This is a genomic window from uncultured Sphingomonas sp. (genome assembly GCF_913777625.1).
In the GTDB taxonomy this organism is placed as follows: Bacteria; Pseudomonadota; Alphaproteobacteria; order Sphingomonadales; family Sphingomonadaceae; genus Sphingomonas.
Genome location: NZ_CAJYTI010000005.1, coordinates 1 through 53,282, shown reverse-complemented (window position 1 = coordinate 53,282; position 53,282 = coordinate 1). Strand labels below are relative to the sequence as shown.

Annotated in this window: 58 protein-coding genes, 1 tRNA gene and 1 pseudogene (1 of these 60 running past the window's edge); 28 read left to right on the top strand and 32 right to left on the bottom strand. The window is 67.4% G+C overall.

Features of this window, described 5'->3' with window-relative positions; genetic code table 11:
• The 7 genes from dnaQ to QZ814_RS02555 all read left to right on the top strand — a co-directional run.
• Positions 1-464, top strand: partial view of a DNA polymerase III subunit epsilon gene (dnaQ, locus tag QZ814_RS02585; RefSeq protein ID WP_294329519.1) — the 3' portion only. 247 nt of this gene lie to the left of the window's left edge; the window shows 464 of its 711 coding nt (coding positions 248-711); its start codon lies beyond the left edge, outside the window; its stop codon occupies positions 462-464.
• A 35-nt stretch (positions 465-499) separates the two neighbouring features.
• Positions 500-1,099 carry a ribosome-associated translation inhibitor RaiA gene (raiA, locus tag QZ814_RS02580; RefSeq protein WP_294329518.1) on the top strand — a complete coding sequence of 200 codons (600 nt, stop codon included), beginning with the start codon at positions 500-502 and terminating at the stop codon, positions 1,097-1,099.
• Between the two features lie 44 nt (positions 1,100-1,143).
• The gene (locus QZ814_RS02575; RefSeq protein ID WP_294329517.1) at positions 1,144-1,611 is read left to right on the top strand and encodes a PTS sugar transporter subunit IIA; all 468 of its coding nucleotides are present in this window, start codon (positions 1,144-1,146) and stop codon (positions 1,609-1,611) included.
• The gene (locus QZ814_RS02570) at positions 1,598-2,065 is read left to right on the top strand and encodes a PaaI family thioesterase (RefSeq protein WP_294329516.1); all 468 of its coding nucleotides are present in this window, start codon (positions 1,598-1,600) and stop codon (positions 2,063-2,065) included. The genes QZ814_RS02575 and QZ814_RS02570 overlap by 14 nt, the downstream gene beginning before the upstream one ends.
• Positions 2,062-2,403 carry a DUF1491 family protein gene (locus tag QZ814_RS02565; protein WP_294329515.1) on the top strand — a complete coding sequence of 114 codons (342 nt, stop codon included), beginning with the start codon at positions 2,062-2,064 and terminating at the stop codon, positions 2,401-2,403. Before QZ814_RS02570 ends, QZ814_RS02565 begins: the two co-directional genes overlap by 4 nt.
• 195 nt (positions 2,404-2,598) lie before the next feature.
• Positions 2,599-3,207, top strand: coding sequence for a cell wall hydrolase (locus tag QZ814_RS02560; protein ID WP_294329514.1), 609 nt, complete (start codon positions 2,599-2,601; stop codon positions 3,205-3,207).
• A gap of 83 nt (positions 3,208-3,290) precedes the next feature.
• Complete coding sequence (locus QZ814_RS02555) at positions 3,291-3,788, top strand: MmcB family DNA repair protein (protein WP_294329513.1); 498 nt, start codon at positions 3,291-3,293, stop codon at positions 3,786-3,788.
• A gap of 7 nt (positions 3,789-3,795) precedes the next feature.
• Here QZ814_RS02555 and QZ814_RS02550 read toward each other — a convergent pair whose 3' ends face one another.
• Positions 3,796-4,413 carry an ankyrin repeat domain-containing protein gene (locus QZ814_RS02550; protein ID WP_294329512.1) on the bottom strand — a complete coding sequence of 206 codons (618 nt, stop codon included), beginning with the start codon at positions 4,411-4,413 and terminating at the stop codon, positions 3,796-3,798.
• Between the two features lie 71 nt (positions 4,414-4,484).
• Between QZ814_RS02550 and QZ814_RS02545 the strand changes: the two genes are divergently transcribed.
• Genes QZ814_RS02545 through QZ814_RS02535 form a run of 3 tightly spaced genes read left to right on the top strand, consistent with a single transcriptional unit; the run spans position 4,485 to position 6,165 of the window.
• Positions 4,485-5,066, top strand: coding sequence for an SCO family protein (locus QZ814_RS02545; RefSeq protein WP_294329511.1), 582 nt, complete (start codon positions 4,485-4,487; stop codon positions 5,064-5,066).
• Positions 5,054-5,497 carry a YcgN family cysteine cluster protein gene (locus QZ814_RS02540; RefSeq protein WP_294329510.1) on the top strand — a complete coding sequence of 148 codons (444 nt, stop codon included), beginning with the start codon at positions 5,054-5,056 and terminating at the stop codon, positions 5,495-5,497. Before QZ814_RS02545 ends, QZ814_RS02540 begins: the two co-directional genes overlap by 13 nt.
• The gene (locus tag QZ814_RS02535; RefSeq protein ID WP_294329508.1) at positions 5,494-6,165 is read left to right on the top strand and encodes a SprT family zinc-dependent metalloprotease; all 672 of its coding nucleotides are present in this window, start codon (positions 5,494-5,496) and stop codon (positions 6,163-6,165) included. Before QZ814_RS02540 ends, QZ814_RS02535 begins: the two co-directional genes overlap by 4 nt.
• Here QZ814_RS02535 and QZ814_RS02530 read toward each other — a convergent pair.
• The 4 genes from QZ814_RS02530 to QZ814_RS02515 are packed head-to-tail and all read right to left on the bottom strand — an operon-like array spanning position 6,162 to position 10,292.
• On the bottom strand, positions 6,162-8,303 hold the full coding sequence (locus QZ814_RS02530; RefSeq protein ID WP_294329507.1) for a PBP1A family penicillin-binding protein: 2,142 nt from the start codon (positions 8,301-8,303) through the stop codon (positions 6,162-6,164). The two genes, QZ814_RS02535 and QZ814_RS02530, sit on opposite strands and share 4 nt — an antisense overlap.
• A 58-nt stretch (positions 8,304-8,361) precedes the next feature.
• Positions 8,362-8,775, bottom strand: a complete 414-nt coding sequence (msrB, locus tag QZ814_RS02525) for a peptide-methionine (R)-S-oxide reductase MsrB (RefSeq protein ID WP_294329506.1) — start codon at positions 8,773-8,775, stop codon at positions 8,362-8,364.
• Between the two features lie 51 nt (positions 8,776-8,826).
• Positions 8,827-9,363 carry a sterol desaturase family protein gene (locus QZ814_RS02520; protein ID WP_294329505.1) on the bottom strand — a complete coding sequence of 179 codons (537 nt, stop codon included), beginning with the start codon at positions 9,361-9,363 and terminating at the stop codon, positions 8,827-8,829.
• Between the two features lie 23 nt (positions 9,364-9,386).
• Positions 9,387-10,292 (bottom strand): LysR substrate-binding domain-containing protein, encoded by a 906-nt coding sequence (locus QZ814_RS02515; RefSeq protein WP_294329504.1) that lies wholly within the window; start codon positions 10,290-10,292, stop codon positions 9,387-9,389.
• A 293-nt stretch (positions 10,293-10,585) separates the two neighbouring features.
• Between QZ814_RS02515 and QZ814_RS02510 the strand changes: the two genes are divergently transcribed.
• Both QZ814_RS02510 and QZ814_RS02505 read left to right on the top strand, forming a co-directional pair.
• Complete coding sequence (locus tag QZ814_RS02510) at positions 10,586-12,871, top strand: CDC48 family AAA ATPase (protein ID WP_294329503.1); 2,286 nt, start codon at positions 10,586-10,588, stop codon at positions 12,869-12,871.
• Positions 12,872-13,086: 215 nt separating this feature from the next.
• A complete protein-coding gene (locus QZ814_RS02505; protein ID WP_294329501.1) occupies positions 13,087-13,761 on the top strand; it encodes a phosphatase PAP2 family protein in 675 nt (224 codons plus the stop codon).
• A 3-nt stretch (positions 13,762-13,764) separates the two neighbouring features.
• On the opposite strand, the gene QZ814_RS02500 is transcribed toward QZ814_RS02505, so the two are convergent.
• Both QZ814_RS02500 and QZ814_RS02495 read right to left on the bottom strand, forming a co-directional pair.
• On the bottom strand, positions 13,765-15,216 hold the full coding sequence (locus QZ814_RS02500) for an ATP-binding protein (RefSeq protein WP_294329500.1): 1,452 nt from the start codon (positions 15,214-15,216) through the stop codon (positions 13,765-13,767).
• A 75-nt stretch (positions 15,217-15,291) separates the two neighbouring features.
• Complete coding sequence (locus tag QZ814_RS02495) at positions 15,292-15,804, bottom strand: GAF domain-containing protein (RefSeq protein ID WP_294329499.1); 513 nt, start codon at positions 15,802-15,804, stop codon at positions 15,292-15,294.
• A gap of 119 nt (positions 15,805-15,923) precedes the next feature.
• Here QZ814_RS02495 and recQ point away from each other — a divergent pair, with 119 nt between their 5' ends.
• Together recQ and QZ814_RS02485 are read left to right on the top strand one after the other, a co-directional pair.
• The gene (gene recQ, locus QZ814_RS02490) at positions 15,924-17,693 is read left to right on the top strand and encodes a DNA helicase RecQ (RefSeq protein WP_294329572.1); all 1,770 of its coding nucleotides are present in this window, start codon (positions 15,924-15,926) and stop codon (positions 17,691-17,693) included.
• Positions 17,694-17,757: 64 nt separating this feature from the next.
• The gene (locus QZ814_RS02485) at positions 17,758-18,183 is read left to right on the top strand and encodes a TIGR01244 family sulfur transferase (protein WP_294329498.1); all 426 of its coding nucleotides are present in this window, start codon (positions 17,758-17,760) and stop codon (positions 18,181-18,183) included.
• Between the two features lie 264 nt (positions 18,184-18,447).
• Here QZ814_RS02485 and QZ814_RS02480 read toward each other — a convergent pair whose 3' ends face one another.
• The 4 genes from QZ814_RS02480 to QZ814_RS02465 form a co-directional block, all read right to left on the bottom strand.
• Positions 18,448-19,869 (bottom strand): ammonium transporter, encoded by a 1,422-nt coding sequence (locus QZ814_RS02480; RefSeq protein WP_294329497.1) that lies wholly within the window; start codon positions 19,867-19,869, stop codon positions 18,448-18,450.
• A 14-nt stretch (positions 19,870-19,883) separates the two neighbouring features.
• Positions 19,884-20,222, bottom strand: coding sequence for a P-II family nitrogen regulator (locus QZ814_RS02475; protein WP_010542740.1), 339 nt, complete (start codon positions 20,220-20,222; stop codon positions 19,884-19,886).
• A gap of 145 nt (positions 20,223-20,367) precedes the next feature.
• A complete protein-coding gene (locus tag QZ814_RS02470; protein ID WP_294329496.1) occupies positions 20,368-20,976 on the bottom strand; it encodes an LON peptidase substrate-binding domain-containing protein in 609 nt (202 codons plus the stop codon).
• The gene (locus tag QZ814_RS02465) at positions 20,973-21,869 is read right to left on the bottom strand and encodes a tetratricopeptide repeat protein (RefSeq protein ID WP_294329571.1); all 897 of its coding nucleotides are present in this window, start codon (positions 21,867-21,869) and stop codon (positions 20,973-20,975) included. Before QZ814_RS02465 ends, QZ814_RS02470 begins: the two co-directional genes overlap by 4 nt.
• A 219-nt stretch (positions 21,870-22,088) precedes the next feature.
• On the opposite strand from QZ814_RS02465, the gene QZ814_RS02460 reads away from it, so the two are divergent.
• Positions 22,089-22,163 (top strand) — tRNA-Gly (locus tag QZ814_RS02460).
• 29 nt (positions 22,164-22,192) lie between these two features.
• Here the strand turns inward: QZ814_RS02460 and QZ814_RS02455 are convergent.
• Positions 22,193-22,888, bottom strand: a complete 696-nt coding sequence (locus tag QZ814_RS02455) for a FadR/GntR family transcriptional regulator (RefSeq protein ID WP_294329494.1) — start codon at positions 22,886-22,888, stop codon at positions 22,193-22,195.
• Positions 22,889-22,952: 64 nt separating this feature from the next.
• On the opposite strand from QZ814_RS02455, the gene QZ814_RS02450 reads away from it, so the two are divergent.
• The 3 genes from QZ814_RS02450 (at position 22,953) to QZ814_RS02440 (ending at position 26,149) form a co-directional block, all read left to right on the top strand.
• Positions 22,953-23,756: a DUF72 domain-containing protein gene (locus tag QZ814_RS02450; protein ID WP_294329570.1), complete on the top strand. Its 804-nt coding sequence runs from the start codon at positions 22,953-22,955 to the stop codon at positions 23,754-23,756.
• Between the two features lie 261 nt (positions 23,757-24,017).
• On the top strand, positions 24,018-24,296 hold the full coding sequence (locus tag QZ814_RS02445; protein WP_294329493.1) for a FeoA family protein: 279 nt from the start codon (positions 24,018-24,020) through the stop codon (positions 24,294-24,296).
• Positions 24,293-26,149, top strand: coding sequence for a ferrous iron transporter B (locus QZ814_RS02440; RefSeq protein WP_294329492.1), 1,857 nt, complete (start codon positions 24,293-24,295; stop codon positions 26,147-26,149). Before QZ814_RS02445 ends, QZ814_RS02440 begins: the two co-directional genes overlap by 4 nt.
• A gap of 37 nt (positions 26,150-26,186) precedes the next feature.
• On the opposite strand, the gene QZ814_RS02435 is transcribed toward QZ814_RS02440, so the two are convergent.
• From QZ814_RS02435 to QZ814_RS02400, 8 genes are all read right to left on the bottom strand, one after another.
• Positions 26,187-27,062, bottom strand: a complete 876-nt coding sequence (locus QZ814_RS02435; protein ID WP_294329491.1) for an LOG family protein — start codon at positions 27,060-27,062, stop codon at positions 26,187-26,189.
• Positions 27,063-27,101: 39 nt separating this feature from the next.
• Positions 27,102-27,800 (bottom strand): extensin family protein, encoded by a 699-nt coding sequence (locus QZ814_RS02430; RefSeq protein WP_294329490.1) that lies wholly within the window; start codon positions 27,798-27,800, stop codon positions 27,102-27,104.
• A 66-nt stretch (positions 27,801-27,866) separates the two neighbouring features.
• Positions 27,867-28,268 carry an acyl-CoA thioesterase gene (locus QZ814_RS02425; RefSeq protein ID WP_294329489.1) on the bottom strand — a complete coding sequence of 134 codons (402 nt, stop codon included), beginning with the start codon at positions 28,266-28,268 and terminating at the stop codon, positions 27,867-27,869.
• Between the two features lie 33 nt (positions 28,269-28,301).
• The gene (locus tag QZ814_RS02420) at positions 28,302-28,934 is read right to left on the bottom strand and encodes a hypothetical protein (protein WP_294329488.1); all 633 of its coding nucleotides are present in this window, start codon (positions 28,932-28,934) and stop codon (positions 28,302-28,304) included.
• A 55-nt stretch (positions 28,935-28,989) separates the two neighbouring features.
• Entirely contained in the window at positions 28,990-29,394 is a 405-nt protein-coding gene (locus tag QZ814_RS02415; protein WP_294329487.1) for a biopolymer transporter ExbD, read from the bottom strand.
• A 59-nt stretch (positions 29,395-29,453) separates the two neighbouring features.
• A complete protein-coding gene (locus QZ814_RS02410; protein ID WP_294329486.1) occupies positions 29,454-30,047 on the bottom strand; it encodes a YdeI/OmpD-associated family protein in 594 nt (197 codons plus the stop codon).
• 41 nt (positions 30,048-30,088) lie between these two features.
• Complete coding sequence (locus QZ814_RS02405; RefSeq protein ID WP_294329485.1) at positions 30,089-30,430, bottom strand: DNA primase; 342 nt, start codon at positions 30,428-30,430, stop codon at positions 30,089-30,091.
• A gap of 79 nt (positions 30,431-30,509) precedes the next feature.
• Positions 30,510-31,745 carry a multidrug effflux MFS transporter gene (locus QZ814_RS02400; protein WP_294329484.1) on the bottom strand — a complete coding sequence of 412 codons (1,236 nt, stop codon included), beginning with the start codon at positions 31,743-31,745 and terminating at the stop codon, positions 30,510-30,512.
• A gap of 104 nt (positions 31,746-31,849) precedes the next feature.
• Between QZ814_RS02400 and QZ814_RS02395 the strand changes: the two genes are divergently transcribed.
• The 3 genes from QZ814_RS02395 (at position 31,850) to QZ814_RS02385 (ending at position 34,817) form a co-directional block, all read left to right on the top strand.
• Entirely contained in the window at positions 31,850-32,335 is a 486-nt protein-coding gene (locus QZ814_RS02395) for a hypothetical protein (RefSeq protein WP_294329483.1), read from the top strand.
• Positions 32,336-32,435: 100 nt separating this feature from the next.
• The gene (locus QZ814_RS02390) at positions 32,436-33,386 is read left to right on the top strand and encodes a 2-oxoglutarate and iron-dependent oxygenase domain-containing protein (RefSeq protein WP_294329482.1); all 951 of its coding nucleotides are present in this window, start codon (positions 32,436-32,438) and stop codon (positions 33,384-33,386) included.
• A gap of 138 nt (positions 33,387-33,524) precedes the next feature.
• Positions 33,525-34,817, top strand: a complete 1,293-nt coding sequence (locus QZ814_RS02385) for a homoserine dehydrogenase (RefSeq protein WP_294329481.1) — start codon at positions 33,525-33,527, stop codon at positions 34,815-34,817.
• 19 nt (positions 34,818-34,836) lie between these two features.
• On the opposite strand, the gene QZ814_RS02380 is transcribed toward QZ814_RS02385, so the two are convergent.
• Positions 34,837-35,160 (bottom strand): hypothetical protein, encoded by a 324-nt coding sequence (locus QZ814_RS02380; protein WP_294329480.1) that lies wholly within the window; start codon positions 35,158-35,160, stop codon positions 34,837-34,839.
• Positions 35,161-35,242: 82 nt separating this feature from the next.
• The gene (locus QZ814_RS02375; protein WP_294329479.1) at positions 35,243-35,596 is read right to left on the bottom strand and encodes a hypothetical protein; all 354 of its coding nucleotides are present in this window, start codon (positions 35,594-35,596) and stop codon (positions 35,243-35,245) included.
• A 158-nt stretch (positions 35,597-35,754) separates the two neighbouring features.
• Between QZ814_RS02375 and glpX the strand changes: the two genes are divergently transcribed.
• Both glpX and QZ814_RS02365 read left to right on the top strand, forming a co-directional pair.
• The gene (gene glpX / locus QZ814_RS02370; protein WP_294329478.1) at positions 35,755-36,723 is read left to right on the top strand and encodes a class II fructose-bisphosphatase; all 969 of its coding nucleotides are present in this window, start codon (positions 35,755-35,757) and stop codon (positions 36,721-36,723) included.
• 82 nt (positions 36,724-36,805) lie between these two features.
• Entirely contained in the window at positions 36,806-38,656 is a 1,851-nt protein-coding gene (locus QZ814_RS02365; RefSeq protein WP_294329477.1) for a CocE/NonD family hydrolase, read from the top strand.
• 101 nt (positions 38,657-38,757) lie between these two features.
• Here the strand turns inward: QZ814_RS02365 and QZ814_RS02360 are convergent, their stop codons facing one another.
• The 3 genes from QZ814_RS02360 to QZ814_RS02350 all read right to left on the bottom strand — a co-directional run bounded on the left by QZ814_RS02360 (position 38,758) and on the right by QZ814_RS02350 (position 42,010).
• A complete protein-coding gene (locus tag QZ814_RS02360) occupies positions 38,758-40,092 on the bottom strand; it encodes a methyl-accepting chemotaxis protein (protein ID WP_294329476.1) in 1,335 nt (444 codons plus the stop codon).
• Positions 40,093-40,316: 224 nt separating this feature from the next.
• Positions 40,317-41,087, bottom strand: coding sequence for an ABC transporter permease (locus tag QZ814_RS02355; RefSeq protein ID WP_294329475.1), 771 nt, complete (start codon positions 41,085-41,087; stop codon positions 40,317-40,319).
• Positions 41,084-42,010 carry an ABC transporter ATP-binding protein gene (locus QZ814_RS02350; RefSeq protein ID WP_294329474.1) on the bottom strand — a complete coding sequence of 309 codons (927 nt, stop codon included), beginning with the start codon at positions 42,008-42,010 and terminating at the stop codon, positions 41,084-41,086. Before QZ814_RS02350 ends, QZ814_RS02355 begins: the two co-directional genes overlap by 4 nt.
• 138 nt (positions 42,011-42,148) lie before the next feature.
• Here QZ814_RS02350 and QZ814_RS02345 point away from each other — a divergent pair, with 138 nt between their 5' ends.
• Positions 42,149-43,747: a lysine--tRNA ligase gene (locus QZ814_RS02345; RefSeq protein WP_294329473.1), complete on the top strand. Its 1,599-nt coding sequence runs from the start codon at positions 42,149-42,151 to the stop codon at positions 43,745-43,747.
• Positions 43,748-43,910: 163 nt separating this feature from the next.
• Positions 43,911-45,173, top strand: coding sequence for a Na+/H+ antiporter NhaA (gene nhaA / locus QZ814_RS02340; protein WP_294329472.1), 1,263 nt, complete (start codon positions 43,911-43,913; stop codon positions 45,171-45,173).
• On the opposite strand, the gene QZ814_RS02335 is transcribed toward nhaA, so the two are convergent.
• Positions 45,074-46,192 carry an MFS transporter gene (locus tag QZ814_RS02335; protein ID WP_294329569.1) on the bottom strand — a complete coding sequence of 373 codons (1,119 nt, stop codon included), beginning with the start codon at positions 46,190-46,192 and terminating at the stop codon, positions 45,074-45,076. The genes nhaA and QZ814_RS02335 overlap by 100 nt on opposite strands.
• A gap of 135 nt (positions 46,193-46,327) precedes the next feature.
• The gene (locus QZ814_RS02330; RefSeq protein WP_294329471.1) at positions 46,328-47,698 is read right to left on the bottom strand and encodes an APC family permease; all 1,371 of its coding nucleotides are present in this window, start codon (positions 47,696-47,698) and stop codon (positions 46,328-46,330) included.
• A gap of 95 nt (positions 47,699-47,793) precedes the next feature.
• On the opposite strand from QZ814_RS02330, the gene QZ814_RS02325 reads away from it, so the two are divergent.
• The 3 genes from QZ814_RS02325 to QZ814_RS02315 all read left to right on the top strand — a co-directional run bounded on the left by QZ814_RS02325 (position 47,794) and on the right by QZ814_RS02315 (position 49,709).
• The gene (locus QZ814_RS02325) at positions 47,794-48,369 is read left to right on the top strand and encodes a sigma-70 family RNA polymerase sigma factor (RefSeq protein WP_294329470.1); all 576 of its coding nucleotides are present in this window, start codon (positions 47,794-47,796) and stop codon (positions 48,367-48,369) included.
• Complete coding sequence (locus QZ814_RS02320; RefSeq protein ID WP_294329469.1) at positions 48,362-49,057, top strand: anti-sigma factor; 696 nt, start codon at positions 48,362-48,364, stop codon at positions 49,055-49,057. The genes QZ814_RS02325 and QZ814_RS02320 overlap by 8 nt, the downstream gene beginning before the upstream one ends.
• Positions 49,058-49,142: 85 nt before the next feature.
• The gene (locus QZ814_RS02315; RefSeq protein ID WP_294329468.1) at positions 49,143-49,709 is read left to right on the top strand and encodes a fasciclin domain-containing protein; all 567 of its coding nucleotides are present in this window, start codon (positions 49,143-49,145) and stop codon (positions 49,707-49,709) included.
• An 81-nt stretch (positions 49,710-49,790) separates the two neighbouring features.
• Here QZ814_RS02315 and QZ814_RS02310 read toward each other — a convergent pair whose 3' ends face one another.
• The 5 genes and pseudogenes from QZ814_RS02310 to sucC form a co-directional block, all read right to left on the bottom strand.
• Positions 49,791-50,453, bottom strand: coding sequence for a phytanoyl-CoA dioxygenase family protein (locus QZ814_RS02310; protein WP_294329467.1), 663 nt, complete (start codon positions 50,451-50,453; stop codon positions 49,791-49,793).
• 7 nt (positions 50,454-50,460) lie between these two features.
• Positions 50,461-51,390: an electron transfer flavoprotein subunit alpha/FixB family protein gene (locus QZ814_RS02305; RefSeq protein ID WP_294329466.1), complete on the bottom strand. Its 930-nt coding sequence runs from the start codon at positions 51,388-51,390 to the stop codon at positions 50,461-50,463.
• A complete protein-coding gene (locus QZ814_RS02300) occupies positions 51,390-52,139 on the bottom strand; it encodes an electron transfer flavoprotein subunit beta/FixA family protein (protein ID WP_294329465.1) in 750 nt (249 codons plus the stop codon). Before QZ814_RS02300 ends, QZ814_RS02305 begins: the two co-directional genes overlap by 1 nt.
• Before the next feature lie 60 nt (positions 52,140-52,199).
• Positions 52,200-52,673: a GFA family protein gene (locus QZ814_RS02295; protein WP_294329464.1), complete on the bottom strand. Its 474-nt coding sequence runs from the start codon at positions 52,671-52,673 to the stop codon at positions 52,200-52,202.
• Positions 52,670-53,282: pseudogene (gene sucC / locus QZ814_RS02290) on the bottom strand (succinate--CoA ligase subunit beta); the annotation flags it as partial. The gene QZ814_RS02295 and the pseudogene sucC, both read right to left, overlap by 4 nt.

Below are 53,282 nucleotides of genomic sequence, written 5' to 3'. Positions count from 1 at the left end.
ACTCGCCGCTGGTCGCGCACAATGCGGGGTTCGACTTCGGCTTTCTGAACGGCGAGCTCGGCAAGTGCAGCCGAACGCCGATCGACCTGAGCCGCATGGTCGACACGCTGGTACTTGCGCGCACCAAACATCCCGGCGCCAAGCACACGCTGGACGCGCTGTGCAGCCGTTACGGCATCGATCTCAGCGCGCGTACCCTGCACGGCGCACTGCTCGACGCGCAGCTGCTGGCGCAGGTCTATGTCGAGCTTACCGGCGGCCGCCAGATCACGCTGGGGCTCGCCGAGGAAGTGCCGGTGGTGCCGGAAACGGTCGCCGAGGCGCCAAGCCGGGTGCACGTCCGACCGGCGCGGCGATTCACCGCGAGTGCGGCGGAACTTGAACGGCACGCAGCGTTTCTGAAGTCCCTGGACGAGCCGCTATGGGGTGTTCCCACAATCGACGCGGTTCCGGCGCAGCCCTAGGTCGCTCGTCCTTAATTGCGAAGTGGAGGTACATTATGGATATCCGGATCTCGGGGCATCAGGTCGATACGGGCGAGGCGCTCAAGACGCAGGTGACGGATCGGGTCCAGGGTATCGCCGACAAGTATTTCTCCCGCGCCATTTCCTCGCAGATCACCTTCGGCAAGGGGCCGCACGACAACGGCTTCAAATGCGACATCGTGATGCACGTGACGCAGGGGCTCGTGCTCAAGGCGACCAACAGCGGCATGGAAGCGCATGGTGCGTTCGATGGCGCGGCGGACCGGATCGACAAGCAGCTGCGCCGTTATGTCCGTCGCCTCAAGGACCGACGCCCGAACGAAGTGATCGCGCTGGCCGAAGGCGGCGCCTATGACAACGGCTTCGACAATGCCGGCTACACCCTGTTCCAGGAGCCGCATGCCGAGGAGGAAGTCGCCGACGCCCCGCTGGTGATCGCCGAGACTCGGGTCGACGTGCCGGATGCGACGGTTTCGGATGCGGTGATGATGCTGGACTTGCGCAATACCAACGCGTTGCTGTTCCGCAACAGCGGCACCGGCGCCTATAATATGGTGTATCGCCGCGGGGACGGGACGATCGGCTGGGTTGAGCCCAACCGCGCACCGGCGTAAGGCGCCAGCCTGCCTGCGGGCAGCCGCTTCTTTGGAACGAGTAAATGACTGATTTGAGCGATTTGCTCGTGCCGGAGGCGGTGCTCGCCGGCGTGGTGGCAAGCAACAAGAAGGCGCTGTTCCAGCAGCTCGGGTCTGCGGCGGCAGCGGCGCACGGCGTCGACGCCAAGCTGGTGGCCGAGCGGCTGATCGAGCGCGAGCGGCTGGGCTCCACCGGCTTCGGCGGCGGTATCGCCATTCCCCATGCGCGGCTGGACGACCTGCCGCGCGTGTGCGGGGTGTTCGCGCGTCTTGCCCAGCCGGTCGATTTTGGTGCGATCGATGATCTGCCGGTGGACCTGGTGTTCATGCTGCTGTCGCCGGCCAACGCCGGGGCCGAGCATCTGAAGGCGCTCGCCTCGGTGTCGCGCCGCCTGCGCGAGCGCCCCTTTGCCGAAAAGCTGCGCGGCGCAGGCTCGCCCGATGCGCTCTACGTGCTGCTGACCGGAGTCGAGGCGCGTGACGCCGCCTGACACGGCGCCGACCGGGGCCGAGGCGCATTTCCGAGCGCTCGAATCGCTCTACGCCGCCGCGCCGATCAACCAGCTGTTCCCGTCGGTTCTCGAAATTCCCGAAGCCGGAGTCGCGCGGATCCGCTTCGAGGTGGAGTCGCGCTATTTCCACGCAGCGGGAGCGGCCCACGGCACCAGCTATTTCAAGATGCTGGACGACGCCGCCTTCTACGCGGCCAATAGCCTCGTCACCGATCGCTTCCTGCTGACGACCGCGTTCAACCTGCTGCTGACGAAGCCGCTGCCCGAGGGGCCGGTGATCGCCGAAGGCCGCTGGGTAAGCGGCCAGCGCCGCGTGTTCGTGGGCGAGGCGCGCCTGATCGACGCCAATGGCGAGGAGGCGGCGCGGGGTACCGGTACCTTCATGCGCTCGCGTATCCCGCTCGCCACCCTGCCCGGCTATCGCGCCGCATGACGCCGCGGCTGACCAGCACGATGCTGGTGAGCGCGCTGGTGCGACGAGCCGATGCTGAGGGCGGATCGGCGATGGTACTCGCCAAAGGCGATCCCATGTCCGGCGCAGTCCTGCTGCTGTTGCTCGAGCGCGGCTGCAATCCACGCTTCGTCGAGCGCGGAACTGGCCCGGAAGGTGTGCCTGCCCTTCTTCCATCAGGTCCCAAGGACCTTGCCGACGAGGCCGAGGCACTTGCCTATTGGCGACGCCGCCGCGAGCGCGATGCCGATTTGTGGGTCGTCGAACTGGATATCGCAGGCGCCGAACGGTTCGCCGCTGAAACGATGAACCTTTGTTGACACCGTAACCCTCCCCCGGCCAAGCACCTGCCATAACACGTCGCGTTGTGCCGTTCGGGGTGTGAAGTCGAGCGGTTACGCAGTCGGGGGGTACGCCCGGGGGCAGTTCTCGGAAGAGATACGGTCATCCGCGCGCCAACCGCATAACATTGATCTGTAATGAAGTTTCTGCCGCGGGCTGCCACTTTCGCAGCTGTGACCTTCTGCGCTGGGGCACTTGCCAATGCCGCCACGCTCAACCTCGCGCCGCTCCCGCAGCAGGCCCAGCAGGTTCAGGTCACGGTTCCATCCGCACCCGCACGGGCAGAAAACGCCCCTCCGGCCCAGCAGGTTCCCGCGCCCCAGGCTGCGGTGGAACAGCAGGGCGACCCCGCGCTCGCCACAGAATATGCCAGCCTGTCCGATGCGGTCGCCGCGCAGCAGGACGTTGCCGCCGCGATGGAAGACGATCGCGAGCTGCGCTGCCTGGCCACCGGCGTCTATTACGAGGCACGCAGCGAGCCGCTCTCCGGCCAGCTTGCCGTTGCCGACGTGATCCTCAATCGCAGCACCTCGGGTCGATTCCCCCGCACGGTATGCTCGGTCATGACGCAGAAGGGCCAGTTCTCGTTCGTACGTGGCGGCAAGCTGCCGACCCCGCCGGCGAATGCCCAATGGCGCCGCGCCCTTGCCGTGGCACAGGTCGCCCGCAAGAATCTGTGGGAGAGCCCGGCCGAAGGCGCCTTGTTCTTCCATGCGCGCTATGTCGGCGCCGGCACCGGCCGTACCGTGGCAACGGTAGGAAACCACGTCTTCTATCGCTGATCGGCGCATCCCGATCGCCTGAAAGAGCCGCCGAAGCGATTCGGCGGCTTTTTCGTGTTCGCTGAATGTTCTATACCGTTCGCATGAACGCCCATCAGCCCCTCCCCGCCAGTTTCTCCGCCTCGGCCGACGCGCTGGTCGCGGCGGATGTCGTGCGCGGGGTCTGCCGGATGCTGCTGCGGCATGATTGCGTGGCGATCGCCGAAGTACCGCTGGACGGTGGCCGCCGGGTCGACCTGATGGCGCTGGATGCGCGCGGCAATATCGTCATCGTGGAGATCAAGGTATCGCGCGCGGACCTGCTCGGCGACGGCAAATGGCCCGAATATCTCGAGCATTGCGACCGCTTCTTCTGGGCGGTGCCACAGGGATTCGACCTGCGGCCGCTCGACCAGCAGCATTTCCTCCCCGAACGTACCGGCCTGATCGTCGCCGATCGCTATGATGCGGCGGTCGCGCGCGAGGCGGCGACGATACCGCTGGCGGCGGCAGCGCGGCGCAAGGCCACGCTCGCCTTCGCCCGGCGTGCGGGACGAAGGCTGCTGGGCATGCTCGATCCCGACGTCGCCGACGGGTTCTGAGCAAGGCTTAGAGCTTGGGGCCCGCGGCGGCGGCGGCCCGGCCCACCTTGGGAGCATCGGCGAGCAGCTTGGCGATCGTCGGGTAGCGCGTCTCGCGCGCGGCATATTCGCGGGCCGACAGGCCGCCGCCGAAATCGGCGCGATCGGGGTCGGCACCGGCGTCGAGCAGCTTCTTCACGACCTCGGAATCATGGGCAAGCACCGCGCGGATCAGCGGGGTGACGCCGCCGTTGTTGGCGAGGTTCACATTGGCCTTCTTGGCGATCAGTGCGTCGACGCCCGCACCCCAGCCAAGGCTGGCGGCAAAGAGCAGCGGGGTGTTGCCCTCGCGATCCTGGATGTTCACGTTGACGCCCGGCTGGTTGATCAGCACCGAGAGATAGGTCGGATCCTGGCGCTTGACGACGATGTGCAGCGCCGACTCGCCCGTGCCGTACGGATCCTTGACGTTGATCAGCGAGCTGGCCTTGTCGCGCAGGAACTCGTTGACCTTGTTCCCGTCCTGCTTACGGATCGCGTCGAGGAACTGGATGCTTTCGCGCGGCTGGCCCATGCCCTGGGCAAAAGCGGGAAGCGGCAGGAGAAGCAGGGCCGCGACGGCGGCAGAGGCGAGACGGGACGTCATTGCTGGATCGGTACCTTCGATACTGGCGACGGATGCGGCGACCCTCGTAGCAAAGACTGGCGGTGGTTACCATGAACTGGATGTTTCGCGCGTTGATACCTTCCGCAATGCTGGCGCTTTCCGCCTGCGGGGGGGCGTCTTCGGAGGCGCCGCCCCTGGCTGGCGCACGGATCGGCGGGCCCTTCACCCTCGTCAATCAGGACGGCAAGACGGTCACCGATGCCGACTTCGCGGGCAGGTACCGCATTGTCTATTTCGGCTACACCTATTGCCCGGACGTGTGCCCGACGGACCTTGCCAAGATCGGCGCGGCGTTGCGCACGCTCGACAAGCAGGCACCGCGCACGGCGCAGAAGATCGTGCCGCTGTTCATCACCGTCGATCCCGAGCGCGACGGGCCGGCGCAGCTCAAGCAATATGTCGGCAATTTCCATCCGCGCCTGGTCGGCCTTACCGGCAAGCCGGAGGCCATCGCGCAGGTGGCGAAGGCCTATGCGATTGCCTATATGAAGCAGCCGACGCCGTCGGGCTATCTCATGGGCCATACGCAAGTGGCCTATCTGATGGGCCCGGACGGCAAGCCGATCACCAGCCTGCCGCTGGAGAAGGATCCCCCGGCGATCGTCGCCGAGCTTGAGCATTGGGTGCGGTGACCATCAAATTCTGGGAAGATCTGCCGCTGGAGGCGCTCGATCGCGCGCAGTGGGAAGCCTTGTGCGACGGCTGTGGCAAATGCTGCCTCCACAAGCTGGAGGATGAGGAGACGGGCGAACTGTTCGCGACCAACGTCGCCTGCAAGCTGCTCGATCGTCGCATGGGGCTGTGCAAGGATTATAAGCACCGCCGCGCCTATGTGCCCGAATGCGTGCGGCTGACGACGCGCAACGTTCGCGACATCGAATGGCTGCCCAGCACCTGTGCCTATCGGCTGCGCGCCAATGGCGAGAAGCTGCCCGACTGGCATTATCTCGTCAGCGGCGACCGCGAGGCGGTGCACATGGCGGGCGAATCCACGCGCGGCTGGACGATCTCCGAGGACGATGCCGGCGACCTCGAACATCACATGACGGACCGCCGCCTTTGATCGAGGGGCTCGAAGTGATCCGCCATCCCCGCGCGCGGCGGATGCGGCTCGCGATCGATCCCCGCGACGGCAAGGTGCGCCTGACGATTCCGCCGCGCGCCAGCCTCGCCAAGGCGATGCAATGGGTAGGCGAGCAGCAGGGCTGGATCGACGCCCAGCGCGAGCGCCTGCCGGGCGGGCGACCCTTCGTGCCGGGCGCCACCCTGCCCTTCGGCGACGGCGAGCTGACCATCGTCTGGCCGGCGGCAGGCGTGCGCGGCGTGCGGCGCGAGGGCGACCAGCTGCTGTGCGGCGGTACCGGGGAGGGGCTCGGCCGCCGGGTCGAGCGCTGGCTGCGCGCCGAGGCGCTGCGGGTGCTGAGCGAGGAGACCGCGCACTATGCGGCACTGGCGGGCGTTCGGGTCACCAAGGTGGCGATCGGCGATGCCCGAAGCCGCTGGGGCAGCTGTGCCTCGACCGGTGTGATCCGCTATAGCTGGCGGCTCATCCTCGCGCCCAGCGCGGTCCGCCGGGCAACGGTGGCCCATGAAGTCGCGCATCGGGTGCACATGAACCACGGCCCCGACTTCCACGCGCTGGTCGAGCAGCTCTACGGCGCCGACCCCACCCCGCACCGGCACTGGCTACGCCGCCATGGTGCCGGGCTGCACTGGGTGGGCCGGGCTTAATATTCGTCGTTGGGGCGCTGGCGGTCCTGCGGGGCAGGCTGGCGCTGCTGCGGGCGATTGGGCTGCTGCTGCGCCGGCGCACGGCCGGTCATCCGGTTGATCCAGTCGCGATCGAGCTTCTCGCCCTGTTGCGGCTGGACCGGTGCCGGACGGCCGCCCTGCTGGACCGGCGCGGCGCCGTCGCTGCCGTCGCCGTCCTGCGGCTCCACCGGCACCTGCGGCGGCTGGGCGATCGGGTTGCCGTCCTGATCGACCATCATGCCGTTGTCGGGCGCACCATAGGCATCCGCATCGGGCTCCAGCATGTTGTCGGGCGGGGTCAGCTGCGTCTCGAACTGTTCGATCGGGCGGTTGGCGACCGCCTGGATCATGAAGTCGTGGAAGGCGCGCGCCGGGGCCCGGCCGCCCTGCAGGCCCGGCACCACCTTGGCATCGTCCCGGCCCATCCACACGCCCGTGGTGAGGCCGCTGGAGAAGCCGATGAACCAGCCATCCTTGTTCGACGTGGTCGTGCCGGTCTTGCCCGCCACCGGACGGCCGATCTGCGCGGCGCGGCCGGTGCCGGTGGCGACTGCGGTCTGCATCAGGTCGATCATCTGCGCGGCGACATAGTTGGCGACGAGCACATGGCTCGTATCCACCTCGTGCTGGTAGATCACCTTGCCGTTCGCGGTCACGCGGGTGATGCCATAGGGGGTCACCGCCACGCCGTTGTTGCCGACCGAGGCGAAGGCGCGGGTCATGTCGATCAGGCGTACGTTGGAGGTGCCGAGCACCATCGCCGGCTGGGTGTTGACCGGCGTGGTGATGCCGAAGCGCTTCGCCATGTCCGCCACGGTGGTGAAGCCCACCTCCTGGCCCAGCTTCGCCGCGATGGTGTTCACCGAATAGGCGAAGGCGGTGCGGATGGTGATCGGGCCGCTGTTGCGGCGCGAATCGTTGCGCGGGCTCCACCCGTCGATCGTGATCGGTTCGTCGACGACGATGTCGTCCGGCTTATGCCCGGCTTCGAGTGCGGCCAGATAGACGAACAGCTTGAACGAAGAACCCGGCTGGCGCTGCGCCTGGGTCGCGCGGTTGTAGATCGAGGACACATAGTCCTTGCCGCCCACCATCGCGCGCACTGCGCCGTCGCGGTCGATCGAGACGAGCGCGCCCTGTGCCCCGTCCGGCGCGTTGGTGCGGATCGCGGCATCGGCGCTGCGCTGCATGTTGAGGTCCAGCGTGGTCCACACATCGAGCGGCGCGTCGGTCTCGTCGATCAGCGTCTCCAGCTGCGGCAGCGCCCAGTCGGTGAAGTAGCGGACGCTGTTCTGCTTGGGCTCGGGCGCCAGCTGCACCGTGCGCGGATCGGTGGCCGCGGCTTCGGATTTGCTGATCTTGCCGGTCTCCACCATCAGGTCGAGCACCACGCTGGCGCGCTCCACCGCCGCCTGGGCGTCGGCGCTCGGCGAATAATGCGAGGGCGCCTTGACCAGGCCGGCGATCACCGAGGCCTCGGCGAGGCTCAGGCTGGTCGCCGGATGGCCGAAGAACTTGCGGCTGGCGGCATCGATGCCATAGGCGCCGCCGCCGAAATAGACCTTGTTGAGGTACAGCTCGAGGATCTGCTGCTTGGAAAACTTGCGCTCCAGCGCCAGCGCCAGCACGCCTTCGCGCACCTTGCGGCCATAGGAGCGCTTGAGCGTGAGGAACACGTTGCGCGCCAGCTGCTGGGTGATCGTCGAGACAGCGCTCACCCTGCCCTTATGGCCCAGGCTGTTGCGCACGCCGCGGACGATGCCGACGGGATCGACGCCCCAGTGGGATTCGAAGCGTCGATCCTCGGTGGCGATGATCGCGTCCTTCATCACCTGCGGGATCTGGTCGTACTTGATCCAGTCGCCATAGCTCGGCCCGAGCGAGACCAGCACCGTGCCGTCGACCGCGTGGACGCGGATCATCTGGCCGTTGGGCGAGGATTTCAGCTCGTCGAAGCTGGGCAGCGTCGAGCGCGCCGAGTAGACGGCGATCACCAGCGCGATGGTGGCGATCAGCACCACCCCCAGGCCGCTGAAGAACGACCAGAGGAAGAACTTCTTCCAGAAGGAGCCCCGGCGCCACCAGGGCGCAGCTGCGGTTTTCGATTTCGCGACCATGTACGGGGTCCGCGATTACAGCGTGCGGGGCCTTCTCACAAGGAGTTGGCCACGCGGGTCAGGCGGCCGATGCGCTTGCGGCGCGCGGCCGGAACTCCAGGCTGACCGAATTCATGCAGTAGCGCAGGCCGGTCGGCGGCGGTCCGTCGGGGAAGACATGGCCGAGATGACCGTCGCACCGGGCGCAGCGCACCTCCACCCGGCGCATGCCGTGGCTGACATCGGCATGCTCGCTGACATGGTCCGGCGCCACCGGCTGGGTGAAGCTGGGCCAGCCGGAGCCGGAATCATATTTGTCGATGCTGTCGAACAGCTCCAGCTGGCAGCCGGCGCAGCGATAGATGCCGTCGGCCTTGTTGTCGTTGTAGCGGCCCGCAAACGGGCGCTCGGTGCCGGCCTCGCGCAGCACGTGGAACTGCTCGGGGGTGAGGCGCTTGCGCCATTCGGATTCGGGGAGATTCAGCTGTTCCATAGGCCCAAAATGTGGGTCTGGGAGCCGCCGCCGTCAATCCGGGTAAACGCCTCAATCCGGGATGGTGATCCGCTGGACGACGGCGCCGCTTTCGCGCAGCTGCGCCTTCAGCACCTCTGGCTTGGGCGCATAGAGGAAGCCGAAGCTCACCGTCCCCTTGCGGGTGCGTACCGCATGGTGGAGCCGGTGCGCCTGGACGATCCGCTTCATATAGCTGGAACGCGGGATGTAGCGGTGGCGGATGCGCTTGTGGACGATCAGGTCGTGGAAGCCGAAATAAATCGCGCCATAGGCGGCGATCCCCGCGCCGATCCAGGTGAAGCCCGGCCACCAGCCGAGCTGCACGCCGCCCAGCAGCAGCACGAACGACGGTACCGCGAAAATCGCGGCATACAGGTCGTTCAGCTCCCAGTTGCCGGTGCGGGGCCGGTGATGGCTGGCGTGAAGGAACCAGCCCGGCCCGTGCATGATCCAGCGATGTGCGGCATAGGCAAACAGCTCCATGCCGAGCACGGTGGCGAGGAACAGCAGGAAGGCGTTGAGCGGCGACATGGTGCCCATGTAGGCGATCTGCCGTGCCCATTCCATTGACTTTGCCCAAAGGGGCAGGGTCAGCCCTGGGGCAGGTCCAGCAGGTCGGCGCCCATCGCCGAGATCAACCAGTCGTGGAAGATCTGCACCGGGCGCAACGTCAGCGCCCGGGGGCGGCAGACGAACCAGTAGCTGTAATGGCTCTCCACTGCGAGATCGAACAGCTGCACCAGCCGGTCGTCGCGCGCCGACTGGTAGTGGGATTCGAGCATGAACGCGACGCCGAGCCCCTGCGCGGCGGCTTCCAGCATCAGATTGCCCGAATCGAACAGGTCGATCGCGGCGGGCTCGAGATCCGGATAGCCCGCCGCCATCCGCCAGGCGGTGAAGGTCTCGGGCATTTCGCGGTGGACCAGGGCCGTGAGGCGCGAAAGATCGGTCGGGTCGCGGACCGGGTTGGGACCTTCCACCAGGGTCCGCGCGCCAATCACATGGACACGATTGCGATCCAGCCGGCGGGAGTAATAGCCGGGATCGATATCGCGGGCGATGACGATCGCGGCGTCGAGCCCGTCGCCGAGCCGCGCCATGCCGTGGCTGCCGGTATCGACGTCGAGGTGCAGCTGGGGGTGCTGCTTCTTGAGCTCGGGCAGTCGGGGCAGCAGCTGTTGCGTCGCATAGAGCGGCAGCACCCCGAGCCGGAGCCGCAGCAACTCGCTGCCGCTCGTCATCGTCTCGATCGCGTCGGTCATCGTGTCGAGTGCGGGTGCGATCAGGCTGAGGAGCCGGTCGCCATCGTCGTTGAGACGCAGCGACTGGTGGCGCCGTTCGAACAATGGCTTGCCGATGAACCGCTCCAGCGCCTGCACGCGCCGGCTAAGCGCCGGGGAAGACAAGGCGAGTTCCTCTGCCGCGGCCTTGATCGAGCCCAGGCGGGCGACCTGGACAAAGGCTTCGATAGCAGTGAGCGGCGGAAGGCGACGCATCGGATCCGACTCTCTAGATTGTGCAACGCAGCATACACGAAGCGGTACCTACTGCCCCGCGCAGCAGCCCCGCCTCCTCCCCGCCAGTATCGCTATTGACAACACTGATTGCAAGTCCTGCATCTACGCCGTGTAATTTTCGCACTTGCACAAAACCGTGCCGCACTGCACATAGGGGGTGCCTTTCAGGCATCCTCTCCTAAAACTTTCCAAGGCCGCCCTTTTTGAGGCGGCCCTTTTTTTTGCCTCCGCCGTTCTTAGCTTTCGGGCCTACCGCCACGAAGGAACCCAGAATGGCCGATGACGAATCCCGCAAGCGCCGGCTCCAGGTCGCCAATGCGCGGCCCGAGGACAGCGGCCGCGGACTGGCCCATATCCCGCGTAGTCTGATGGCCGCGCTCGGCATCACCGAGGGGGATGTGATCGAGATCGTCGGCAAGCGCACCACCCCTGCGCGTGCCGTTCTCCCCTATTCCGAAGACGAAGGGTTGGAGCTGCTCCGCATCGACGGTCTGCAGCGCGCCAATGCCGGCGTCGGCTCGGGCGACTTTGTCGAGGTGCGTCGTGCCGATTCGAAGCCGGCGATCCGCGTCGTGTTCGGACCGGCACAGGCGAATCTGCGCCTGCGCGGCACCGGCGAGGCGCTGAAGCGCACCTTCTTCACCCGCCCGCTGACCGCCGGCGACACGATCGCCACGGTCGGCCACCAGCGCGCCGACGTGCCGCCCAACGTCCAGCAGTTCGTCCGCGCGCCCGCCTATGCGCTGCAGGAGATCCGCCTGACGGTGCTCTCCACCGTGCCGCGTGGCGTGGTGCATATCGACGAGAATACCGAGGTCGAACTCCGCACCGAATATGAGGAGGCGAAGGAAAGCCGCCGCGCCGACGTGACCTATGACGATATCGGCGGCATGGCCGGCACGATCGACCAGCTGCGCGAGATGGTCGAGCTGCCGCTGCGTTACCCCGAGCTGTTCCAGCGCCTGGGCGTCGATCCGCCCAAGGGCGTGATCCTGCACGGCCCCCCGGGCACCGGCAAGACGCGGCTCGCCCGCGCGGTCGCCAACGAAAGCGATGCCAGCTTCCACCTGATCAACGGGCCGGAGATCATGGGCTCGGCCTATGGCGAATCCGAGCAGCGGCTGCGCCAGGTGTTCGAGGAAGCGTCCAAGAACGCGCCCTCGATCGTGTTCATCGACGAGATCGACTCGATCGCGCCCAAGCGCGGCCAGGTGACCGGCGAGGCCGAAAAGCGCCTCGTCGCCCAGCTGCTGACGCTGATGGACGGGCTGGAAGCGCGCGCCAACATCGTCGTGATCGCGGCGACCAATCGCCCCGAGGCGATCGACGAGGCGCTGCGCCGTCCGGGCCGGTTCGATCGCGAGATCGTCGTCGGCGTGCCGGACGATCGCGGCCGTCGCGAGATCCTGGGCATCCACACGCGCGGCATGCCGCTGGCGGAGGATGTCGATCTCGCCGAACTGGCGCGCACCACCTATGGCTTTGTCGGCGCCGATCTCGCCGCGCTCACCCGCGAGGCGGCGATCGAGGCGGTGCGCCGGATCATGCCGCGCCTCAACCTGGAGGAAGGCACGATTCCGCCCGAGGTGCTGGACACGCTGTCGGTTACCCGCGACGATTTCCTGGAGGCATTGAAGCGCGTCCAGCCTTCGGCGATGCGCGAAGTGATGGTGCAGGCGCCGACAGTCCGCTGGGAGGATGTCGGCGGGCTCGACGATGCGCAGATGCGGCTCAAGGAAGGCGTCGAGCTGCCGCTCAAGGATCCGGACGCGTTTCGGCGCCTCGGCATCCGCCCGGCCAAGGGCTTCCTGCTCTACGGGCCCCCGGGCACCGGCAAGACGCTGCTCGCCAAGGCGGTGGCGCGCGAGGCGGAGGCGAACTTCATCGCCACCAAGTCGAGCGACCTCCTGTCCAAATGGTATGGCGAGAGCGAGCAGCAGATCGCCCGGCTGTTCGCCCGCGCCCGCCAGGTCGCGCCCTGCGTGATCTTCATCGACGAGCTCGACTCCCTGGTCCCCGCGAGGGGTGGTGCGATGGGCGAGCCGCAGGTGACAGAGCGGGTGGTCAACACCATCCTCGCCGAGATGGACGGGCTGGAGGAACTCCAGTCGGTGGTGGTGATCGGGGCGACCAACCGGCCGAACCTGATCGACCCGGCGCTGCTCCGCCCCGGCCGGTTCGACGAGCTCGTCTATGTTGGCGTGCCGGACAAGGCCGGGCGCGAGCGCATCCTGCGAATCCAGACCGAGAAGATGCCGCTCGGCAGCGACGTCGACCTGGGTTCGATCGCCGAGCAGACCGAGCGTTATACCGGCGCCGACCTGGAAGACGTGGTCCGCCGCGCCGGCCTGGTCGCGCTCCGCCAGTCGCTGGCGACCCGCGAAGTGACGATGGCGCATTTCGAGGAAGCGTTGAAGGACTCGCGCGCCACGGTCACGCCCGAGATGGAGAGCGACTATGCCGCGATGCAGGGCAAGCTGAAGCAGCAGGCCTCCTCGATCCAGCCGATCGGCTTCATCGCGCCCGGCATGCTGGAAGGCCGCGGGCCGAAGGGATGAGGCACCTCCCCACCGCCGGGACGGGCCGCCGCATAGCCCAATTCTCTCGTCATCCCTGCGGAGGCGGGGATCCATTTGCGTGTGCGTTCGCGTGTAGAGCCGCAGCATCAGCGCCAATGGATCCCCGCCTTCGCGGGGATGGCGGCGGTTTTGCGGCGCGCGCTCGCACCTGACGATGCGAAGGCGCTGCCTCTTCCCTCCAAAACGCGAGCCGCATGACTGATTCCAACCCGCTTCAGCAATCGAACCGCCAATGGCTCTGGCCGGCACTCGCCCTGCTGGGCGCGTCGCTCGCAGGGCTTGCCGCCTTTCTGTGCCTGCGATTCGCCAGCGGGTTCGCCTTCGATCCCGAATTGCTGCTGGCACTCCGCCGCCCGGGTGACCTCGGTACGCCGATCGGCCCGGCCTGGCTGCTCCAGTCGGCGATCGATATCAGCGCGCTCGGCGGCTTCACGGTGCTGTGCCTGGCCGGCGCGGCGACGCTGATCTTCCTGTTCGCGTTCGGCAAACGCGCCGAAGCGTTGCTGCTCGGTGGATCGCTGATCGGCGCCTCCTCGATCAACGCGCTGCTCAAGATGGTCCTGCATCGCCCGCGGCCGGAGGTGGTGCCCCATCTTGCCCATGTTTCCAGCGCGAGCTTCCCGAGCGGCCATGCGATGACCTCGGCGGCGGTGTACCTTACCCTCGGCGTGATGGTCGCGCAGACTCAGGAAAGCCGCTGGGCCCGCGCCTATCTGCTCGCCATCGCGGTGCTGCTGGTGCTGTTGATCGGCTGCAGCCGGGTGTTCCTCGGCGTCCACTGGCCGTCGGACGTGCTTGCCGGCTGGTGCTTCGGCGCGATCTGGGCATTGTGCATGTTCGCGCTCAACGCTCGCCTGCACCGCCGCTAGCGGTCAGCCGTCCGAGGCCTGCGTCGTCCAGCCGAGCCGCGGGATGGTGATCGAGCGTTTGCCCGAGAGATCCACGCGGGTGACGAACAGCCCCTTGCTCTCGATATACTGCATCAACCGGCGCGCGCGCCCAAGCGAGCTGGTGCCGTAGCTGGTCGCGATATCGGTATCGCTCGGGCAGGGCAGGCCCTCGCGCGCCGCCTTGGCGACGAGCAGGAAGGGGGCGAGCATGTCGTCCGGCAGCGCACGCGCCGCTTCCAGCGCCTGCGCCCACTCGTTGTCGGGGTCGCCATGGATGCCCGCGCGCGCCGCCGACAGACGGCGGACAAATCCCGAAATGTCGAGCGGCGGACGGGTCAGCCCCACCATCCGGCAGCGCACTTGGAAATCCTGGTACAGCACCGCGGGCGATCGCAGCGTCGACTGCTCGTCCTCGACGATCGCGCGCAGCACGTCGGCGACCAGGCCGGCGACTTCGTCGGGATCGTGATCGGGCTCTACTTCCATGGGGGAGGGCGCCGAACGGGCAAGCTGCTCGAGCACGGTCTCCGGCTGGGCATAGGCATGCGCCGGCGGCGGGGCCGGCGGGACCCATTCGGGCTCGGCCGGGGCGAGCAGCAGATCCTTGATGTCTTCCGTAGGCGCCTGCGGTAGCGGCGTCAGCTTCGGCGACGAGCTGCGCGCGCTGGTTTCCACCGCGCCGATGCGGATCGCCACCGGCCGCCGCGTGATCGCGGGGCCAAGTCCCAGGAAATGCCCGCGCTGCAGGTCGCGGATCGCCTCGGCCTGGCGGCGCTCCATGCCGAGCAGGTCGGCGGCGCGCTGCATGTCGATGTCGAGGAAGGTACGGCCCATCAGGAAGTTCGAGGCTTCGGCCGCCACGTTCTTGGCAAGCTTCGCCAGCCGCTGCGTGGCGATGACGCCCGCCAGCCCGCGCTTGCGGCCGCGGCACATGAGGTTGGTCATCGCCGAAAGCGAGGCGCGGCGGACCTCTTCCGCCACTTCGCCGCCACCGGCGGGCGCGAACAGCTGGGCCTCGTCGACCACCACCAGGGCGGGATACCAATGGTCGCGCGGCGCATCGAACAGGCCGTTGAGGAAGGTGGCGGCGCAGCGCATCTGCCCCTCCGCCTCCAGCCCCTCGAGGCTCAGTACCACCGACGCACGATGTTCGCGAATGCGCGCGGCGAAGCGGGCGACGTCGCGCTCGCTATGGTCGACCGCCTCGATCGCGAGATGGCCGTAGCGATCGGAGAGGGTGACGAAATCGCCCTCGGGGTCGATCACCACCTGCTGGACATGGCCGGCAGATTGTTCGAGCAGCCGGCGCAGCAGGTGTGACTTGCCGGAGCCAGAATTGCCCTGGACGAGCAACCGGGTCGCAAGCAACTCCTCCAGATCGACCGGCACGGGGCTGCCCGTGCCGTCGACGCCCATGTCCACGCTGACGGTCATCCGGGCCGCTTTGCCGGATCATGGGGGGCAGCGGCAAGGGCTGGCACCACGAAAACTGTGGGTGTTTGTTTCGCTTCAGGCCGCGTCGGCGGCGTCCAGGCGCTGGCGTCGGCGCTCCAGCGCTTCCATCGTCTTCTCGGCGAGCAGGGTGAGGCGGGCGGTATCCTGCGCGGTCAGCTGCGGACGGGCCATGCTGTCGATCACGCAGAGCGTGCCGATCCGCTTGCCGGTCGCGGTGCGCAAGGGTGCCCCGGCATAGAAGCGGATGTTGGGATCGCCGGTGACCAGCGGGTTCTCGGCGAAGCGCGGATCGGCCTGGGCATCGTGGACCACGAACACGTCCGGCCCGCGGATCGCATGGGTGCAGAAGGAAATGGAGCGCGGGGTTTCCTGCGGCTCCAGACCTACCCGCGCCTTGAACCATTGCCGGTTCTCGTCGATCAGCGAAATCAGCGCAATCGGCACGCCGAGCGCGGCAGCGGCTTCGCGGACGATCGCATCGAACTCGGCCTCGTTGGGAGTGTCGAGCACGCCATAGCCCTTGAGCTCGGCGACACGGGCGGTTTCGTCCGATGGTTCGAGTGGCATCGTTTTCATCGTCCTGCGTTTGCGCCCCCCGGCACATTCGGGCTAATACCGAGCCACAAGTTAACAATTTAACATATGCTCGACAGCGCAAGCAGGTGCCGGGCAGTCTGATGGCAGCCATGCGTCCCGATCCCATTGAACATCTCCGCCGTGTTTTCGGCTATGACGCCTTTCGCGGCGTGCAGGCCTCGGTGGTCGACCGCGTCATGGCCGGGCAGCGCACGCTGGCGGTGATGCCCACCGGCGCGGGCAAGTCGCTGACCTACCAGCTGCCCTCGGTGATGCTGGAGGGGACCTGCGTCGTCGTCAGCCCGCTGATCGCCCTGATGCACGACCAGCTGCGCGCCGCCGAGGCGGTGGGCATTCGCGCCGCCACGCTCACCTCGGTGGACGACAATCGCGCCGAGACGATCGAACGGTTCCGCGCGGGCGAACTGGACCTGCTCTATATCGCGCCGGAACGAGCGTCAGGCGAGGGCTTCCGCAACCTGCTCACCCAGGCGCCGCTCAGCCTGTTCGCGATCGACGAGGCGCATTGCGTATCCGAATGGGGGCATGATTTCCGCCCCGATTACCGGCTGCTGCGCCCGCTGCTCGATCGCTTTCCGGAAGTGCCGCGGCTCGCGCTCACCGCGACGGCCGATGCGCATACGCGGGCCGACATCCTGGAACAGCTGGGGATCCCGGAAGACGGGCTCATCGTCGCCGGCTTCGACCGGCCGAACATCCGCTACCATATCGCCCCGCGCGAGAACACGACGCGGCAGATCATCGATATCGTTGCCGAGAATCCGGGCCCCGGTATCGTCTATGCCCAGACGCGCAAGGGCGTCGAGCAGCTGGCGGAAAAGCTCGCGGCAGAGACGGGCCGGTCGGTGCTGCCTTATCATGCCGGGCTCGATCCCGAAGTGCGCCGCCGCAACCAGGCGCAATTCGTCGCCAGCGAAGACATGGTGGTGGTCGCCACCGTCGCGTTCGGCATGGGGATCGACAAGCCCGACGTGCGCTTCGTCGCGCATGCCGGGCTGCCCAAGTCGATCGAGGCCTATTACCAGGAAACCGGTCGCGCCGGCCGCGACGGCGATCCCTCGGTCGCGCATCTGTTCTGGGGGGCGGACGATTTCGCCCGGGCCCGCCAGCGGATCGGCGAAGTGGAGCCGTCGCGCCAGCCGGGCGAGCGCGCGCGGCTGACCGCGCTCGGCGCACTGGTCGAAACGGCCGGGTGCCGACGCCGCATCCTGCTCAAGCATTTCGGCGAGGACGCGCCCGAGACCTGCGGCAATTGCGACAATTGCCTGAATCCGCCGGCGGCGATTGACGCCAGCGTCACCGCGCAGAAATTCCTCTCGGCCGTGTTCCGCACCGGTATGCTGTACGGCGTCGGCTATATCGAGGGGATCCTCACCGGCGTCTCGACCGAGCGCAGCCTGATGAACGGGCACGAGAAGCTCTCGGTGTTCGGCATCGTCGACGGCGACGAGGTGGCGATGCTCAAGCCCGTGTCGCGCGCGCTGCTGCTGCGCGATGCGCTGCGCACGAACGAGCATGGCGGGCTGGAATTCGGCCCCGAGGCGCGGGCGATCCTCAAGGGCGAGGCGAAACTGGAGCTCGTCCTCCCGCCGCGCCGCGAACGCCGTCGCAAGGGTGCCAAGGGCGCGGTCCCGAACCCGGTCGGTAACCCGCTGTTCGAGGCCCTGCGCGCCAAGCGCCGCGAAATCGCGCAGGAGACCGGGCTTCCGCCCTATGTCATCTTCCACGATTCGGTGCTGCGCGACATGGCGATGGTGCGGCCGTCCTCGCTGGCCGAGATGGGCCAGCTTTCGGGCGTGGGTGCGCGCAAGCTCGATGCCTATGGGCAGGACTTCCTCAACGTCCTCCGCCAGTTCTGATCGGCTTTCGCGGGGCTCCGCCCCGCGCTAGACCCTCGCGCTGCAATCACGAGGAGGACCTGCCATGCCCAACAAGATCGACGACCGCATCTCGGTGGCCCCGCAGATCCGGCCCGAGGACGTGCCGGCACTGGCCGCCGCGGGGTTCGTCCACATCATCAACAATCGACCCGAAGGCGAGGAGTTCGGCCAGCCGACCGGCGCGGAAATCGCCGAGGCGGCGGAGGCGGCGGGGCTGGGCTATACCGCGATCCCGGTGACGCCGGGCGGCTTCTCGATGGCGCAGGTCGAGGCGATGGCGGAGGCGCTGGCCTCGGTCGACGGGCCGGTGCTGGCGTACTGCCGCTCGGGCACCCGCTCGTGCAACCTCTGGGCTTTGGCCACCGCGTACAAGGGCGGCGAGCCCGACGCGCTGGTCGAGAAGGGCGCGGGTGCCGGCTACGACCTGTCCGGCATCCGCCCGGCACTGGCGCAGCTGGCGGGCAAGTAACGTCCTAAATCCTCTCCTGTAAGGGGAGGTGGCGCGCGTAAGCGCGACGGAGGGGCGTCGCCGCACGAAACGGAGCCCTGCATCCCCAGCGGGGACACCCCTCCACCACCGCCTCCGGCGGCGGTCTCCCTCCCCCTTCGGGGGAGGGTCTCACTCTCCCACGTACAAAAAATGGGCTGGTGGTTGCCCACCAGCCCAGTTGTCCGCAGGAGGAACCTCGGTGGGGCGCCGCGGCAGGAGAGGATCCCGCGGCGCCCGATTTCGTCAGTAGTTGTACGCGCGCTCGCCATGCTCGTTGATGTCGAGCCCTTCGACTTCGACTTCCTTCGAGGGGCGGATGCCCATGGTGAACTTGAGCGCCAGGAACAGGATGGCCGAGACACCGCCCGACCAGGCCAGGGTCAGCGCCACCGCTTCGGCCTGGATGATCAGCTGGCCCAGCGTGTCGTAGCTGGGCGCCACGACCGACGGGAACTTGGTGTAGTCGATCACGCCCTGGCCGCCGAGCGCCGGGTTGGCGACGATCGCGGTGCCGAGGGCGCCCAGGATCCCGCCGATGCAGTGCACGCCGAACACGTCGAGCGAGTCGTCATACTTGAGCTTGTTCTTCACGGTGGTGACGAAGAAGAAGCAGACCGGCGACACGACCAGGCCGAGCACGATCGAGGTCATCGGCGCGGCATAGCCCGAGGCCGGGGTGATCGCGACGAGGCCCGCGACCGCACCGGTCACGCCACCCAGCAGCGACGGCTTCTTGTGCACGACCTGCTCGATCACGGCCCAGCTGACCGCGGCAGCGGCAGTGGCGACGAAGGTGTTGATGAAGGCAACCGCGGTCACGCCGTTCGATTCGAGGTTGGAACCGGCGTTGAAGCCGAACCAGCCCACCCACAGCAGCGATGCGCCGATCATGGTCATGGTCAGCGAGTGCGGTGGCATCGGCTCGCTCTTGAAGCCCACGCGCTTGCCGATCACGAGGCAGCCGACCAGGCCGGCAATGCCCGCATTGATGTGGACGACGGTGCCGCCGGCGAAGTCGAGCGCGCCGAGCGAATAGAGGAAGCCCGCATCCTTGGGCGAGTCGACCAGGAAGTCCGGGCCCGCCCAGTACCACACCATGTGCGCGATCGGGAAATAGGCCAGCGTCATCCACAGCACGGTGAAGATGATCAGCGGGGTGAACTTCACGCGCTCGGCAAAGGCACCGACGATCAGCGCCGGCGTGATGCAGGCGAAGGTCATCTGGAAACAGACATAGGCGAATTCGGGAATGTAGACGTTGTTCGAGAAGGTCGCCGAATAGGTATTCGCGCTCACCCCGATCAGGAACGCCTTGGAAAGGCCGCCAAAGAACGGATTTCCGCCGGTGAAGGCGATCGAATAGCCCCAGCTGACCCAGACCAGGGCCGCGACCGAGACGATCATGAACACCTGCATCAGCACCGAGAGCATGTTCTTGGTGCGGACCAGGCCGCCATAGAACAGCGCCAGCGCCGGCACCGACATCATCAGCACGAGCGCCGAGGAGATCAGCATCCAGGCGGTGTCGCCCTTGTTCACCATCGTCGCCTGCTGGGCGACGGTAGGTGCCTTGACCATGGCTGCGGTCTGCGCCCAGGCGGGCATCGCCGCGACCAGCGCGGCCGCGCCGAGCGCAAGCCCGGCGGTCTTCCATCCTTGCTTCATTGCTACCCCCTTGCTCACAGCGCCGTCTCGTCGGTTTCGCCGGTGCGGATGCGCACGGCCTGGCCCATGTCGAGAACGAAGATCTTGCCGTCACCGATCGCGCCGGTGCTGGCCGCAGCCTGGATCGCTTCCACGGCGCGGTCGGCGAGATCGCTTCCCACGGCGACCTCGATCTTGATCTTCGGCACCATGTTCGTGCTGTACTCGGCGCCGCGATAGATTTCGGTCTGGCCCTTCTGGCGGCCGAACCCCTTCACTTCGGTCACGGTCATGCCCGTCACCCCGACGGTGGTGAGCGCCTCGCGCACCTCGTCGAGCTTGAAGGGTTTGATGATGGCGATGATGAGCTTCATGTCGCCCCCTCTGGCGGTTGTCCCACCAGACCATTCAGCAAGGGGCGTGCCAAACGGAACGCACAGAGCGACTGTGCGTTTTCGGGCGCAATTTATTACGAACTGGTGAATTTTGCGACGCGCAGTTGCCCGAAAAACGGGCAGATCACTGCAGCGTCGCGCTGTCCTCGCCGTGGCGGCCGAAAAACTGCATCAGCTGGACGATCAGCTCCGCACGGTCGGCAAGCCGCGGCGCCTCCAGCAGCGCCTGCTTCGAGGCGGCGTCGAACGGCGCGATCTGGGCGATGCCGTTGACCAGCGATTCATCGTCGAGCCGCGTCACCGCTTCCCAGTCGACCATATAGCCCAGGCCATCGGCGAAGCGCCGTGCCTCCATCTCGATCGAAGCGCGACCGGCGAGCGATAGCGATTCGGCTTCGCCCACCACTTCCAGCGCGGCCTCGACCTGGCGGAACGGCGTGCCCACTTCCAGCTCACGGACGATGGTGAAGCGGCTCAGCCCCTCCAGCACGATGTTGAAGCGCCCGTCGTCGAGCGCCTCGACATCGGCGATCCGGCCGACGCAGCCGACATCGAACAGCGTCGGCGGATCGCGGTCGTCGCGCGGCTGGACCATGCCGATGCGCCGGTCGCGCGCGAGGGCCTCGGAGACCATCGCGCGGTAGCGCGGCTCGAAGATGTGGAGCGGCAGGTGCATGCGCGGAAACAGCAGCGCACCTGCCAGCGGAAACACCGAAAGCCGCGTCGTCTTCATCCGAACAGGATCTGCGAGAGCTTGCGACGCTGGGCGGCGACCCACGGATCCTCGAGCCCGACGACCTCGAACAGCTTGAGCAGCCGCTGGCGGGCGGCGCCCTCGTTCCACGCGCGATCGTCGCGCACCATGGCGAGCAGCGTCGCGGCCGCAGCCTCGCGGTCGCCTGCGGCCATCTGGCCACCGGCGAGTTCGTAGCGCACCTCCATGTCTTCCGGATTCGCGGCGGCCCGCGCAGCAAGACCCGCCAGATCGCCGACCGGCTGCGCTTCGCGGGCGAGGCTCAGTGCGGCGCGGGCGCGCTCAACCTCGGGCGCCTTGGCCGCATCGCCCTGGATCGCATCGAGCGCCGCCTGCGCCTCGTCATGCCGGCCAAGCGTCGTCAGCGCGCGGACGCGGCCCGCGGCGACGGCAGCATGATCGGGCGCCATCTCGGCGATCTGATCGAAGATGGCGAGGGCACGCTCGGCATCGCCGTCGCTCAGTACCTGCTCGCCCATCGCGATCAGCGGTTCGAGTTCGGCCTCGGCCTCGGCTTCCTCGCCGCTGATCGGCAGCTGGCGGAGAATCTGGTCGAGCATCGTGCGCAGCTGCGATTCGGTCCGCGCGCTGGTCAGGTCGGCGACCAGCTGGCCCTGGAACATCGCATAGACCGTCGGGATCGAGCGGACCTGGAATTGGCTGGCGATGAACTTGTTCTTGTCGACGTCGATCTTGACCAGCAGCACGCCCTTGGGCGCGTATTCGCTGGTGACCTTCTCGATCACCGGCCCCAGCGCCTTGCAGGGGCCGCACCATTCTGCCCAGAAATCGAGGATGACGAGCTTCGACATCGACGGCTCGACAACGTCTTTTCGAAAGGCGTCGACGGCCTGTTTGTCGGCGGGGCTCATACCAAGCGTGGCCAAAATGCGCTCCTTAAGCGATCTGCGGGTGCCGGCACCTCGTATAGGGGCCTGGGCGGGTCGGCTCCTATTTGGGCGTTCGGGGCCCAACCGCCAAGCCTTTTCCAAAAAGTGCAAATTGGGGGTTGCGCACTGCAAAGGCCGCTGTTAGTTGGCGCGCCTCACCCGCCGAGAGCGCTTCGAAACGCTCCCGGCCAAGACGCCAGAGCGGGCGTAGCTCAGGGGTAGAGCACAACCTTGCCAAGGTTGGGGTCGAGGGTTCGAATCCCTTCGCCCGCTCCAGTCGCCAACCAGCGACTGTGCCGTCGGTTTCAAGGCATCAGCCTTTTTCTCCCTTCCGACAAGTGCCAGCGCATCGCGAGCGCCGCGCCATCCGCATCCTGCGCGCGGATCGCCTGGACGATCGTCTCGTGCTCGCGGACCATCGCCGCGATCGGCTCGGCTTCGCGCAGGCGGGCGATGTCGACGCCGGCGCGCATGATTCGCATCGTTTCCTCGTGGAGATGCTCGAACGCCTTTTCGAACGCGGGGTTGGCGGTGGCGCGGAAGATCGCGCGGTGCAGCCGCCAATCCTCGTCATGCGCGGGGTCGCTCGAGAGCAGTGCCTTGCGCAGATCGGTCATCGCCGTTTCGATCTCGGCCATCTGTTCGGGCGAGCGGCGACGGGCCGCCAGGCGGGCGGCTTCTGATTCGAGCGCGAACCGCACTTCATAGGTGCCGAGCGTCGCCGACAGTTCGTCGAACGCCATGTGCGCGCCCAGCCGCAGCGAGGGGCGGCGCATGACATAGGAGCCGGCGCCGCGCCGCGCCTCGGTGATGCCGTCCGCCGCCAGCCGCACCAGCGCCTCGCGCACCACGGTGCGCGACATGCCGAAGCTTTCCGCCAGCCGCGATTCGGACGGCAGCCGGTCGCCGATGCCCAGGCCATCGAGGATGATTTCGACGATGCGCGAATAGGCCTGGTCGGCGAGGCGCTGGTCGGGAGCGGGGCTGAGGTTTCGCGACATGGTCCTCCACGATACTAAGGCGCTGCAAAATGGCGAGTCGTGCCATGGTCTTAGGAGAGACACCCTGTCCGATTCTCCCGCCCCCATCCGCGTCGGCATCGGCGGCTGGACCTTCGAGCCGTGGCGCGGCACCTTCTATCCCGACAAGCTGCCGCAGAAGCGCGAGCTGGAATATGCCGCGGCCGCGCTCACCGCGATCGAGATCAACGGCACCTATTATTCCACCTTCAAGCCGGCGAGCTTCGCCGGGTGGGCGGCGGCGGCACCCGAAGGCTTTGTCTATACCGTCAAGGGCTCGCGCTTCGTCACCAACCGCAAGGTGCTCGCCGAGGCGGGCGAATCGATCGCGCGCTTTTGCGGCCAGGGGCTCACCGAGCTGGGCGACAAGCTCGGCCCGATCTTCTGGCAGTTCATGGCGACGAAAAAGTTCGACGCGGAGGATTTCGGTGTGTTCCTCAAGCTGCTGCCCGCGACGCAGGACGGGGTGACGTTGCGCCACGCGGTGCAGGTGCGCCACGAGAGTTTCCAGACGCCCGCGTTCGTCGCGCTGTGCCGCGCAGCCGGCGTCGGCATCGTCTTTGCGGATTCGCCCCAATATCCCGCCATTGCCGATGTCAGCGGCGACTTCGTCTACGCACGGCTCGAGGCGGGTGAGGACGACAACCCCTTCTGCTATCCCGAAGCCGCGTTGCCCCGCTGGGTGGAAGCGGCCAGGATCTGGGCGGCAGGCGGCCAGCCGAAGGGACTGCCGACCTTCGCGACCGAGCTGGCACCGGTGCAGCCGCGCGAGACCTTCGTCTTCTTCATCCATGGCGGCAAGGTGCGCGCGCCGGCCGGTGCGCAGGAGCTGATCCGGCGGCTCGGCTGAGCGCCGAACCCTTTGGCCTGCCGCTTCGTTGATCGGGGGCAACCCTAGGAGGCCCCGCATGAGTCACGATCCCGAACAGCAGAAGCCGCAGGACGACGAAGCCGAAGCGATGGAAGAAGCCCAGAAGGACGCCGCCGAGGAACGCGAGGAAGAAGGCGGCTACCAATAAGGAGCGCGGCGCGGCGGGCATCGCTCCGCCGCGCAGTGTCTGCGCGTTTTCGCGCTAGCAATCCGGCCAAGTAATTGATAATCACTCGCAGCATGAACGCCAGCGCTGCGATTCCCGTGCCCGTACGCCTTGCCCAGCTGCATCGCCATGCTCCCGGTACCGTTGCTGGCGTCGACTGGGACCGGCTCGCCGAACCCGAGGCGCGGCGTCTGCGCGAACTGGGCCTGGACGAAGGCGTCGAGGTGGAACTGCTCCACCGCTCCGGAATCTTCGGCGGCCCGCTTGCCTGCCGCATCGGCCGGATGACGGTCGCGCTTCGCCGCCATGTCGCTGCCGCCATTCATGTGACGCCGCTGGCCAGGCACGCATGAACACCACGCCATTGGTTGCGCTGGTCGGCAATCCCAATGCCGGCAAGAGCGCGCTGTTCAACGCACTCACCGGCGCGCGGCAGAAGGTGGGCAATTATCCCGGCGTCACCGTCGAGCGCCATTCCGGCCGCATGGCGCTGCCCGATGGCCGCCCGATCGAGCTGATCGACCTGCCCGGCGCCTACAGCCTCGATCCCGCCAGCCCCGACGAGCAGGTGACCCGTGACGTGCTGCTCGGCCGCCAGCAGGGCGAGCGGCTGCCGGACGCGATCCTCACGGTGATCGACGCGTCGAACCTCGACAACCACCTCCGCTTCACGCTCCAGCTGATCGCGCTGGGGCTGCCGATCGTGGTGGCGCTCAACATGGTCGACCTGGCCGAGCGCGACGGGTTGAAGCTCGATCCGGAAGCGCTCGAGCGCGAGCTGGGCGTGCCGGTGGTCGCCACCGTAGCGGTGCGGCGTCGCGGCCTTGATGCGCTCAAGGATCGCATGGCCGAGATGGTGAAGGGCGTGACCAAGATCCGCCCCTCCCCCAGCGTGCAGCACGACATCGTTCTGCTCCAGCGTCGCGCCCGCCAGATCGCCACTGCCGTCACGATCTCCGAAACCGCCGCGCGCCGCTGGACGCACCGGCTGGACGCGCTGTTCCTCCACCCCGTCGCCGGGCCGATCATCCTGCTGGCGACGATGTTCCTGATGTTCCAGGCGGTGTTCGCCTGGTCCGAGGTGCCGAAGGGCTTCATCGAGGACGGGATGAAGTGGCTCGGCACCGAGGTCGGGGCCGCGCTGCCGGACGGGGTATTCCGATCGCTGATCGTCGACGGCGTGATCGCGGGCGTCGGCGCGGTGGTGGTATTCCTGCCGCAGATCCTGATCCTGTTCGCCTTCATCCTGGTGCTGGAGGCGACCGGCTACATGGTTCGCGCCGCCTTCCTGATGGACCGGGTGATGGCGAGCGTGGGGCTGTCCGGCCGCGCGTTCATCCCGCTCCTCTCCAGCTTTGCCTGCGCGGTGCCGGGGATCATGGCGACGCGCACGATCGCTGACGAGAAGGACCGGCTGACCACCATCCTGATCGCGCCGCTGATGACCTGTTCGGCGCGCCTGCCGGTCTATACCATCATCATCGGCGCGCTGATCCCCGATCGGGCGATTTTGCCGGGCATGGGATTGCAGGGGCTGGTGCTGTTCGCGCTCTACATTCTCGGCATCCTCGGCGCCTTCGCCGTCGCGCTGGTCCTGCGCCGCACGGTCACCAAGGGCGCGACCTCGGGCTTCATGATGGAGATGCCCAAATATCAGTGGCCGAGCCTGCGCGACGTGCTGCTGGGCCTCTGGCAGCGCGCGCTGACCTTCCTCAAGCGCGCCGGCACGATCATCCTCTACACCACGGTGATCCTCTGGGCGCTCCTGAGCTTCCCCAAGCCGCCCGAGGGCAGCGGCATCTCGAAGGTCGATTATTCGATCGCCGGGCGGATCGGCAACGGGCTGGAGAAGATCGTGGCGCCGATCGGCTTCAACCGCGACATGGCGCTGGCGGTGATCCCGGCGATGGCCGCGCGCGAAGTGGCGGTGGCAGCGATCGGCACCGTCTATGCGATCGACAATGCCGATGACGATTCGGGCAAGGCCTCGATCCAGCAGCAGCTCCAGAAGCATTGGAGCCTGCCGAGCGCGCTCGCCTTCCTGATGTGGTTCGTCTTCGCGCCGCAATGCATCTCGACGATCGCGGTCACCCGGCGCGAGACCAACGGCTGGAAATGGCCGTCCTTCATGATCGGCTATCTGTTCGCGCTCGCCTATGTCGCGGCGGGCATCACCTATTGGAGCGCCATCGCCCTCGGGCTCTAAGCCGGTCCCGAGAGGCGATGGCCGCCGGCCGGGGCACTCAGCTCCCGGCCGTTTCCTTGTTCCGCCAGAAATCCTGGACGATCTCCCAGCCCTCTTCGGCGGTTTCGCAGAAGCGGAACAGGTTGAGGTCGCGCGGCGAGATCACGCCCTCGTCGCACAGCGCCTCGAAGTTGACGACGCGGTTCCAGAATTCCTTGCCGTAGAACAGCACCGGGATCGGATCGACCTTGCCGGTCTGGATCAGCGTCAGCAGCTCGAAGCTCTCGTCGAACGTGCCGAAGCCGCCCGGGAACACGGCGACCGCGCGGGCATGCAGCAGGAAGTGCATCTTGCGCAGCGCGAAATAGTGGAACTGCATGCTCAGGCCCGGCGTGACATAGGGGTTCGGCGCCTGTTCGTGCGGCAGCACGATGTTGAGGCCGATCGTCTCCGCGCCCACGTCGCGGGCGCCGCGGTTCGCCGCTTCCATGATCGAGGGACCGCCGCCCGAGGTGACGACGAAGTGGCGCTTGCCGGCGGCATCGAGCGGGAAGTTGCTGGCCAGGCGACCCAACTCGCGCGCCACGTCGTAATATTTGGACTTGGCGACCAGGCTCTCGGCGATGCGCTTCTGCTGCTCGGTCTCGGCGAGCGCGAGCACGGCTTCGGCCTTGGCCGGCTCGGGGATGCGGGCCGAGCCGTAGATCACGAAGGTCGACGCGATGTTCGCCTCGTCGAGCAGCAGCTGCGGCTTGAGCAGCTCCAGCTGGAAGCGCACCGGCCGCAGGTCTTCGCGCAGCAGGAAGTCCATGTCCTGGAAGGCGAGCCGATAGGCGGGGTGCTCGGTCTGGGGCGTGCCGGTGGCGGTGTTGGCGGTCTCGGCTTCCTGCTGGGCAGGGCGGAAGACGCGCGACGGGACTCTCGTATCGCTCATTACCGGCGGATTAGGCGCATCCGGGGCGGTTGGAAAGCCTCAGGCGCAGAACGGCCCCCGGCCCATGTCCAGGTGAAAATGGTCGCGGTGGACATAATTATAGTTCGGGCTCAATACGGTAGCGAAACGCTTGCAGGCCGATCCGTGCACCGTCTCGAGGAACTGGCGCACCGCCGGATCGGGATTCTGCCAGTCCTTCAGGATGGTGATCCGCCGCCCGTCCTTCAGCACGAAGCCCGACACGTCCACGGCGTTGGCGCGGCCGTGCTCGGACAGCTTGCTGCTCGGCTGGGTGCCGCCGACGATCGCGCGGCAGACATAGGTGCCGAACGTGTCTACCCGCACCAAGTCGCTGCCCAGGATCTGCCGCGCCGCCGGCGCCACGGCATATTGCACCCAGCCGGTAAAGGCGCGGGCGAGCGGGCAGCGCATGCCCTTGATGCCGCCCACCGGTACGCCGATGTCGACCAGCTGCACCGCGCCCTGGACGATGCAGCCGCCGCCAAAGTCGCGATCGGGCAGCGGGCTGTAGCGCACGCCCGCGCGGCTGAGATCGGTGAAGCATTGCTGCGTCTCGCGCGGGGTGGGGCCGTTGAGCGTGATCGGCCCGCTGGGGCGCGGACGGGCCGGCGCGGGTGCCGGGTGCTTTTCCCCACCGCCGCTGCCGAAGAGGCAGGCCGACAGCAGCATCGGCAGCGCCAGGCCGGCAAGGGGGCGGAGTACGCGGCGGGAGACCATGGCCGCACGATAGGGCAAGAGAGTGCCCACGCGAACCACGACTCGTCGCATCGGCGACTCGGCTCGTCAGGCGGTGGCCTCGACGAACCGCTCGCCCAGTTCGGCGGGCACGCGCAGCAGCCGTCCCGAGGCACGATCGATCAGCGCCCAGGTGGTGACCGCCTCGACCCGCACCTTGCCGTCCGGCCCGAGGAAGCGGACATGGCGGTTGAAGCGGGCGCCGCGCGGCGCCTCGGGTACCCAGGTCTCGGCGGTCACCGTTTCGCCCTCGCGGACATTGCCGCGATAGTCGATCTCGTGCCGGGTCACGACCCAGATCAGCGTTTCCTGCTCCTCGGGTGTCGCCAGCGCCATCCAGTGTGCGCCGGCGATATCCTGGATCCACGCGACCCAGACCGCATTGTTGACATGGCCGAGGATGTCGATGTCGTCGGGACCGGCGGTGATGGAGAGCGTGAAGCGCGGCATGGCGGCGATGCTAACGGCGATTCCGAGCCGCGGCTATTGCGCCGGCTTGCCCGGATCGTCCTGGAACTTGATCGCGCGAATATGCCAGCTGCGCTGCTCCGGCGTCGCGCCGTCGATGTCGCCGGCGCGGTGCAGGGTCGCTTCGCCCAGCTGGTGGAAGGGCTTGCCGGTCGCCTTGAGCCGACCATAGACCTGTACCGGCACGGTAACATAGCGCTGGCCCGCCCCCGCCTCGATCTGGCCCGGCGCGCCGATATTGGCATGATATTCGGAATAGGGTGCGAAGCGTGCGGCGAACGCCTTGGCATCACCGCCCGAGGCCTTGCCGCCATCGCTCCACAGCGCCCAGGCCTGACCGTAGCGGCCGCTTTCGATCAGCGCATAATAGGTCTGCACGACATTGGCGGCGCCCTGTGCGCTGTCCGGCGTGAACTTGGCCTCGCTTACCGGGGTACGATCATCGGGCAGGCCGCCGGGCTGACCCGGGGCGGGGGGATTGAGCGGTTCGACCTGTTCGTTGCCCGGCGCCAGTTCGGTCGCGGCCGGGGCGGTCTGCGAGATCTGGTTTGCGGCGTTGTCGGTGCTCGCATTGTCCATCTTGGGCGGCAAGCCCGAGGAGCATGCGGCGAGCGCGCAGCTAGTCAGCAGGGCAGGGATCAGGCGCATCCGGTTCTCTTCCACATCAAGAATGTGCGAACGAGCCACCGAATGCGCCGGTTCCTCAATCCTTGAGCGGCTGGTTGCCGACGAAGCCGAGCTTGACGATGTTGGCCCGCTTGATCGCGGCGAGGACGCTGTCGAAGCGGTCGTAGCGCGTCTCGGGATCGGTCTGCAGCTCCAGCACCGCGGCATCGGTGCGCAGGCCTGCAAGCTTGGCCGGCAGCGCAGCTTCGGCGAGGCGGGCGCCGTCCCAGAACAGCCCGCCGTCCTTGTCGATGGCGAGACGGTGGCTGGCGGTGTCGGTGAACCCGGGATCCCCCTGCGGCAGGTCGACCGGCACCTTGTGGGTCATGACGGGGATGCTGAGGATCATCACGATCAGCAGCACGAGCATCACGTCGATGAACGGCGTCACATTGATCGCGCCGATCGGCATGGGGTCGGACGCGGGTACGAACTTGCGCATGGCCTCTCCTCCATCACTGGTACGATACAACGTACCATACAGGCGGTTCGGTACAAGCGTTACTCGTACTTCCAGTTGCGGCGCTTGCCTTCGCGAAGCCAGGTGATCGCTTCCTCGGTACGGCGGGCGCGGGTCTCCGGGCGCTTGGCCTCGCCGATCCATTCCGAATATTCGCGCCGACTGCTCGGCGGGAAGGCGTCGAAGGTGGCGCGGGCGGCATCGTCGGTCGCGAGCGCTGCCGCGAGTTCGGGGGGCACCGGCAGCTCACGGCGTGGCGTGCGCGGCGGGCGCCTGGGGCCACCGCCGGCGGCCAGGCGATCAGCCGCGGCGCGCGCCATGGCCTCGAAGGTGGCGGCGTCCGGCAGGTCGGAGAAGCTGGTGACGCGACGGAACTGCTCGACCGCGTCGACTTCGCTGTCCTTGTTCCAGGATGCGGCGGCATGTTCCCAGAAGCCGAAGCTGCAATGTGCCTTGAACGCGATCATCATCGCGAACGGGCGGCCGCCGAGCAGGAAGGCGGGCCGCGCCCATTTGATCGACTCTTCCACCTCCGGCACCGCGGCGTGGACTCGCGCGCGCATCCACAGGAGCAGCGGCCGCGCAAAGTCGGCGGCGGCCTCGATATGGGCGTCGACTCGGGGGTCGGTGGGCATGGCGCGCGGAGCCTCGGTCCCGCGCGCCATGCCGTCAAGCGTCAGGGCCGCAGGGCGACGTCGTCCGGATCGTCGAGTTCCTCGTCCAGATCGTCCTCGTCGACATCCTCGTCGTCGAAATCGTCCTGGATATCGTCCTCGTCGAGGTCGTCCTCATCCTCGTCGGCGTCGTCATCTTCCTCGCCGATTTCGTCATCGGTCATGGTGAGGTCGTCGAGATCGTCGTCATCGTCCTCGCCGCCGCCCAGATCGGGGTTGAGATCGGTCAGCAACGACCCGTTGTCGGGGCCATCGCTGGTCGCCTCGAGAATTTCGGCGCGCTGGCTCTCGTCATAGCCTTCCGCGTCATAGCCGTCATCGGCGGGACCCTGAATGCCGCTCATCGCCCATTTCCTTCCCAAGCCCGGCGGGAATCGCCGGGATTTGCATGCGCAACGGCGCAGCCCCCGGCCGCGTTCCGACTCAGCTGGGGCGGAACATCCGTCCGCGCTCGGTCACCGCTACTACCACGAGCGATAGGCCGCCCATGAGGAGAAATCCGCTGTACAAGGGTATGGTCGTGCCGTCGAAGGCCTGGCCGATCGCCGCGCCGATCAGCGCACCGGCGATGGTGGTGACGAAGCCCTGCAGGCTGGAGGCGGTGCCGGCGATCGCGCCCATCTTCTCCATCGCCATCGCCGAGAAGTTGGATGTGGCGAGGCCGAAGCATGCCATCATCAGCGCCTGCAGCACCGCGAAGCTCCACAGCGTTTCCAGCCCGAACACGGTGACGGTGAGGTGGATGGCGGCGAGCAGCGTCAGCAGGGTGAGAGCGGTGTGCGAGATCACCCGCGTGCCGAGCCGCATGACGATGCGCGAGTTGAGGAACGATCCCACCGCCATGGTGCTGGCGACGCAGGCGAATACCGTGGTCAGCAACTCCGGCCGGTGGAACACGTCGGCCATCACCTGCTGGACCGATCCGATGAATCCGAACAACGCGCCGGAAAGCAGCGCCGCCGCGATCGTATAGCCGACCGCCGCCCGGTCGCGGAGCATCACGCCATAGTCGGCGAGCACCCGAGCCGGCTGCATCGACTGGCGGGCACCGGTGGCCAGCGTCTCGGGCATGCGCAGCCCGAACCAGAGGAGGACGAGCGCGCCGATCCCGCCGATCCCCCAGAAGATCGTCCGCCACGATCCCCCGGCGGCGAGAATGATCTGCCCCACCGTCGGCGCAAAGATCGGGGCGGCCATGAACACGATGAACACGAGGCTCATCACTCGCGCCATCGCCCGGCCGGCATAGCAGTCGCGCACCAGCGCCACGGTGACCACGCGCGACCCTGCCGCCGCCGTACCCATCGCGACGCGGGCGACGAGCAGCAGCACGAAACTGCCCGAGATCGCCGCGATCCAGCTCGTCACCACGTAGCAACCGAGCGCGATCAGCAGCACCGGCCGCCGCCCGTAGCGATCGGACAGGGGGCCGTAGAGCAGCTGCGCGGTGCCGAAGCCGATCAGGAAGGCGGTGATCACGAACTGGCGATGATTCGCCGAATCGACACCCAGGCTGGTGCCGATCGCGGGCAGGGCGGGGAGCATCGAATCGATGCCGAGCGCGGTCAGCGCCATCAGCGCGGCGGCAAGCGCGACGAACTCGGCGAAGCGCAACGGGGCCTGGCCGGCCGAGGCGGTGCTCAGGTGCGGGGCGTTCATGGCAGGGGCCATGGCCCAAGCCTTCCCCCGCGTCACCCTTTTTCCGGTTGACGTGGAAGCCCGCGCAACAACATTGCGGGGTGCAACCGCCGCAGGAGACCGCCATGAATCGCCTTTTCGTCCCCCTGTTGCTGCCGATCGCGCTGGCGGCGTGCCATGGCAGCGCGAACATCAATTTCGACGGCAACGATACGGACGGCAACAGCGTGATCTCCACCGATGCCAATGGCCGCATCCAGATCAAGGCGCCGGGCGTCCAGGGCTCGATCACGCTGCCCAAGGTGCCGCTGGACGCGAAGAATTTCGACATCGACGGGGTGACGCTCTATCCCGGATCGACGCTGAAGAACCTCAAGGTCAACGACAACCAGGGCGACAAGGATGGCCAGGTGATCGTCGAGTTCGAGAGCCCTGCCGCACCCACGGTGGTGCGCGACTGGTTCCGCGACAACATGACCAAGCAGGGCTTCAAGGTGACGACCAAGGACGATAATCTGATCGGCACCACCGATGACGGCCAGCCCTTCGCGCTGCAGCTGAGCGCGCAGGGCGATGCCAAGACCAAGGGGCTGATGCAGGTCGGCCGCTGAGCCCGGTGCGGGACAGCTGCCCGGCCATTGGGAATGTCCCCAGGCTTGCGGGCCCCGCGGCGGCACGACTAACCACGCGTTTTTGCGTTCGGAGACTGTGATGTTGGATACCCTCACCGAAATTCCGGTGCTTTCGCTCAATGAGCAGGCCGGCGACCCGGAGGGCTTCGCCCAGGCATTCGGCCAGTCGTTCCAGCGCTTCGGCTTTGCCGTGGTGCGCGATCACGGCGTGCCGCAGGCGCTGATCGAGCGCGCCTGGCGCCTCACCAAGGCGTTCTTCGACCTGCCCGAGGCGGAAAAGCGCGCCCACTTCATCCCCGGCGGCGGTGGCGCGCGCGGCTATACCCCGTTCAAGACCGAGATCGCCAAGGGCGCGACCCATGTCGACCTCAAGGAATTCTGGCATATCGGCCGCGAGCTGGCCGCCGGCCACCGCTTCGCCGACGTGATGGCGCCGAACGTCTGGCCGGCCGAGCCCGCAGGGTTCCGCGAGACCTTCATCGAGCTGTTCGCTGCCTTCGATACCGCGGGCGACAAGCTGCTCTCGGCCGTGGCGCGCTATCTGGGCCTCGCACCCGACTGGTTCGACACCGCGGTGAAGGACGGCAATTCGGTGCTCCGCCTGCTCCACTATCCGCCGGTCGATGCCGATGCGCCCGAGGTGCGGGCCGGCGCGCATGAGGACATCAACCTGATCACGCTGCTGCTCGGCGCCGAGGAAGCGGGGCTCGAGCTGCTCGATCGCGACGGCAAGTGGCTGGCGGTGAAGCCGCCCGAAGGCGCGATGGTGATCAATGTCGGCGACATGCTGCAGCGGCTGACCAACCATGTCCTGCCGTCGACCACGCACCGCGTCGTCAATCCGCCGGCAGAACGGCGCGGCCATTCGCGCTACTCGATGCCGTTCTTCCTGCATCCGGCGCCCGATTTCCTGATCAAGACGCTGCCGGGCTGCGTGAGCGCCGAGAATCCGAACCGCTATCCGGAGCCGATCACCGCGCATGATTATCTGCACGAGCGGCTGGTCGAGATCGGGCTGATCAAGAAATAAACAGCGCGTCGTGGCCTGCTGACGCGACAAAATCTGTCTTTCCTTATGGGAAGGGAAGGCGCTAGGGACGGACAGGCGGCGGCAGGGCGACAAGCGTCCCGCCGCCGCCTTGTCATATGGATTCAAGAGGAACGAGGAATGGCGGAAGCGTTGCGCGTGGCACTGGCGGGGCTGGGAACCGTGGGCGGCGGCGTAATTCGCCTGCTCGACGCCAATGCCGAGCTGATCAGCCGCCGCGCCGGACGCCCCATCGAGGTGGTCGCCGTTTCCGCCCGCGATCGCACCAAGGATCGCGGCATCGACCTGTCGCGCTTCGACTGGGTCGACGATCCCGTCGAGCTTGCCCGTCATGCGGACGCGGACGTGGTGGTGGAGTTGGTCGGCGGATCCGACGGCCCGGCGCTGGCGCTTGCCCGCGCGGCGCTGGGCGCGAACAAGAGCTTCGTCACCGCTAACAAGGCAATGATCGCGCATCACGGTCTCGAACTGGCCCAAGCGGCTGAAGACGCGGCCGTTGCGCTCAAGTTCGAGGCGGCGGTGGCCGGCGGCGTGCCGGTGATCAAGGGCCTGCGCGAAGGCGCGGCGGCCAACGAGATCGCCCGCGTCTACGGCATCCTCAACGGCACCTGCAATTTCATCCTGTCGAAGATGGAGGCCGAGGGCCGCGACTTCGCCGAGATCCTCGCCGAGGCGCAGGCGCTCGGCTATGCCGAGGCGGACCCGACCTTCGACATCGACGGCATCGATGCCGCGCACAAGCTGTCGATCCTCGCCAGCCTCGCCTTCGGCACCCAGCCCGCGTTCGGCGACCTGAAGGCGAGCGGCATCCGCCACATCCTCGCCGCCGACATCGCCGAGGCGGCGACGCTCGGCTACCGCGTCCGGCTGCTCGGCATCGCCGACGCGGGCGCGCACGGGCTGTTCCAGCGCGTCCATGCCCATCTCGTGCCGCTCGGCCATCCGCTCGCGCATGTCACGGGGTCGACCAATGCGGTGGTGGCCGAGGGCAATTTCGTCGGCCGCCTGCTGTTCCAGGGCGCGGGTGCGGGCGACGGCCCGACCGCGAGCGCCGTGGTCGCCGACCTGATCGATATCGCCCGCGGCGAATTCGGCCCGCCCTATGCGATGCCGGCGACTGCTTTGGTTGCCCAGCCCGCGGCGGACAGCGGCGAACGCCGCGGGCGCTCCTATGTGCGCTTCACCGTGGCGGATCGCGTCGGCGTGCTGGCGGAGATCGCGGCGGCGATGCGCGACGCGGGGGTTTCGATCGAGAGCCTGATCCAGCGCGGCGTGAGCCCGGATGGCAGCGCGCTCGTCGCCATCGTCACGCATGAGGCGCCGGAGCGCAGCATTGCCCAGGCCTTGGAAAAACTGCGGGGCTCGCAGAGCCTGACGAGCGAGCCGATGTGGATGCACATTCTCGACGCCTGAGCGTCGGCTGCGCTGGTAGTTAGAAGCTCAGGCGCAGCACGCGGTGGCCGGTATCGGGGCACACCGGCATGCCGGTGCGGTTGCAGGCCGGTCCCTCGACCGCATGGATCATCTCCATCTTCCGGTCGACCAGCGGCTCGCGGGTCGCCGCGATCCGGGCGCGGCCATCGCGCGTGCCGCAATCGCGCTCTACTTCGCAGCTGGAGATCAGGGGCGAAAGCACCGGCTGCGGCCGCGCCGAACGGCGCAGCGTGGCGCGAACGATCGGTGCCCGGGCAGAGTCTGCCGCGCTGACCGCCGCCGCCATGCTTGCACTCTGCAGTGCCAGTGCGATCAACAACATATGCCCTCCTGTTGCATCCCGTCGCGCCAACGCGCGGGTGCTCCGGTGGTTGCGAACCTTTGCAGCGAACGGCGGCCGGCGATCACGGCGCCAGCTCCCGCTGCTGCATCTTCACCTTGCCGTCCAACCCGACCGTGGCGGTGACCCCGACCTTGCCGCACTTCACCGTGAACGCACCCTCGCCGCATTTGGTGATACCTTGCTGCACGGGGTCGCCGATCAGCCGGTTCAGCCGCGCCGCATCCGAATCCCGCGACAGGTTCGGCGTGACGAACGGCACCCGATAGCGGTCCGCCTCGCGCCGCGAACAGACGATGATCTCGCCCTGGTCGCTGGGGGCCCGGCAGGGAACTTCCGCCCGCGTTTGCGTGCGATAGTCCGCCAGCACCGTGGCTACGGAAGCATCTTGAACGAAGAGCAACATCGGCAGCAACATCGTGTCAGTCCCCCGCGAGTCCGCGCAACAATAGCGCAGTTTGCACTTGGAATCACTAAACCACTTTGGTTAACGGCGCTGACAACGTTAGCACGGTCGACAGCGCCCCGGTGGCCTCCTATCGCGGCGCACGTATCGAACAGGGGATCACCGTACAGATGCCGAACGCAAGCCATGTTCTCGACCGTGTCCTCGTGCTCGAAATGGTGCGTGTCACCGAAGCGGCAGCCATCGCCGCCTCCAGCCTGGTCGGACGGGGGGACGAGAAGGCCGCCGACCATGCCGCGGTCGAAGCGATGCGCGAGGCGCTGAACCAGCTGTACATGGACGGCACCGTGGTGATCGGCGAGGGCGAGCGCGACGAGGCGCCGATGCTCTATATCGGCGAGAAGGTCGGCTCGGCGATCGGCAAGGGCCCCAAGATCGACATCGCGCTCGATCCGCTGGAAGGCACGACGATCACCGCCAAGGCCGGCCCCAACGCGCTGGCGGTGCTGGCCGTGGCCGAGGAAGGCAATCTGCTCAACGCGCCCGACGTCTACATGGACAAGATCGCGGTCGGCCCCGGCTATCCGCAGGGCGTGATCGATCTCAACAAGTCCCCGACCGAGAATGTCGAGGCGATCGCTGCCGCCAAGGGGGTGAAGCCGAGCGACATCATCGCCTGCGTGCTCGATCGCCCGCGCCACGAGAAGCTGATCGCCGAACTGCGCGGCATCGGCTGCGGCATCATGCTGATTCCGGACGGCGACGTGGCGGGCGTGATCGCGACCAGCGATCCCGACACCACCATCGACGTCTATATGGGCCAGGGTGGCGCACCCGAGGGCGTGCTCGCCTGTGCGGCGCTGCGCTGCGTCGGCGGGCAGTTCCAGGGCCGTCTGGTGTTCCGTAATGACGACGAGCGCGCGCGCGCGGCCAAGTGGGGGATCGAGGATCTCGACAAGATCTACGCGCTCGACGAACTGGCCAAGGGCGACTGCATTTTCGCGGCGACCGGCGTGACCGACGGTTCGCTGCTCGCCGGCGTGAAGCGGGTGAAGGGCAAGATGACCACCGAGAGCGTGGTGATGCGCGCCAGCTCGGGCACGGTGCGCTGGGTGAAGGGCGAACACCGCGTCGACTGACAGGCCGCAACGACGCCGCCGGCTTGATCCCGGCGGCGTCTTGCCGCACCAAGTCACCCTGACCTCAGGGGGACGAACGAACATGCGGCACTGGCTGGTTTCCGTAGCGCTCGCGGCGATTGCCGCACCTCTCGCGGCTGCGGCGCCGCCCCAGGCCGCGCCCGCCGCGACCGACGCGCCCTTCACCTTCGAAGAGGCGATGATCCCGATGCGCGACGGGGTGAAGCTCCACACCGTCATCCTGCGGCCCAGGGGCGCCACCGGCCCGCTGCCGATCCTGTTCCAGCGCAGCCCCTATGGGTCGCCCGATGCCGCGCCGGGGCGCGTGCCGAACAGCTGGGCGCCGCTGGTGCGCGACGGCTATATTTTCGTGTTCCAGGACATGCGCGGCCGCTTCAAGTCCGAGGGGGGCACCTTCACCCTCTCCACTGAGGTGAAGACCGGCAAGGGCGCGGTCGACGAGGCGACCGACGCCTATGACTCGATCGACTGGCTGGTGAAGAACGTGAAGCCCAACAACGGCAAGGTGGGCATGTGGGGGGTGTCGTACCCCGGCTTCACCGCCGCGATCGCGCTCGCCAAGCCCCACCCGGCGCTCAAGGCCACCAGCCCGCAGGCGGCGTGGATCGATTACTGGAAGAACGACGATCTCCACCGCTGGGGCGCGATGCGGCTCACCTATGCCAGCGACTGGGTGAACGGTCTCCAGGCGGACAAGACCAACAACGACGGCATCAGCCTCTACGATCGCTACGACACCTACGACTGGTTCCTCCACGCCGGCTCGCCCGACGACATCGAGAAGAAATATTTTAACGGCCGGGTGCCGCGCTTCCGCGAGATGATCGAGCATCCCGACTATGACGATCACTGGAAGAAGCAGGTCTGGTCGAACGCGCTCGGCAAGACCACCGTGCCGACGCTCAACGTCGCCGGCTATTGGGACCAGGAAGATCCCTGGGGCAGCTGGAAGATCTGGGAAAAGCAGCGCGCCAACGATCCGAACAAGCTGGCGCTGATGGTGGCCGGCCCCTGGGCGCACGGCGTGTGGCAGTCGCCCGCGAACAGCCTCGGGCGCATTCCCTTCGGCGTCGACAGCGGCACCCAGTTCGTCGAGCAGATCGAGGCGCCCTTCTTCGCCTATTGGCTCCACGGCACCGGCACCAAGCCGGACTTCGCGCTGAAGAGCTTCCAGTCGGGTTCCTGGCAGTGGAAGACCTATCAGAGCTACCCGCTCGCCAATGCGCAGGCGACGAACCTGTATCTGCACGGCGACGGCTCGCTGAGCTTCACCGCGCCGGCGGCGGGCGAGGGCTGCCGGGACTATGTGAGCGATCCGGCGCGGCCCGTGCCGTTCCGCCCGCGGCCGATGTCCGCCACCTATGCCACGCCCGACTGGCGCTGGTGGGAAGCCGAGGACCAGCGCTTCGTCGACGATCGGCCCGACGTGCTCAGCTATGTCACCGCGCCGCTGGAGAACGACCTGACCGTCACCGGCGAGGTCACCGCCAAGCTGATGGCCGCCACTAGCGGCACCGACAGCGACTTTGTCGTCAAACTGATCGACGTGTTCCCCGAAAACTACGAGAAGGCGCCGACCGCGCTGGGAGCCTATGCCAAGGGCCTCAACGGCTATGAACTGCCGATCGCCATGGAGATCCGTCGCGGCCGCTATCTCAAGAGCTTCGAGCAGGCGACGCCGCTGGTCCCCGACCAGGTGACCGCCTGGGATTTTCCTCTGCGCGACCACGACCATGTGTTCAAGAAAGGCCACCGGATCATGGTGCAGGTCCAGTCGAGCTGGTTCCCGGTGATCGACCGCAACCCGCAGACCTTCGTGCCGAACATCTACAAGGCCAAGCCGGAGGACTATCGCAAGGCGACGCAGCGGGTGTGTAGCGGCTCCGCGGTGACGCTGCCGGTGGTGCGCTAGCGCCGCCGCAGGAACGGCGGTCTCACCGGTGCGCGGAGCGCCGGTGAGACCGGTCGGGGCAGACGGGCGCCGATCCGGCCTCGCGCACCAAGCGCCGGCGATCAGGCGGCAACGGACAAGCGTGCGCTGCGGCCGCCCCGCGCGTTGCGGTTCGCCGACCAGCGATTCGATCGGTCGGACTGCGAGACCGTGAACTTGGCAGCATTTTCGGCCAGCAGTTCGACCTCGGAGCTGAGGTTGCGGGCGGCCGCCGACGTCTGTTCCACCATCGCCGCGTTTTGCTGGGTGCTGTTGTCCATCGACACGACCGCGACGCTGATCTCGGTGATGGCGGCGGATTGCGCCTGATTGTCCTTTGCCATGCGCTCGACCAGATCATGCACAGTGTGAACATTGCCCGCGATGTTGGCAAGCGAATCGTCGACGCGGCGGACTACCTCCACTGCGGAGAGGATGCCCGACTGAGTCACGGTCAGCTGTTCCTTGGCGCGCCTGGCCTCCTCCTCGGCACGCATCGCGAGCGCCGAGACGAGATCCGCCACTACCGCGAAGCCACGGCCCGCCTCGCCGGCACGGCCGGCTTCGACCGCCGCGTTCATTGCAAGGACGCGCGTCTGGAAGGCGATCTTGTCCAGCCCCTCGATCACGCTGTCGATACCCTTGGCGCTTTCGCTGACGCGAGTCATCGCGGTCACCGCCTCCTCGGCCAGGGTGCGCCCCGTTGTAACGGTGGCGATCGCGTCGTCGGTGCTCTGGACGGTCTGCACGGAAGCCGAGGCGCTTACCCGCAGACGCTGCTCCATCTCGCTGGTCGCGGCCGAGGTTTCCTCAAGGCTGGCCGCGTTGCCTTCGGTGCGGCGTGCCAGATCCTCCGATGCGGCGGCGATCTCGCGTGCGCCGGTGCGGATCGATTCGGTGCTCGTTGCAACGGCGCCGATCAGTTCGCCCAAAGCATGAAGGGTCTTGTTGTAGCTGCTGCGCAGGGCTTCATATTCTTCCGGGAAGCGAGCGTCGATCGGACGAGTCAGATCACCGCACGAAAGTGCGCCGAGGTGCTCGCCCACGATCCGCACGATTTCGGACTGCTGGGCGGCCATGCGCTGCTGGACCAGCGCGGCGTCGCGGAACGTGAACATCGCCTTGGTCAGGCGTCCTACGCAATCCTTGTAGTCGGTGAAGCGGATCTCGCTATCGAGGTCCCCCGCGGCCAGCGCCTCCATACGGACGACGGTGATGACATACGGATCGCAGATCGCCCGGCGAAACCGAAGGCCGAGCAGCATCGCCGCCCCCGCGCCGACAAATGCTGCGCATATTCCCAAAAGCGCAGGGAGAAGTGCAGCGACCAATGCGGTTACGAGCGCGATGCTGGCCATGCTGCTGAAGGCGATCAGCGTCTTTTGGCGGATGGGAGCGACGGATTCGAACCAGAGCATTGTGAGCTTCCCGGATTTGGCGTTTCGCGCGAGTGGCGCTTATTTTTTATACCCGTAGGCTCTCCTGGCCTCATCTAAGTATAAGCACCACGAAACATCCGTATTTATCACTGGTTCCGATCGATTTTCTCGATGAGCATTTTGATGGTTAAGAAAAAGTGGATGAATTACCTTTCCATGAATTAATCATGGTGGATCAGGTTTATTGATCAAATTGGGCAGGATTAGTTCTTGAGGCGATACCCGGTCCGGAAGATCCACACGATCAGCCCTAGGCACAGCAGCAGGAACACGCCCGTAAAGCCCAGGCTCCAGGCGATGCCGACATCGCCGTGCCCGAAGAAGCTCCAGCGGAAGCCGCTCACCAGATATACCACCGGGTTGAATAGGCTCACTGTGTGCCAGGGCTCGGGCAGCATGTCGATCGAGTAGAAGGCGCCGCCCAGGAAGGTCAGCGGGGTCACCAGCAGCGAGGGCACGATGTTGAGCTGTTCGAAGCTCTTCGCCCAGATGCCGATGATGAAGCCGAACATGCTGAACGTGATCGCGGTGAGCAGCAGGAAGGCGATCATCGCCAGCGGATGATCTACCCGCAGCGGCACGAACAGCGCCGAGGTCGCCAGGATGATCAGCCCAATCACCACCGACTTGGTCGCCGCCGCCCCCACGAACCCCACCACCAGCTCGATCGCCGAGATCGGCGCCGAGAGCAGCTCGAACACCGTGCCGGTGAATTTGGGGAAGTAGATGCCGATCGAGGCGTTGACGATGCTTTGCATCAGCAGCGACAGCATGATCAGCCCCGGCACCAGGAAGCTGCCGTAATTCACGCCGTGAATCGAATCGATCCGGCTGCCGATCGCCCCGCCAAACACGATGAAGTAAAGCGAGGTGGTGATCACCGGGGTCGCGATCGACTGCCACAGCGTGCGGATCGTCCGCGCCATCTCGAACTTGTAGATCGCCCAGATGCCGGGAAAGTTGATGCCGTTCATGCCTGTGCCCCCACCAGGTCGACGAAGATGTCCTCCAGGCTCGACTTCGACGTGTCGAGATCCTTGAAGCCGATGTTCAGGTCGTGCAGCTTGCGCAGCAGCGACGGGATGCCGGTGCGTTCGGCCTGCGCGTCGAAGGTGTAGCGCAGCTTGTGGCCCTCGTCGGCGAGGCTCAGCTGCCATTCGCCGAGTTCGGCCGGAATCGCGGCGAGCGGCTCGACCAGGCTGAGATCGAGCTCGCGCTTGCCGAGCTTCTTCATCAGCGCGGCCTTTTCCTCGACCAGCAGCAGCTTGCCCTTGTTGATCACGCCCACCCGGTCAGCCATTTCCTCGGCCTCCTCGATATAATGGGTGGTCAGGATGATGGTGGTGCCGCGGTCGCGCAGGCGCCCGATCAGCTTCCACATGTCGCGGCGCAGCTCGACGTCGACGCCTGCGGTCGGCTCGTCGAGGAACAGGATGTCCGGTTCGTGGCTCAGCGCCTTCGCGATCATCACCCGGCGCTTCATGCCGCCCGAGAGCTCCATGATCTTGGCGTCGCGCTTGTCCCACAGCGACAGGTCCTTGAGGAGCCGGTCGCAATAGGCGTTGTCGGGCGCCTTGCCGAACAGCCCGCGCGAATAGCGCGCGGCGGAGCCGACGCGCGAGAACATGTCGACCGCGATCTCCTGCGGCACCAGGCCGATCTTGGAACGCGCTGCGCGCGGCTGGCGGATCGCGTCGTGCCCGTCGACCAGGATCGTGCCGGTGCTGGGGGTTACGATGCCGCAGATGATCGAGATGAGCGTGGTCTTGCCCGCGCCGTTCGGCCCGAGCAGGGCGAAGATCTCGCCCTTGTGGATGTCGAGATCGACATGGTCGAGCGCGGTATGGCCCGACGCATAGGTCTTGGAGACCTGGCGTAGCGACAGGATGGGTTGCATGGATGTGGCCCCGGCCGGAAGGAGCCCACAAGCTAGGGTGGCGTTAACCCTGGGGCAAGGTGCGGCAGGGGCGCAGTCCCGCCGCCGGACGCGCGAATATTTGCATCGCGGGCGCGAAAACGGCAGAGGCAGGGGACTATGAGCACCGTATCCCCCGAACTCCGCGCAGCCGCGCTCGTCTCCAAGGCCTGGCCCTATGAAGAGGCGCGCAAGCTGCTCAAACGCTACCCGCAGATCGCAGAGGGTGGCGCGCCGGAGAAAGGCCATGTGCTGTTCGAGACCGGCTATGGTCCTTCGGGCCTGCCGCATATCGGCACGTTCAACGAAGTGCTGCGCACCACCATGGTCCGCCGCGCCTTCGAGAGCCTGTGCGACGTGCCCACCCGCCTGATCGCGTTCAGCGACGACATGGACGGGCTGCGCAAGGTGCCGGACAATGTGCCCAACCAGGACATGCTGCGCGAACATCTCGGCAAGCCGCTGACCCGGGTGCCCGATCCGTTCGAGAAGTACGAAAGCTTCGCGCACCACAACAATACGCGGCTGCGCGAATTCCTCGACCAGTTCGGCTTCGAGTACGAGTTCGCCTCGTCCACCGACTATTACACTGGCGGCCGCTTCGACGACGCGTTGAAGAAGGTGCTGCGCCATTATCGGGGGATCATGGACGTGATGCTGCCGACGCTGCGTGCCGAGCGCCAGGCGACCTATTCGCCCGTCCTGCCGATCAGCCCCAAGTCGGGCATCGTGCTCCAGGTGCCGGTCGAGGTGGTCGATGCCGAGGCCGGCCTGATTGCCTTCGAGGATGAAGGCGAGCGGATCGTCCAGTCGGTGCTCGGCGGCAAGGCCAAGCTCCAGTGGAAGGTCGACTGGGCGATGCGCTGGGTCGCGCTCGACGTCGATTACGAGATGGCGGGCAAGGACCTGATCGACTCGGTCACCCAGTCGGGCAAGATCGCCCGCGTGCTCGGCGGCCGCCCGCCCGAGGGATTCAACTACGAGATGTTCCTCGACGAGAAGGGCGAGAAGATCTCCAAGTCCAAGGGCAACGGCCTCAGTCTCGAGCAGTGGCTGACCTATGGGCCCGAGGAAAGCATCGCCTTCTACGCCTATCGCGAGCCCAAAAAGGCCAAGCAGCTGCACCTCGGCGTGATCCCGCGCGCGATCGACGAGTATTGGCAGTTCCGCGGCAACTATGCCGGCCAGGCAGTCGAGCAGCGGCTCGGCAACCCGGTCCACCACATCCACAATGGCCAGCCGCCCGCGGAGACGCTGCCGGTCACCTTCGGGCTGCTGCTCAACCTGGTCGGCGTGATGGGCGAGGCGACCAAGGAGCAGGTCTGGGGCTATCTTACGAACTATGTCCCGGACGCGAATCCGGAAACCTATCCGGCGCTCGACCGTCTGATCGGCTATGCGCTCGCCTATGCCCGCGATTTCGTTGCCCCGACGCTCCGAAAGCGCGCGCCGGTGGGCGTGGAGATCGAGGCGCTCCAGCGGCTCGATGCCGAACTTGCCGCCCTGCCCGCTGATGCAACCGCCGAGGCGATCCAGGATCAGGTCTACGAGATCGGCAAGACCGGCGGCTTCGAGAACCTGCGCGACTGGTTCAAGGCGCTGTACGAGACGCTGCTCGGCTCCGAACAGGGCCCGCGCATGGGCAGCTTCATCGCGCTGTACGGCATCGCCAACAGCCGCAAGCTGATCGCCGAGGCATTGGCGAAGGTGGAAGGCTGAAAACACAGCGTATCCTCCCCCGCCAGGGGGAGGTGGCCCGCGTAGCGGGTCGGAGGGGGAGGTAAGCGACCAAGGATCGTCGTGCTTCCGCCCCCTCCGTCGCGCGTCGCGCGCCCCCTCCCCCTGGCGGGGGAGGATACGGCAACTGACAAGGGAGAAGACCATGCAACGCCGAATCCGCCATATCCGATCGGCGACGCGGGCCTTTCTGCACGGCGAGGCGGCGGGCGGCATCTTCCTGATCGCGGCCGCCGTGCTGGCGATGCTCGCGGCAAACCTGCCGGGCATCTCCGAAACCTATTTCCACACGCTGCACCTGCAGACCGGCCCGGTGATCGCGCCACTCCACGGGCCGATGACCGTGCATCTGTGGATTAACGACGGGCTGATGGCGGTGTTCTTCCTCCTTGTCGGGCTGGAGATCAAGCGCGAGTTCGTCGACGGGCGCCTGGCAAGCTGGGATCGCCGCCGCCTGCCGGTGATCGCCGCCGCGGCGGGCATGGCCCTCCCCGCGCTCGTCTATCTGCTGATCGCCGGCCGCACGCCGGGCGTCACCAGCGGCTGGGCGATTCCGGCTGCGACCGACATCGCCTTCGCGATCGGCGTGCTGGCAATCCTCGGCAGCCGCGCGCCGGCCGCGCTCAAGCTGTTCTTGACCACGGTGGCGATCGTCGACGACATGGGCGCGGTGGCGATCATCGCGGTCGCGTACACCGCGCATATCGACCTGATCGCGCTCGGTGGTGCCGCCGTGGTGCTGGGCGTGATGATCGCCTGTAACCGCTTCGGCGTGCGGCATCTGGCCGTCTATCTGGCGCTGGCGGTGGTACTGTGGGTGCTGGTGTTCCAGTCGGGCGTGCACGCGACCATCGCCGGCGTCGCTGCGGCGATGACGATCCCGCTGGTCAAATCCCCCGCCGCGCCCGATGCCGTGGACTCGCCGCTCCACAAGCTTGAGCATGCGCTGCATCCCTGGTCGGCCTTCCTGATCGTGCCGCTGTTCGGCTTCGCCAATGCGGGCGTGTCGTTCGACGGCCTGTCGCCTTCGATCCTGCTCGAGCCGCTGCCGCTCGGTATCGCGGCGGGGCTGTTCCTCGGCAAGCAGCTCGGCATCTTCGGCAGCATCTGGCTGGCGGTGAAGACCGGCATCGCCAAGCGCCCGGGCAATGCCGGCTGGCGGCAGATCTACGGCGTGTCGCTACTCGCCGGCATCGGCTTCACGATGAGCCTGTTCATCGGCGGCCTCGCCTTCCCCGGCAACGAACTGCTGGTCGACGAGGTTAAGCTCGGCGTGCTGCTCGGCTCGATCCTGTCGGCGGTGGCGGGTTACGCGGTCCTGCGGTCGACCAGCACCGCGACTCCCAGGATCGCCAACCCGCCCAGCGCCAGCAGCGCGCCGACCCAGCCGGTCGACGTCCAGCCGTAACCCGCGGCGATCGCGAGCCCGCCCAGCCAGGGGCCGAGCGCATTGGCGGTGTTGAAGGCGGAGTGGTTGAGCGCGGCGGCCAGCGCCTGCGCGTCGCCCGCGACATCCATCAGCCGAGTCTGCAGCACCGGCCCCAGCGCACCGGCAAAGCCGATCGCGAACACGTCGAGCGACACCCAGACGAGCGAGTGCGCCGCCAGCGGATAGAGCGATAGCGCGACGGCGCTGGCGACCAGCAGCGCCGCGCCGGTCGGCATCAGCGCGCGATCGGCGAAGCGCGGCACGACGATGTTGCCGCCGATCATCCCCAGCCCGAAGATCGCCAGCACCAGCGGCACGCCCCAGGGCGGGGTCCCGGTGACGTGCATCAGCGTCGAGGCGACATAGGTATAGACGCAGAACAAGCCGCCAAAGCCGATCGCGCTCACCCCAAGCGTCAGCCAGACCTGGCCGTTCGCCAGCGCCCGCAGCTCGCGCAAGGGGCTCGCGCCCTGCTGGGGCCGGTCCTGCGGCGCGAGCCACAGCACCAGCAGCACGGTAAGCAGCGCCAGCACCGCGACGATCGCGAAGCCCCAGCGCCAGCCCACTGCCTGGCCCAGCCAGTTCGCCGCCGGCACGCCCAGCACAGTCGCCACGGAGAGGCCCAGCATGATCCTGCCCACCGCCTGCGATCGCTGGTCGTTCGGCACCAGCGACGCGGCGACCAGCGACGCGATGCCGAAATAGGCGCCGTGCGGCAGACCGCTGAGGAAGCGGAAGAGCAGCATCCAGTGATAGGTGGGGGCCAGTGCGCTCGCCGCGTTGAACAGCGCGAAGCTCGCCATCAGCGCGATCAGCAGCGTCCGCCGCGACCATTTCGCCGCTGCCACGGCGAGCAGCGGCGCGCCGACCACGACGCCCAGCGCATAGGCGCTGATCACATGGCCTGCCGTCGGCTCGTCGATGCCGAGCCCCTTGGAGAAATAGGGTACCAGGCTCATCGTCGCGAATTCGGTGGTGCCGATCGCGAAGCCGCCCATGGCGAGCGCGAAATGGACCAGGCCCGGCGAGCGGGCGGCGGAGCGGGGCGAGGGTGCGTGCACGCATCGCAGATGGGTTTGCTGCACCGCAGCGTCAAATAGAAATACGTTTGCCGGCGAATGCTTTGCGCGCAATCAAGGCGCCTGTTCCAGCCGCGCCCTCCAGCCGCGCCGACGCAGTACCAGCAGGTAGTAGAGGGCAGAGAGCAGCATCTGTGCACCGGTGGCGAGCAGCGCCGGCCGACCCTCGGCAGGATCGAGCGCGTTGAGCCAGGTGACACCGGCCAGCACCAGCAGCGTGGCAATGGCGGGCAGCGGGTGCAGCGGCATGCGATACGGCGCGTGACCGGTGGTGCCGTGCCGCCGCCCGGCGATCGTCGCCAGCGCCAGCCCGGCATAGATGGCGATCAGCCCGGTGCCGCTCAGCAGCAGCAACAGCCGCAGCGGCAGGAAACAGGCGGCGATGCCGATGGCGCCGGACACCAGGGTCGCGCGCGCCGGCGAGCCGAAGCGCGGGTGGATCGCCGCGAGCCAGGCGTCGAGCGGTCGTCCCCAGCTCCCGTCGCGGGCGGTGGCGTAGAAGAACCGGCCATTGGCGAGGATGCAGGCGATCACCGCGTTGACGATCGCGACGAGGATGCCGATCGCTACCCACAGGTTGAGTGCCGGTCCGCCCCGCACGCGCACGAACGCGCCGAAGGGGTCCTCGGCCGACAGGAAGCCGGCGAGGTCCGGCGCGGCGACCAGCGCGGCGACGATGGGGACCGCCTCCAGCAGCAGCGCGCCGACCAGCGCCAGCAGGATCGCCCGGGCGATCCGCTGCGGGGCGGCATGCATCTCCTCGCCGAAATAGACCGCCGCGCCATAGCCGTTGAGCGCAAAGATCGCGACCGAGGTGGCAAGCCCGATATGTGCCGCCGTTGCCGGCACCAGCGCGGCGCCCGTTGGCGCCACCGGGTGGAGCAGCAGCGGCAGGATGTCGCGCACGGGCGTTGCCAGGCCCAGCACCAGGATCGCCAGCACCGCGGCCACTTCGGCGGCGAGAAAGGCGCCGGTCAGCAGCGCGTTGAAGCGGATGTCGAGGATGCCGACCAGCGTCGAGGCGAGCAGCACTGCGACGGCCACCGGTACCGCCGGTAAGCCGGGCAGCACCGTCGACGCCACCGATGCGATTCCCAGCGCGGCCACCGGCGGGAAGAGGAGGTTGTTGCAGGCGTTGACGCCCAGCATCACAAAGCCCGCCGCGGGCCCCAGCGTCTGCCCCACCATCACATATTCGCCCCCCGCCACCGGAAAGGCCGAGGAAAGCTCGGCATAGATCAGCGCGGTGGCGAGACACACCAGCCCGGCAAGGGCCAGCGCCAGCAGTGCGCCGGTGCCGGCGATCTGCAGGCTGCCCGGCATGATCACGAACAGCGACGAGGCCGGCGTGGTGATGGAAAGCGTGAGAAACAGCACCCCGGCGGTGCCCAGGCTGCGATCGAGCTGCGCGTTCGGTGCTGGCATCAGGCTCCCCAAGGTGCATCGCAGCGTGGGCGCACCCCGCGCACACGTCAATTGCGCCCGCTTGCCCTGCGCGCGCGAATCGCTAGGTTGCGCGCGTGGCTTCTCCCACCCCTTCGGCCGGCGACGGCGCGCGTGCCCGGCTGGTCCGGGCATTGTCCGATGTGGCTGGCGGCGACCGCCGGGCGCTCAAAACCGTCTATGATCTAACCGCGGCGAAGCTGATGGGCGTTTGCCTGCGTATCTGCCAGGACCGGGAAACCGCAGAGGACGTGATGCAGGAAGTGTACTTGAAGGTGTGGGACCGGGCGGGGCGCTTCGATGCGTCGCGCGCCAGCCCGATCACCTGGCTGTGCACGATTGCCCGCAACACCGCGATCGATTGGCGCCGCGCGCGCGGGCTCGGCGAGACCGCGGCGGTGGAAGCCGCGCTGGAAATCCCCGACGAGCGCCCCTCGGCCGACATGCTGCTGGAAGCCGGTCAGGCCCAGGCGCGGATCTTCGATTGCCTCGACGCCCTGGAAGAAAAGCCGCGCCGGGCGATTCGAGCTGCGTTCTTCGAAGGCCATTCCTATCCCGAGCTCGCCGCCGCTGCCGCGGTGCCGCTGGGCACGATGAAGAGCTGGATCCGCCGCGGCCTGCTGCAATTGCGGGGGTGCCTCGGCGATGGCTGAGCCGCTGCGCCCCGAAGACGAGGATATCGCGCTCGCCGCCGAACTGGCGCTGGGCGTGCTCGAAGGCGCCGAACTGGCCGCCGCCCGCCGCCGCCAGCTGGCCGACCCTGGCTTCGCCGCGGCGGTCGAGCGTTGGTCGCTGGATCTGGCGCCGCTGGCGCTGGGTGGTGTCGACGTGCCCGTGCCGAGCGGGCTCTGGGAACGCATCGAGGCGCGCCTGCCTGCGGGCCAGTCGGGTGCCGTGGTCGCGCTGCGGCGCTGGCGGGCGACCGCGATCGCGGCCAGCGCCGCCGCCGCGGTGCTGCTCGCCATCCTGCTGCTGCGGCCCGTGCCCGAAGCGGTGGTGTTGCCGCCGCGGCCGGTGGTGGTCGCGCAGATCACCGGCACCGCAGGCGCGACCTTCGCGGCGCGCTATGATGTCGATCAGGGGATGCTCCACATCCGCACTGACCAGATGCCCGCCAGCCGCAAGGCGCCCGAGCTGTGGGTGATCCCGGCCGGCGGCAAGCCGGTCTCGCTCGGCCTGGTCGCGACGCGCGGCGGCCGCGACATGGCGGTGTCCCCGGCGCATCGTCCACTGCTCGCCGATGGTGCGACGCTGGCGGTGACGATGGAGGACGGCGCCACCGCGCCCCACGCCAGCCCCAGCAGCGCGCCGGTCGCGGCAGGAAAAATCACGATCCTTTAATTTTTGCTGCATCCGGGGTGCGTGCCGCTCCGTAGCTCCGCCGCACCTCCAGCAAGAGAGGTGTGTAGCAAGAGGAAGCTAGAAGATGCCGCGCAAGACCCGTCTCGCCTCGCTCACCGGCATTGTGGGTGCCGCCCTGCTCGCCACCGGCGCCGTCGCCGCCGTGCAGAAGTACCCGATGGTCGGCGGTGCCGCCATGTACCCGACGAAGAACATCGTGGAGAATGCGGTCAACTCGAAGGATCACACCACGCTGGTCGCCGCCGTCAAGGCCGCGGGCCTGGTCGATACGCTGTCGGGCCCCGGCCCCTTCACCGTCTTCGCGCCGACCAACGCGGCGTTCAAGAAGCTGCCCGCCGGTACCGTCGACACCTTGCTGAAGCCCGAGAACAAGGCGACCCTCACCAAGGTCCTCACCTATCATGTCGTCGCCGGCAAGATGAGCGCCGCGCAGATCGCCGCCAATGCCAAGGCGCATGGCGGCAAGGCGACGCTCACCACCGTTCAGGGGGAGCCGATCACCATCATGAAGGGCCCGAGCGGCGGCTGGATGATCCAGGATGCCAAGGGCGGCAAGGCGAAGATCACCATCGCCGATGTGAACCAGTCGAACGGCGTGATTCACGTGATCGACAGCGTCCTCATGCCCTGACGCTGCGATAGGCCGCGCGCTATCCCCCTTTGCGCAAGGCCTGGCCCGCCGGCGACCCTCCTCGCCGGCGGGCTTTCTCGTTCAAACGCCCAGCCACGCGAGGTCGGGCGGCAGCTCGGCACTCGCATAATCCACCTGCAGCACGCGCCGGTGCGCCTTCACGCTGCTCGCGGCGGAGGCGTGGAGGATCGGCGTGCTGTAGATCCAGACGTCGCCGGGCTCGGCCAGGCAGGTCTCCGTGCCGCAGCGTGCCACCGCAGCGGCAATCTCCGCTTCCGGCACGCGGCCGAGCCGGTGCGAGCCGGGGGCGACCAGCAGCGGCGCATTGTCTGCCGGAACCGCGTCGAGATGGATCCGCAGCGTTACCATCGACTCGAACAGCGCGAAGGGCGGCTCGACATGGAGCAGGCCCTGCTTGGTCGACCAGGGGCCATAGCCGGCTGCCTCCACCCGCTCCCGCACCGCGATGGTGCGGTCCTGATGCCAGCCCAGCGCCCAGTTGGTCGCGGCGCTCTTGTCGAACAGGATGGCGCGAACGGGGCGGGCGGCGGCGCCCAGCCGCTTGATCGCGGGTGCTCCCAGCGCGTCGGGTGCCAACAGTTCGGCGAATCCCGGCACGCCGTGCAGCCGCAGGCCAGCCTTGTCCGCCGGCAGCGCGTCCGCCAGCGCGTGCAGCCGGGCAAGAAATGGGGCGGCCGCACCGGCAAGGTGCGCCGCCCCATCGCGTTCGAAATCGAGCGTCACGCGCGGCTCAGAGCTTGCTCGTCAGCTCCGGCACCAGCGTGAACAGGTCGCCGACCAGGCCGATATCCGCCACCTGGAAGATGGGGGCGTCTTCGTCCTTGTTGATCGCGACGATCGTCTTCGAATCCTTCATGCCGGCGAGGTGCTGGATCGCCCCCGAAATGCCGACCGCGACATAGACCTGCGGCGCGACGATCTTGCCGGTCTGGCCGACCTGATAGTCGTTGGGCGCGTACCCTGCGTCGACCGCCGCGCGGCTGGCGCCGACTGCGGCACCGAGTTTGTCGGCGAGCGGATCGATCAGCGCGTGGAACTGCTCCGAGGAGCCGAGCGCGCGACCACCCGAGACGATGATCTTGGCGCTGGTCAGCTCCGGACGCTCCGAGGCGGCGATCTCGGCGCCGACGAAGGTCGAGAGACCCTTGTCGCCCGCAACCGCGACGGCTTCCACCGTCCCGCTGCCGCCAGTGGCCGCCGCCTTGTCGAAGGCGGTGCCGCGCACGGTGATCACCAGCTTCTTGTCGCTGGTCTGCACGGTGGCGATCGCGTTGCCGGCATAGATCGGTCGGGTGAAGGTGTCCGGACCCTCGACCGAGAGAATGTCCGACAGCTGCATCACGTCGAGCGCGGCGGCGACGCGCGGCGCCACGTTCTTGCCCGTGGTGGTCGCCGGGAACAGCACCGCGTCATGGGCATCCATCAGTTGGACGACCAGCGGCGCGACATTCTCGGCGAGGAAATGCTCATAGGCCGCGTCGTCGGCGACATGGACCTTGCCCACGCCTTCGATCTGCGCGGCCGCCTCGGCCACGGCCGAGACGCCCTTGCCGGCGACGAGCAGATGGACTTCACCCAGCTTTGCGGCCGCGGTGACGGTGGAGAGCGTCGCGTCCTTGACGCTCTGATTGTCGTGTTCGACCCAAACCAGCGTCTTCATCACGCGACTCCCATGCCCTTGAGCTTCTCGACCAGCTCGTCAACCGAACCCACCTTGATGCCCGCCTGGCGCTTGGCCGGCTCGACGACCTTCAGCGTCTTGAGGCGCGGGGTGACGTCGACGCCGTAGTCGGCGACGGTCTTCTTCGCGACCGGCTTGGTCTTCGCCTTCATGATGTTCGGCAGCGTCGCATAGCGCGGCTCGTTGAGGCGGAGATCGGTGGTGACGATCGCCGGCAGCTTGAGGTCGACGGTTTCCAGGCCGCCGTCGATCTCGCGGGTGACCTTCACGCGCTCGCCGTCGATCTCGACCTTCGAGGCGAAGGTGCCCTGCGCCCAGCCGAGCAGCGCCGCGAGCATCTGGCCGGTCTGGTTCGAATCGTCGTCGATCGCCTGCTTGCCGAGGATGATCAGCCCGGGCTGCTCCTCTTCGGCGACCTTGGCGAGCAGCTTGGCGACCGCCAGCGGCTCCACCTCGTCATCAGTCTGGATGAGGATACCGCGATCGGCACCCATGGCGCGCGCGGTGAGCAGCACGTCGGTCTCCGCCTTGGCGACGCCGATCGTGACGACGACGATCTCGGTCGCTGCGCCCTTCTCCTTCAGCCGCACCGCTTCCTCGATCGCGATCTCGTCGAAGGGGTTCATGCTCATCTTGACGTTCGCCAGATCGACGCCCGTCCCGTCCGCTTTGACGCGGGGCTTCACGTTATAGTCAAGCACACGCTTGACCGGCACCAAGACCTTCATCGCATCCTTCCTGTCTGCCGGGGCTCTCCCCCTGACAATTGGGTTACGTTTACGCGAACGTCAACCGCTCGCAAGCGATTCGGCGTACGCCTGCATCAGCGTGCCGAAGGATTCCGGGGGCGGAAATTTTGGATAGCTGTACGAAGCGCCAGTCGCGGCCCAGGGCAGCGCTTCCTCGGTATAGGTCTCGAGGAAGGGCGGGGCGGACATCGGCACATCGAGCATCGTCACCCGGATGTTCACGAAGGCGTCGAGGCCTTCGGGCCGAGTGAACAGCCAGCTCTTGCAATGGTCGCAGTGGAAATGCCGGGTGGCGCCGTGCAGGCCGCCGATCACCGGCGCGCCTTGCGTGACCGCGAAGCTTTCCGCCGGGTAGAGCCCGCTCAGCGAATAGGCGCTGGCGGTCATGCGCTGGCAGCCGGTGCAGTGGCAAGCCATGGTGACGAGCGCATCGCCCGTCACCCGGAACCGCACGCGGCCGCAGCGGCAGCCGCCCTCGACCGACTTGCCAGTCGGGGCGGCCGTGTCGCTCACGCGACCTTCTTGACCTCCGCCACGATCTTCTGGGCGGCGTCGCCCAGGTCGTTGGCGGGAACGATGGCGAGGCCCGAATTGGCCAGGATGTCCTTGCCCTGCTGCACGTTGGTGCCTTCGAGGCGGACGACCAGCGGCACCGAGAGGTTCACTTCCTTGGCGGCCGCTACGATGCCTTCCGCGATGATGTCGCAGCGCATGATGCCGCCGAAGATGTTGACCAGGATGCCCTTCACCGCCGGATCGCTCAGGATGATCTTGAACGCCGCGGTGACCTTCTCCTTGTTCGCGCCGCCGCCGACGTCGAGGAAGTTGGCCGGGAACATGCCGTTCAGCTTGATGATGTCCATCGTCGCCATGGCGAGGCCGGCGCCGTTGACCATGCAGCCGATGTCACCGTCGAGCTTGATGTAGGCCAGGTCGTACTTCGACGCTTCCAGCTCCATCGCGTCTTCTTCGGTGGTGTCGCGCAGTTCCATCAGGTCCTTGTGACGGAACATGGCGTTGCCGTCGAAGCCGACCTTGGCGTCGAGCACCATCAGCTTGCCGTCCTCGGTGACGGCGAGCGGGTTGATCTCGATCTGCTCGGCATCGGTGCCCAGGAACGCG

What these genes read in the sequence shown, in the direction of transcription:
- QZ814_RS02440 (WP_294329492.1), top strand. Translation starts at nt 24,293, where the DNA reads ATGAACACCACGCCATTGGTTGCGCTGGTCGGCAATCCCAATGCCGGC.
- nhaA (WP_294329472.1), top strand. Translation starts at nt 43,911, where the DNA reads ATGCAACGCCGAATCCGCCATATCCGATCGGCGACGCGGGCCTTTCTG.
- QZ814_RS02500 (WP_294329500.1), bottom strand. Translation starts at nt 15,216, where the DNA reads ATGACCGTCAGCGTGGACATGGGCGTCGACGGCACGGGCAGCCCCGTG.
- QZ814_RS02415 (WP_294329487.1), bottom strand. Translation starts at nt 29,394, where the DNA reads ATGCGCAAGTTCGTACCCGCGTCCGACCCCATGCCGATCGGCGCGATC.
- QZ814_RS02305 (WP_294329466.1), bottom strand. Translation starts at nt 51,390, where the DNA reads ATGAAGACGCTGGTTTGGGTCGAACACGACAATCAGAGCGTCAAGGAC.
- QZ814_RS02380 (WP_294329480.1), bottom strand. Translation starts at nt 35,160, where the DNA reads ATGTTGTTGATCGCACTGGCACTGCAGAGTGCAAGCATGGCGGCGGCG.
- QZ814_RS02300 (WP_294329465.1), bottom strand. Translation starts at nt 52,139, where the DNA reads ATGAAGGTCTTGGTGCCGGTCAAGCGTGTGCTTGACTATAACGTGAAG.
- QZ814_RS02430 (WP_294329490.1), bottom strand. Translation starts at nt 27,800, where the DNA reads ATGGTCTCCCGCCGCGTACTCCGCCCCCTTGCCGGCCTGGCGCTGCCG.
- QZ814_RS02565 (WP_294329515.1), top strand. Translation starts at nt 2,062, where the DNA reads ATGACGCCGCGGCTGACCAGCACGATGCTGGTGAGCGCGCTGGTGCGA.
- QZ814_RS02410 (WP_294329486.1), bottom strand. Translation starts at nt 30,047, where the DNA reads ATGCCCACCGACCCCCGAGTCGACGCCCATATCGAGGCCGCCGCCGAC.
- QZ814_RS02355 (WP_294329475.1), bottom strand. Translation starts at nt 41,087, where the DNA reads ATGAACGGCATCAACTTTCCCGGCATCTGGGCGATCTACAAGTTCGAG.
- QZ814_RS02420 (WP_294329488.1), bottom strand. Translation starts at nt 28,934, where the DNA reads ATGCGCCTGATCCCTGCCCTGCTGACTAGCTGCGCGCTCGCCGCATGC.
- QZ814_RS02470 (WP_294329496.1), bottom strand. Translation starts at nt 20,976, where the DNA reads ATGAAGACGACGCGGCTTTCGGTGTTTCCGCTGGCAGGTGCGCTGCTG.
- glpX (WP_294329478.1), top strand. Translation starts at nt 35,755, where the DNA reads ATGCCGAACGCAAGCCATGTTCTCGACCGTGTCCTCGTGCTCGAAATG.
- QZ814_RS02425 (WP_294329489.1), bottom strand. Translation starts at nt 28,268, where the DNA reads ATGCCGCGCTTCACGCTCTCCATCACCGCCGGTCCCGACGACATCGAC.
- msrB (WP_294329506.1), bottom strand. Translation starts at nt 8,775, where the DNA reads ATGGAACAGCTGAATCTCCCCGAATCCGAATGGCGCAAGCGCCTCACC.
- QZ814_RS02520 (WP_294329505.1), bottom strand. Translation starts at nt 9,363, where the DNA reads ATGGAATGGGCACGGCAGATCGCCTACATGGGCACCATGTCGCCGCTC.
- QZ814_RS02335 (WP_294329569.1), bottom strand. Translation starts at nt 46,192, where the DNA reads ATGGGCGGCTTCGCGATCGGCACCACCGAATTCGCGACGATGAGCCTG.
- QZ814_RS02465 (WP_294329571.1), bottom strand. Translation starts at nt 21,869, where the DNA reads ATGAGCCCCGCCGACAAACAGGCCGTCGACGCCTTTCGAAAAGACGTT.
- QZ814_RS02435 (WP_294329491.1), bottom strand. Translation starts at nt 27,062, where the DNA reads ATGAGCGATACGAGAGTCCCGTCGCGCGTCTTCCGCCCTGCCCAGCAG.
- QZ814_RS02360 (WP_294329476.1), bottom strand. Translation starts at nt 40,092, where the DNA reads ATGCTCTGGTTCGAATCCGTCGCTCCCATCCGCCAAAAGACGCTGATC.
- QZ814_RS02365 (WP_294329477.1), top strand. Translation starts at nt 36,806, where the DNA reads ATGCGGCACTGGCTGGTTTCCGTAGCGCTCGCGGCGATTGCCGCACCT.
- QZ814_RS02395 (WP_294329483.1), top strand. Translation starts at nt 31,850, where the DNA reads ATGAATCGCCTTTTCGTCCCCCTGTTGCTGCCGATCGCGCTGGCGGCG.
- QZ814_RS02350 (WP_294329474.1), bottom strand. Translation starts at nt 42,010, where the DNA reads ATGCAACCCATCCTGTCGCTACGCCAGGTCTCCAAGACCTATGCGTCG.
- QZ814_RS02400 (WP_294329484.1), bottom strand. Translation starts at nt 31,745, where the DNA reads ATGAACGCCCCGCACCTGAGCACCGCCTCGGCCGGCCAGGCCCCGTTG.
- QZ814_RS02480 (WP_294329497.1), bottom strand. Translation starts at nt 19,869, where the DNA reads ATGAAGCAAGGATGGAAGACCGCCGGGCTTGCGCTCGGCGCGGCCGCG.
- QZ814_RS02330 (WP_294329471.1), bottom strand. Translation starts at nt 47,698, where the DNA reads ATGCCAGCACCGAACGCGCAGCTCGATCGCAGCCTGGGCACCGCCGGG.
- QZ814_RS02445 (WP_294329493.1), top strand. Translation starts at nt 24,018, where the DNA reads ATGAACGCCAGCGCTGCGATTCCCGTGCCCGTACGCCTTGCCCAGCTG.
- QZ814_RS02555 (WP_294329513.1), top strand. Translation starts at nt 3,291, where the DNA reads ATGAACGCCCATCAGCCCCTCCCCGCCAGTTTCTCCGCCTCGGCCGAC.
- QZ814_RS02455 (WP_294329494.1), bottom strand. Translation starts at nt 22,888, where the DNA reads ATGTCGCGAAACCTCAGCCCCGCTCCCGACCAGCGCCTCGCCGACCAG.
- QZ814_RS02505 (WP_294329501.1), top strand. Translation starts at nt 13,087, where the DNA reads ATGACTGATTCCAACCCGCTTCAGCAATCGAACCGCCAATGGCTCTGG.
- QZ814_RS02495 (WP_294329499.1), bottom strand. Translation starts at nt 15,804, where the DNA reads ATGCCACTCGAACCATCGGACGAAACCGCCCGTGTCGCCGAGCTCAAG.
- QZ814_RS02385 (WP_294329481.1), top strand. Translation starts at nt 33,525, where the DNA reads ATGGCGGAAGCGTTGCGCGTGGCACTGGCGGGGCTGGGAACCGTGGGC.
- QZ814_RS02405 (WP_294329485.1), bottom strand. Translation starts at nt 30,430, where the DNA reads ATGAGCGGCATTCAGGGTCCCGCCGATGACGGCTATGACGCGGAAGGC.
- recQ (WP_294329572.1), top strand. Translation starts at nt 15,924, where the DNA reads ATGCGTCCCGATCCCATTGAACATCTCCGCCGTGTTTTCGGCTATGAC.
- QZ814_RS02515 (WP_294329504.1), bottom strand. Translation starts at nt 10,292, where the DNA reads ATGCGTCGCCTTCCGCCGCTCACTGCTATCGAAGCCTTTGTCCAGGTC.
- QZ814_RS02345 (WP_294329473.1), top strand. Translation starts at nt 42,149, where the DNA reads ATGAGCACCGTATCCCCCGAACTCCGCGCAGCCGCGCTCGTCTCCAAG.
- QZ814_RS02390 (WP_294329482.1), top strand. Translation starts at nt 32,436, where the DNA reads ATGTTGGATACCCTCACCGAAATTCCGGTGCTTTCGCTCAATGAGCAG.
- QZ814_RS02550 (WP_294329512.1), bottom strand. Translation starts at nt 4,413, where the DNA reads ATGACGTCCCGTCTCGCCTCTGCCGCCGTCGCGGCCCTGCTTCTCCTG.
- QZ814_RS02475 (WP_010542740.1), bottom strand. Translation starts at nt 20,222, where the DNA reads ATGAAGCTCATCATCGCCATCATCAAACCCTTCAAGCTCGACGAGGTG.
- QZ814_RS02375 (WP_294329479.1), bottom strand. Translation starts at nt 35,596, where the DNA reads ATGTTGCTGCCGATGTTGCTCTTCGTTCAAGATGCTTCCGTAGCCACG.
- QZ814_RS02485 (WP_294329498.1), top strand. Translation starts at nt 17,758, where the DNA reads ATGCCCAACAAGATCGACGACCGCATCTCGGTGGCCCCGCAGATCCGG.
- QZ814_RS02320 (WP_294329469.1), top strand. Translation starts at nt 48,362, where the DNA reads ATGGCTGAGCCGCTGCGCCCCGAAGACGAGGATATCGCGCTCGCCGCC.
- QZ814_RS02530 (WP_294329507.1), bottom strand. Translation starts at nt 8,303, where the DNA reads ATGGTCGCGAAATCGAAAACCGCAGCTGCGCCCTGGTGGCGCCGGGGC.
- QZ814_RS02510 (WP_294329503.1), top strand. Translation starts at nt 10,586, where the DNA reads ATGGCCGATGACGAATCCCGCAAGCGCCGGCTCCAGGTCGCCAATGCG.
- raiA (WP_294329518.1), top strand. Translation starts at nt 500, where the DNA reads ATGGATATCCGGATCTCGGGGCATCAGGTCGATACGGGCGAGGCGCTC.
- QZ814_RS02315 (WP_294329468.1), top strand. Translation starts at nt 49,143, where the DNA reads ATGCCGCGCAAGACCCGTCTCGCCTCGCTCACCGGCATTGTGGGTGCC.
- QZ814_RS02575 (WP_294329517.1), top strand. Translation starts at nt 1,144, where the DNA reads ATGACTGATTTGAGCGATTTGCTCGTGCCGGAGGCGGTGCTCGCCGGC.
- QZ814_RS02545 (WP_294329511.1), top strand. Translation starts at nt 4,485, where the DNA reads ATGAACTGGATGTTTCGCGCGTTGATACCTTCCGCAATGCTGGCGCTT.